General features: G+C 57.5%; 57 protein-coding genes (2 of these 57 running past the window's edge). 41 read left to right on the forward strand and 16 right to left on the reverse strand.

From position 1 onward, the window contains the following. Positions 1–127, forward strand: the end of a protein-coding gene (gene sfsA / locus L1F30_RS03790; RefSeq protein WP_253359618.1) for a DNA/RNA nuclease SfsA. Its footprint begins 584 nt before the window's first position; the window shows 127 of its 711 coding nt (coding positions 585–711); its start codon lies beyond the left edge, outside the window; its stop codon occupies positions 125–127. A 72-nt stretch (positions 128–199) separates the two neighbouring features. Here sfsA and L1F30_RS03795 read toward each other — a convergent pair whose 3' ends face one another. From L1F30_RS03795 to L1F30_RS03810, 4 genes are all read right to left on the reverse strand, one after another. Continuing rightward, positions 200–556 (reverse strand): Rieske (2Fe-2S) protein, encoded by a 357-nt coding sequence (locus tag L1F30_RS03795; RefSeq protein ID WP_253359620.1) that lies wholly within the window; start codon positions 554–556, stop codon positions 200–202. Beyond that, positions 557–1,450 carry a protease HtpX gene (gene htpX, locus L1F30_RS03800; RefSeq protein WP_305879918.1) on the reverse strand — a complete coding sequence of 298 codons (894 nt, stop codon included), beginning with the start codon at positions 1,448–1,450 and terminating at the stop codon, positions 557–559. 238 nt (positions 1,451–1,688) lie between these two features. Continuing rightward, positions 1,689–2,465 (reverse strand): cyclic nucleotide-binding domain-containing protein, encoded by a 777-nt coding sequence (locus L1F30_RS03805; protein WP_253359622.1) that lies wholly within the window; start codon positions 2,463–2,465, stop codon positions 1,689–1,691. Between the two features lie 34 nt (positions 2,466–2,499). Next, on the reverse strand, positions 2,500–2,781 hold the full coding sequence (locus tag L1F30_RS03810; protein WP_253359624.1) for a TfoX/Sxy family protein: 282 nt from the start codon (positions 2,779–2,781) through the stop codon (positions 2,500–2,502). 113 nt (positions 2,782–2,894) lie between these two features. Between L1F30_RS03810 and L1F30_RS03815 the strand changes: the two genes are divergently transcribed. From L1F30_RS03815 to cysE, 3 genes are read left to right on the forward strand one after another with little or no spacing between them, the layout of a single operon-like run. Further along, positions 2,895–3,563: a M15 family metallopeptidase gene (locus L1F30_RS03815; protein ID WP_253359626.1), complete on the forward strand. Its 669-nt coding sequence runs from the start codon at positions 2,895–2,897 to the stop codon at positions 3,561–3,563. Then, complete coding sequence (locus tag L1F30_RS03820) at positions 3,553–4,212, forward strand: HAD family phosphatase (protein WP_253359628.1); 660 nt, start codon at positions 3,553–3,555, stop codon at positions 4,210–4,212. The genes L1F30_RS03815 and L1F30_RS03820 overlap by 11 nt, the downstream gene beginning before the upstream one ends. Further along, positions 4,209–4,994 (forward strand): serine O-acetyltransferase, encoded by a 786-nt coding sequence (gene cysE, locus L1F30_RS03825; protein WP_371922648.1) that lies wholly within the window; start codon positions 4,209–4,211, stop codon positions 4,992–4,994. The genes L1F30_RS03820 and cysE overlap by 4 nt, the downstream gene beginning before the upstream one ends. A gap of 18 nt (positions 4,995–5,012) precedes the next feature. On the opposite strand, the gene L1F30_RS03830 is transcribed toward cysE, so the two are convergent. From L1F30_RS03830 to L1F30_RS03845, 4 genes are all read right to left on the reverse strand, one after another. Further along, a complete protein-coding gene (locus L1F30_RS03830) occupies positions 5,013–5,963 on the reverse strand; it encodes an alpha-L-glutamate ligase-like protein (protein ID WP_253359630.1) in 951 nt (316 codons plus the stop codon). Between the two features lies 1 nt (position 5,964). Next, entirely contained in the window at positions 5,965–7,527 is a 1,563-nt protein-coding gene (locus L1F30_RS03835; RefSeq protein WP_253359632.1) for an inactive transglutaminase family protein, read from the reverse strand. 28 nt (positions 7,528–7,555) lie between these two features. Beyond that, complete coding sequence (locus L1F30_RS03840) at positions 7,556–8,221, reverse strand: RimK/LysX family protein (protein ID WP_253359640.1); 666 nt, start codon at positions 8,219–8,221, stop codon at positions 7,556–7,558. A 93-nt stretch (positions 8,222–8,314) separates the two neighbouring features. Then, positions 8,315–8,530: a hypothetical protein gene (locus L1F30_RS03845; RefSeq protein WP_253359642.1), complete on the reverse strand. Its 216-nt coding sequence runs from the start codon at positions 8,528–8,530 to the stop codon at positions 8,315–8,317. Positions 8,531–8,717: 187 nt separating this feature from the next. Between L1F30_RS03845 and L1F30_RS03850 the strand changes: the two genes are divergently transcribed. After that, on the forward strand, positions 8,718–9,446 hold the full coding sequence (locus L1F30_RS03850; RefSeq protein ID WP_253359643.1) for a hypothetical protein: 729 nt from the start codon (positions 8,718–8,720) through the stop codon (positions 9,444–9,446). Positions 9,447–9,507: 61 nt separating this feature from the next. Here L1F30_RS03850 and ppa read toward each other — a convergent pair whose 3' ends face one another. Then, positions 9,508–10,056, reverse strand: coding sequence for an inorganic diphosphatase (ppa, locus tag L1F30_RS03855; RefSeq protein ID WP_253359645.1), 549 nt, complete (start codon positions 10,054–10,056; stop codon positions 9,508–9,510). Between the two features lie 270 nt (positions 10,057–10,326). Between ppa and L1F30_RS03860 the strand changes: the two genes are divergently transcribed. Further along, positions 10,327–12,348 carry a sodium-translocating pyrophosphatase gene (locus L1F30_RS03860; protein ID WP_253359647.1) on the forward strand — a complete coding sequence of 674 codons (2,022 nt, stop codon included), beginning with the start codon at positions 10,327–10,329 and terminating at the stop codon, positions 12,346–12,348. A gap of 197 nt (positions 12,349–12,545) precedes the next feature. Here L1F30_RS03860 and L1F30_RS03865 read toward each other — a convergent pair whose 3' ends face one another. Continuing rightward, entirely contained in the window at positions 12,546–16,880 is a 4,335-nt protein-coding gene (locus L1F30_RS03865) for a response regulator (protein WP_253359649.1), read from the reverse strand. 380 nt (positions 16,881–17,260) lie between these two features. On the opposite strand from L1F30_RS03865, the gene msrA reads away from it, so the two are divergent. After that, complete coding sequence (msrA, locus tag L1F30_RS03870; protein ID WP_253359651.1) at positions 17,261–17,905, forward strand: peptide-methionine (S)-S-oxide reductase MsrA; 645 nt, start codon at positions 17,261–17,263, stop codon at positions 17,903–17,905. Positions 17,906–17,979: 74 nt separating this feature from the next. Here the strand turns inward: msrA and L1F30_RS03875 are convergent, their stop codons facing one another. Then, positions 17,980–19,242, reverse strand: a complete 1,263-nt coding sequence (locus L1F30_RS03875) for a 6-phosphofructokinase (protein WP_253359653.1) — start codon at positions 19,240–19,242, stop codon at positions 17,980–17,982. A gap of 226 nt (positions 19,243–19,468) precedes the next feature. Here L1F30_RS03875 and mpl point away from each other — a divergent pair, with 226 nt between their 5' ends. Both mpl and L1F30_RS03885 read left to right on the forward strand, forming a co-directional pair. Then, entirely contained in the window at positions 19,469–20,842 is a 1,374-nt protein-coding gene (mpl, locus tag L1F30_RS03880; RefSeq protein ID WP_253359655.1) for a UDP-N-acetylmuramate:L-alanyl-gamma-D-glutamyl-meso-diaminopimelate ligase, read from the forward strand. Continuing rightward, complete coding sequence (locus L1F30_RS03885) at positions 20,842–21,588, forward strand: PP2C family serine/threonine-protein phosphatase (protein ID WP_253359657.1); 747 nt, start codon at positions 20,842–20,844, stop codon at positions 21,586–21,588. Before mpl ends, L1F30_RS03885 begins: the two co-directional genes overlap by 1 nt. 289 nt (positions 21,589–21,877) lie before the next feature. On the opposite strand, the gene L1F30_RS03890 is transcribed toward L1F30_RS03885, so the two are convergent. Further along, a complete protein-coding gene (locus L1F30_RS03890; protein WP_253359659.1) occupies positions 21,878–22,861 on the reverse strand; it encodes a 2-hydroxyacid dehydrogenase in 984 nt (327 codons plus the stop codon). Between the two features lie 36 nt (positions 22,862–22,897). Further along, positions 22,898–23,737 (reverse strand): FHA domain-containing protein, encoded by an 840-nt coding sequence (locus tag L1F30_RS03895; protein ID WP_253359661.1) that lies wholly within the window; start codon positions 23,735–23,737, stop codon positions 22,898–22,900. Between the two features lie 312 nt (positions 23,738–24,049). Here L1F30_RS03895 and L1F30_RS03900 point away from each other — a divergent pair, with 312 nt between their 5' ends. The 17 genes from L1F30_RS03900 (at position 24,050) to L1F30_RS03980 (ending at position 41,574) form a co-directional block, all read left to right on the forward strand. Further along, positions 24,050–26,626 carry an RND family transporter gene (locus tag L1F30_RS03900; protein WP_253359662.1) on the forward strand — a complete coding sequence of 859 codons (2,577 nt, stop codon included), beginning with the start codon at positions 24,050–24,052 and terminating at the stop codon, positions 26,624–26,626. Next, positions 26,627–27,202 (forward strand): LON peptidase substrate-binding domain-containing protein, encoded by a 576-nt coding sequence (locus L1F30_RS03905; protein ID WP_253359670.1) that lies wholly within the window; start codon positions 26,627–26,629, stop codon positions 27,200–27,202. It abuts the gene before it with no gap. A gap of 93 nt (positions 27,203–27,295) precedes the next feature. Continuing rightward, positions 27,296–28,549, forward strand: a complete 1,254-nt coding sequence (locus L1F30_RS03910; protein ID WP_253359672.1) for a glutamate-5-semialdehyde dehydrogenase — start codon at positions 27,296–27,298, stop codon at positions 28,547–28,549. Beyond that, a complete protein-coding gene (gene nadD / locus L1F30_RS03915; RefSeq protein WP_253359674.1) occupies positions 28,550–29,197 on the forward strand; it encodes a nicotinate-nucleotide adenylyltransferase in 648 nt (215 codons plus the stop codon). Positions 29,198–29,254: 57 nt separating this feature from the next. Continuing rightward, positions 29,255–29,593, forward strand: coding sequence for a ribosome silencing factor (gene rsfS, locus L1F30_RS03920; protein WP_253359676.1), 339 nt, complete (start codon positions 29,255–29,257; stop codon positions 29,591–29,593). Continuing rightward, positions 29,593–30,060 carry a 23S rRNA (pseudouridine(1915)-N(3))-methyltransferase RlmH gene (gene rlmH, locus L1F30_RS03925; RefSeq protein ID WP_253359677.1) on the forward strand — a complete coding sequence of 156 codons (468 nt, stop codon included), beginning with the start codon at positions 29,593–29,595 and terminating at the stop codon, positions 30,058–30,060. The genes rsfS and rlmH overlap by 1 nt, the downstream gene beginning before the upstream one ends. Before the next feature lie 92 nt (positions 30,061–30,152). Beyond that, the gene (gene mrdA, locus L1F30_RS03930; RefSeq protein WP_253359679.1) at positions 30,153–32,039 is read left to right on the forward strand and encodes a penicillin-binding protein 2; all 1,887 of its coding nucleotides are present in this window, start codon (positions 30,153–30,155) and stop codon (positions 32,037–32,039) included. Next, positions 32,036–33,181, forward strand: coding sequence for a rod shape-determining protein RodA (rodA, locus tag L1F30_RS03935; protein ID WP_253359681.1), 1,146 nt, complete (start codon positions 32,036–32,038; stop codon positions 33,179–33,181). The genes mrdA and rodA overlap by 4 nt, the downstream gene beginning before the upstream one ends. Positions 33,182–33,246: 65 nt before the next feature. Beyond that, a complete protein-coding gene (mltB, locus tag L1F30_RS03940) occupies positions 33,247–34,221 on the forward strand; it encodes a lytic murein transglycosylase B (RefSeq protein WP_253359683.1) in 975 nt (324 codons plus the stop codon). Between the two features lie 44 nt (positions 34,222–34,265). Continuing rightward, positions 34,266–35,159 (forward strand): septal ring lytic transglycosylase RlpA family protein, encoded by an 894-nt coding sequence (locus tag L1F30_RS03945; RefSeq protein WP_305879919.1) that lies wholly within the window; start codon positions 34,266–34,268, stop codon positions 35,157–35,159. 43 nt (positions 35,160–35,202) lie between these two features. Then, positions 35,203–36,363 (forward strand): D-alanyl-D-alanine carboxypeptidase family protein, encoded by a 1,161-nt coding sequence (locus L1F30_RS03950; RefSeq protein ID WP_371922657.1) that lies wholly within the window; start codon positions 35,203–35,205, stop codon positions 36,361–36,363. Positions 36,364–36,485: 122 nt separating this feature from the next. Continuing rightward, entirely contained in the window at positions 36,486–36,758 is a 273-nt protein-coding gene (locus L1F30_RS03955; RefSeq protein WP_253359687.1) for a YbeD family protein, read from the forward strand. Beyond that, the gene (lipB, locus tag L1F30_RS03960; RefSeq protein WP_253359688.1) at positions 36,759–37,493 is read left to right on the forward strand and encodes a lipoyl(octanoyl) transferase LipB; all 735 of its coding nucleotides are present in this window, start codon (positions 36,759–36,761) and stop codon (positions 37,491–37,493) included. Next, positions 37,490–38,500 (forward strand): lipoyl synthase, encoded by a 1,011-nt coding sequence (gene lipA, locus L1F30_RS03965; protein ID WP_253359690.1) that lies wholly within the window; start codon positions 37,490–37,492, stop codon positions 38,498–38,500. Before lipB ends, lipA begins: the two co-directional genes overlap by 4 nt. Before the next feature lie 29 nt (positions 38,501–38,529). Then, the gene (locus L1F30_RS03970; protein ID WP_253359692.1) at positions 38,530–39,042 is read left to right on the forward strand and encodes a GNAT family N-acetyltransferase; all 513 of its coding nucleotides are present in this window, start codon (positions 38,530–38,532) and stop codon (positions 39,040–39,042) included. 143 nt (positions 39,043–39,185) lie between these two features. Then, a complete protein-coding gene (locus L1F30_RS03975; RefSeq protein ID WP_253359694.1) occupies positions 39,186–41,249 on the forward strand; it encodes a thioredoxin domain-containing protein in 2,064 nt (687 codons plus the stop codon). A gap of 1 nt (position 41,250) precedes the next feature. Next, the gene (locus tag L1F30_RS03980) at positions 41,251–41,574 is read left to right on the forward strand and encodes a hypothetical protein (RefSeq protein ID WP_253359696.1); all 324 of its coding nucleotides are present in this window, start codon (positions 41,251–41,253) and stop codon (positions 41,572–41,574) included. Here the strand turns inward: L1F30_RS03980 and L1F30_RS03985 are convergent. Then, positions 41,561–42,268: a glycerophosphodiester phosphodiesterase gene (locus L1F30_RS03985; protein WP_253359698.1), complete on the reverse strand. Its 708-nt coding sequence runs from the start codon at positions 42,266–42,268 to the stop codon at positions 41,561–41,563. The two genes, L1F30_RS03980 and L1F30_RS03985, sit on opposite strands and share 14 nt — an antisense overlap. Before the next feature lie 153 nt (positions 42,269–42,421). Here L1F30_RS03985 and rimO point away from each other — a divergent pair, with 153 nt between their 5' ends. After that, the gene (gene rimO, locus L1F30_RS03990; RefSeq protein ID WP_253359700.1) at positions 42,422–43,747 is read left to right on the forward strand and encodes a 30S ribosomal protein S12 methylthiotransferase RimO; all 1,326 of its coding nucleotides are present in this window, start codon (positions 42,422–42,424) and stop codon (positions 43,745–43,747) included. Positions 43,748–44,103: 356 nt separating this feature from the next. Here rimO and L1F30_RS03995 read toward each other — a convergent pair whose 3' ends face one another. Next, complete coding sequence (locus L1F30_RS03995; protein WP_253359702.1) at positions 44,104–45,273, reverse strand: type III PLP-dependent enzyme; 1,170 nt, start codon at positions 45,271–45,273, stop codon at positions 44,104–44,106. A 338-nt stretch (positions 45,274–45,611) separates the two neighbouring features. Here L1F30_RS03995 and L1F30_RS04000 point away from each other — a divergent pair, with 338 nt between their 5' ends. Continuing rightward, positions 45,612–46,109 (forward strand): MgtC/SapB family protein, encoded by a 498-nt coding sequence (locus L1F30_RS04000; protein WP_253359704.1) that lies wholly within the window; start codon positions 45,612–45,614, stop codon positions 46,107–46,109. Positions 46,110–46,157: 48 nt separating this feature from the next. Here L1F30_RS04000 and L1F30_RS04005 read toward each other — a convergent pair whose 3' ends face one another. Next, on the reverse strand, positions 46,158–46,883 hold the full coding sequence (locus tag L1F30_RS04005) for a 4'-phosphopantetheinyl transferase superfamily protein (RefSeq protein WP_253359706.1): 726 nt from the start codon (positions 46,881–46,883) through the stop codon (positions 46,158–46,160). A 169-nt stretch (positions 46,884–47,052) separates the two neighbouring features. Between L1F30_RS04005 and L1F30_RS04010 the strand changes: the two genes are divergently transcribed. The 13 genes from L1F30_RS04010 to L1F30_RS04070 all read left to right on the forward strand — a co-directional run. Then, complete coding sequence (locus L1F30_RS04010) at positions 47,053–47,628, forward strand: YceI family protein (protein WP_253359708.1); 576 nt, start codon at positions 47,053–47,055, stop codon at positions 47,626–47,628. Between the two features lie 258 nt (positions 47,629–47,886). Beyond that, entirely contained in the window at positions 47,887–48,627 is a 741-nt protein-coding gene (locus L1F30_RS04015) for a beta-ketoacyl synthase chain length factor (protein ID WP_253359710.1), read from the forward strand. Beyond that, positions 48,609–49,418, forward strand: coding sequence for a 1-acyl-sn-glycerol-3-phosphate acyltransferase (locus L1F30_RS04020; protein WP_253359711.1), 810 nt, complete (start codon positions 48,609–48,611; stop codon positions 49,416–49,418). Before L1F30_RS04015 ends, L1F30_RS04020 begins: the two co-directional genes overlap by 19 nt. Then, positions 49,393–49,653, forward strand: a complete 261-nt coding sequence (locus tag L1F30_RS04025) for a phosphopantetheine-binding protein (protein WP_253359713.1) — start codon at positions 49,393–49,395, stop codon at positions 49,651–49,653. The genes L1F30_RS04020 and L1F30_RS04025 overlap by 26 nt, the downstream gene beginning before the upstream one ends. Beyond that, the gene (locus L1F30_RS04030; RefSeq protein WP_253359715.1) at positions 49,653–49,898 is read left to right on the forward strand and encodes an acyl carrier protein; all 246 of its coding nucleotides are present in this window, start codon (positions 49,653–49,655) and stop codon (positions 49,896–49,898) included. Before L1F30_RS04025 ends, L1F30_RS04030 begins: the two co-directional genes overlap by 1 nt. Positions 49,899–49,902: 4 nt before the next feature. Continuing rightward, positions 49,903–50,520, forward strand: a complete 618-nt coding sequence (locus tag L1F30_RS04035) for a hypothetical protein (protein ID WP_253359721.1) — start codon at positions 49,903–49,905, stop codon at positions 50,518–50,520. Next, the gene (locus L1F30_RS04040; protein ID WP_253359723.1) at positions 50,517–51,890 is read left to right on the forward strand and encodes a class I adenylate-forming enzyme family protein; all 1,374 of its coding nucleotides are present in this window, start codon (positions 50,517–50,519) and stop codon (positions 51,888–51,890) included. The genes L1F30_RS04035 and L1F30_RS04040 overlap by 4 nt, the downstream gene beginning before the upstream one ends. 45 nt (positions 51,891–51,935) lie before the next feature. Next, positions 51,936–52,307 (forward strand): 3-hydroxyacyl-ACP dehydratase FabZ family protein, encoded by a 372-nt coding sequence (locus tag L1F30_RS04045; protein WP_253359725.1) that lies wholly within the window; start codon positions 51,936–51,938, stop codon positions 52,305–52,307. Continuing rightward, a complete protein-coding gene (locus L1F30_RS04050; protein ID WP_253359727.1) occupies positions 52,304–53,050 on the forward strand; it encodes a glycosyltransferase family 2 protein in 747 nt (248 codons plus the stop codon). Before L1F30_RS04045 ends, L1F30_RS04050 begins: the two co-directional genes overlap by 4 nt. Beyond that, entirely contained in the window at positions 53,047–53,988 is a 942-nt protein-coding gene (locus L1F30_RS04055; protein WP_253359729.1) for a hypothetical protein, read from the forward strand. The genes L1F30_RS04050 and L1F30_RS04055 overlap by 4 nt, the downstream gene beginning before the upstream one ends. 54 nt (positions 53,989–54,042) lie before the next feature. Next, positions 54,043–55,575, forward strand: coding sequence for a histidine ammonia-lyase (hutH, locus tag L1F30_RS04060; RefSeq protein ID WP_253359731.1), 1,533 nt, complete (start codon positions 54,043–54,045; stop codon positions 55,573–55,575). After that, the gene (locus L1F30_RS04065) at positions 55,562–56,020 is read left to right on the forward strand and encodes a thioesterase family protein (RefSeq protein WP_253359733.1); all 459 of its coding nucleotides are present in this window, start codon (positions 55,562–55,564) and stop codon (positions 56,018–56,020) included. The genes hutH and L1F30_RS04065 overlap by 14 nt, the downstream gene beginning before the upstream one ends. Then, positions 56,017–56,107, forward strand: partial view of an outer membrane lipoprotein carrier protein LolA gene (locus tag L1F30_RS04070; protein WP_253359735.1) — the 5' end (the start) only. It continues 497 nt past the right edge of the window; 91 of the gene's 588 nt are visible here — the first part of the coding sequence; its start codon is at positions 56,017–56,019; its stop codon lies off the right edge, out of view. The genes L1F30_RS04065 and L1F30_RS04070 overlap by 4 nt, the downstream gene beginning before the upstream one ends.

Raw genomic sequence — 56,107 nt, forward strand, 5'->3', positions numbered from 1 at the left:
TGACCCGGAATACGGGCGTTTGTTGCGTGAAGTGGTGGCCGCTGGGGTGGAGGTACTGGCCTGGCGGGCGCGTATGTCGGCCGCGGAAGTGGTGCTGGATACACCGTTGCCGGTAGTGCTGGATTAGGGGTTGCCGAACGAAGCGTTCATGCCTTGGTGGCCGGTTCCGGCCGCGCAGATGCTGCAAACTGAAGTGCTGTTACGGCACTTTGATAAGCAGTTGGCCTGCGTCAGTTTTTATGGGCAGTGGGCGCAGTGATTGCCCGCGGCAGGGGCCGGCGATGCACTCGCCGTCTTCAATCAGAAACAGCGCGCCATGGGTACTGCACTGAATGAACTCGCCTTCGGCATCCAGAAACCGGTCTGGCTGCCACTGCAATTCAATGCCCAGGTGCGGGCAGCGGTTTTCAAAGGCGAAATAGCAACCGCCCTGATTGACTACAAACAGGGCGGTGCCGTTGATTGAAAACTGTTTGCTCTGCCCGGTGCCGATGGCATCGGCGGGGCAGAGCGGGTACCACTGCGGCGTGGTGGCCTGGCCTTCGGGCAGGGTCACTTAAGCACCCTGTTGCAAGGCCCGAATGCGGTCTTCCAGGCGCGGGTGGCTGGCAAACAGGTCGCCCAGCTTCGAGCGCAGGTTGCCGTTAATGCCAAAGGCATAAAGGCTGTCTGGCATGCTGGATTCGAGCGCGCGTTTTTGTTCCAACTGCAAACCTTGCAGCGCGCGGATCATGCCCTGGCGGCTGGCCAGTGTGGCGCCTGCGTGGTCGGCGCGAAATTCCCGCCAGCGTGAAAACTTCATCACAATAATTGAGGCCAAAATACCCAGCACCAGTTCGGCAATAATGGTGGTGATAAAAAAGCCCAGGCCGTGCCCGTTTTCGTTTTTGAATACCACCCGGTCTACGGTGCTGCCGATAATGCGGGCGAAAAACATCACAAAGGTATTTACCACGCCTTGAATGAGCGACAGGGTCACCATGTCGCCGTTGGCCACGTGGCCAATTTCGTGGGCCAGCACGGCTTCAACCTGCTCTTGATCCATGCGGTCGAGCAACCCTTGGGAGACGGCTACCAGGGCATCGTTTTTGTTCCAGCCAGTGGCAAAGGCGTTGGACTCCTGGGCGGGGAAAATACCCACCTCAGGCATGGCAATGCCGGCTTTTTTGCTCAGGCGCTCAACGGTTACCAACAGCCATTGCTCCTGGTTATTGCGTGGCTGGGTGATAATACGCGTGCCGGTGCCGCGCTTGGCCATCCATTTAGAGATAAAAAGAGACACCATGCTGCCTGCCATGCCGAATACGGCACAGAACACCAGCAGCGCACCCAGATCCAGGCCCGAACCCGAGGCTGCGAAGTAGGAGTTAACGCCCAGCAGGCTGAGCACAATACTCGCCACCAGCACCACGGCCAGGTTGGTTAACAGAAATAAGCCAATTCGCATCACAATAAACACCCTCACATCATTAATAGGCGCATACGGCCTTCACGGAGAGTTAGATGGTGGCGAGTGTGAAAAATTCAATATGGGCGCACTCACACGCCGGGACTTTCACGCCAGAGGTGGGGCAGTAGGTCGCAGGCCGCCTGTTGTTGAGCGGCCCGTTGCGGACGGCCAGTTGTGAACGACCAGTTGCGGACGGCCAGTTGTGAACGGCCAGTTGTGAACGACCGAGTTGCGGCGCTTAGCTACCTGCAGCCACTTGCTGGTTGAGCTGATTGATTTTGGCTGCCATCTCCTCAATGAGGCTGATGCAAATGTGCGGCTGGTGCTCTACCAGGTCTATGAAGTCTTCCTTGCGCACGGCCATTACCGAGCAGTCGGTTTTGGCAATCACACTGGCATTGCGGGGCTGGCGGGTAAACACTGCCAAGGCGCCAAAAATCTCATCAGTGTGGATGTCGCCCACTTTCACGCCATCGCGCACGGCCTCGGCACTGCCCTCCAGCAAGGTGTACACGCAGTTGGCGGTGTCGCCCTGGTTGATAATGGCCTCGCCTGCAGAGAACGACATAAAGCCCGTGTTGGGCTGAAAGGTGCCGCGGTTTTCCATGGCGAAACACTCGCGAAAAAACGTGGCCATGCAAATCAGGTAGTGGGCCCAGTGCTTTTGTAATTCGGCACTGCTGTTAACATGTCCAATCAAGGCATCGCGGTTGATCACCAAGCAGCGCGCCTGGTTGCCGATGAGCTTGCCCTCTGGCAGTTGCAGCATGCGCGACAAGCCCAGCAGGTCGCCGGCTTCGTATTCCAGCAGTAGCTTGCCCTTGCGTTCCAGATTAACGCTGCCCTCGGTGATGAGCAGCAGTTGGTTGGCGGGCAGCTCGGCGAAGATGTCGGGGCTCTGCGCAAAATACATAGACTCGCCGGCCGGCACGCCTTGGGTGAGCAGCTCGGTCAGGCCGCGCAGCTTCTGCGTTAACTCACTTAAGTGTTCAGATTGTGTTTCGGGTAGGTGCATAAGTGCGCTCGCTGTGCTGGCAAAGGGCGATGCGCTAGCTCGGTTCGGCTGCGCTCTCGCGTTCGGCTTCTTCCACTAATTTGGCTTTCAGATCGGGCGCCAAATCGTTCCAATGGGTGTCGGTTAAAGCGCCCTGCAAAGCATATAACATTACCTTGGAGACATTAATACCGCGCGCCTTGATGCGGCGGTAAGCGGCAACTGGCCCCACAGCTTTCAAATCATCGTAGCTGTTGATGCCAATAGCACGCAATATATTGACCGAAGCTGCGCCGAGGTTCTTTAAATCCTGTAAATCGCCCTGACTAGACGTCATAGTGTCTTGCTCCTGCAGTTGCTTTTATTATGGTTTGACCCGCATGCGGGGCAGGCATGTCGCTTTTATGTCGAAACGCTATAATACCCCTTGATTTGATAAGCGCAATCTCAATGATTTCAAAATTCGCTCCGGCCAACCCGTTGATTTATGGCATAGCCCCGCCACCGCTGGTGTCGTGCCTGGGTGGGCAGGTGCAACCGGCGCTGGTACCGGCGCTCGAAAGCCTGGCCCAGGCCGCCCAAGACGCGGGATTTGCCCCCGCCATTGCCAGTGGTTATCGGGATTTTTCGCGCCAGCTGGCTATTTTCAACGCCAAGGCGCGCGGTGAACGGGCTTTGCTCGATAGTCTCGGCGCGCCCTTGGTGGCCAAAGTGCTCGCACCCGATGCCTTGCTGGCGGCTATATTGCGCTGGTCGGCACTGCCGGGCGCCTCGCGCCACCACTGGGGTACGGATTTCGACATCTACGATACCAGCGTGTGCACGGCCGGCTACCGGTTGGCGCTTACCGTGGCCGAATGCGAGGGGGTTATGGCGCCCTTTCATGCATGGTTGAATGAATACCTTAGCTCCCAATCCGCCTTTGCCCGCCCCTATGAGCAAGACCAGGGTGGCGTGGCGCCAGAGCCCTGGCATTTAAGCTACACACCTCTGGCCGAGCCCTATAGCCAGCAATTTAATTGCGCCGAGCTACACGCGGTGCTGGCGCAGGCAGATATCGCCTTAAAAGATGAGGTGCTGGCGGCGCTGCCCGGGTTGGTGGCGCGCTATGTCGTTTAAGCCGCTGGTGATTTTCGATTGTGACGGCGTGCTGGTGGATAGCGAGCCTGTGGCCAACCGGGTGTTGGCCCAGCACCTGCGCGCTGCCGGCATTAATATGACCGATGCCGAGGTGCAGGCCCGCTTTAAGGGCAACAGCGCCCGCCAGTGCCAGGCTATTATCGGCCAATGGCTGGGCGCGCCTGGCACCGATGAATTGTGGCGGGTGATGCAGGCACAAACGCTGGTGCAGCTTGCCGGTGTGCAGCCGGTGCCAGGCGTCACACAGGTATTGGCCGAGCTACAGCAGGCGGGCCTGCCCTTTTGCGTGGCCTCGGCGGGCGATTACGAAAAAATGGCCATCACCCTCGGCAATACGGGCTTAAAGGCACGCTTTGGGCTGAGTTGTTTCAGCGCGGTGGATGTGCCCAAGAGCAAGCCCGCGCCCGATCTGTTTTTATGGGCGGCCGCCGAAATGGGGGTTGCGCCCGAACACTGCCTGGTGGTGGAAGACAGCGTGCAGGGCGTGCAGGCGGCGCAGGCGGCGGGCATGGCCGTGTGTTGGTATCAGCCCGATGCGCCGCAACCGGCAACGCCCGATGTGTGGGTATTTAGCGATATGGCGCAGTTACCTGCCCATATTCTCACCTGGCAGGAGCAGTTTTTATGATGGCGGTGGCCAACTTGTGGCAAATCATGCGCGATGAAGCCCGCACCTTCAGTAAAGATGAGCCGGCACTGGCAAGTTTTTACCACGGTGCGGTGCTCAATCACCCCACCTTGTGCTCGGCATTGAGCTACACCCTGGCGCTCAAGCTCGACAGCGCCAACTTGCCCGCCATCTTGTTGCGGCAGGTAATTGATGAGGCGCTGGCCGCCGAGCCCGCCATTGTGCAGGCGGTAACCCGCGATGTGCAGGCCTGCCTGGAGCGCGACCCGGCCTGCCACTATGCGGTGATGCCGCTGCTCTTTTTTAAAGGCTTTCAGGCCCTGCAGGGCTACCGCATTGCCCATTGGTTGTGGCGCCACGAACGGCGCGCACTGGCCATGTATTTTCAAAACCAGATTGCCGAGACCTTCAGCGTAGACATTCACCCGGCAGCCAAATTGGGCGCGGGTATCATGATGGATCACGCCACCGGTATTGTGATCGGTGAAACCGCCGTGGTGGCAGACAATGTGTCTATGTTGCACGGTGTTACCCTGGGCGGCAGCGGCTACGTGAAAGGCGATCGTCACCCGAAGGTGGGTAAGGGCGTGCTGATTAGCGCCGGGGCAAAATTGCTGGGTAATATCGCCATTGGTGCGGGTGCCAAAATTGCCGCCGGCAGTGTGGTATTAAGCTCGGTGCCGGCGGGCAATACGGTGGCCGGAGTGCCTGCAAAAATTGTGGGCGCTCCGAAATCGCCAAATCCGGCAAGCCAGATGAATCACAACTTGCCAGAGGAATAGGGCAGCGCGTGGGCTGCGCTATAACCCGAAAGCCTGCTGGGAAAACGCCACGCGTTGCTCTACGTTTTGTGGCCCTTGCTCGCACTGGGTATCAATCACTTTCAAACGATTTAACAAACCCGTTTGGTTGGCCACCTGAATGGATAGGCCGGGGCGTGCGTTCAATTCAAGAATGAGTGGGCCGTAGAGTTTATCGAGCACGATATCTGCACCCAGGTAGCCCAGGCCCGTCATCTCATGGGCGCCGCAGGCGAGCATTAATATGGCGTGCCAGCTGGGTACTTCCAAATCGTCGAAGGCGTGATTTGTATCGGGGTGTTTGTTTACCAGGCTCCCGTTTTGCACCGCGCAAATAGCGCGTCCGTTGGCGAGGTTCAGGCCCACGCCCACTGCGCCCTGGTGCAAATTGGCCTTGCCGTCTGAGCTGTGTGTGGCGCAGCGAATCATGGCCATTACCGGGTAGCCGCGATACACCACCACGCGCACATCGGGCACGCCTTCATAGCTGTATTGCGCAAGCGCCTCATCAAAATTTATCAGCGCCTCAATCATGGCCTGATCGGTGCGCCCGCCAAGGCTGAACAGGCCAGATAAAATATTGGAGGCGTGGCGGGCAATGTAATCCACACTGACGCGTTGGCCAGAGGGTTTGATGAAGTCGTTACCATCGCGGCCCACAATCACCAAAATGCCTTTGCCGCCGCTGCCCTGTACGGGTTTGATAACGAACTGGGTGCGCTCGCCAATTAGGTTGAGCAGGGTTTTTATTTGAAACTGGTGTTCAATCACGCCTACCAATTCCGGCACCGCCACGCCCGCCGCTTGCGCTGCGAGTTTGGTTTTTAATTTGTTGTCTACCAGTGGGTAGAGGCTGCGCTTGTTGTAGCGCAAAATGCACTGCACGTTGCGGCGGTTCATGCCCAGCACGCCCGCCTCACGCAACTTGCCGGGGCTTGCAAACCAGCCCATGTTATTGGCCCGCCTGTTGGCTTTTAGCCGCCTGCTTTTGCGCGGCAATCATATGGCGGAAGCGATACAGCTCGCTTAAGCGGTAGCCGCTGTACTGGCCAATCATCAAGATCAGCGCCAACAGCACCAGCGATAACTCGGGGAAGTTAAAGGTGAGGTGCTTGGCAATGCTATTGGTCATCAAGCCGTAGGCGATGATGGCCACAATCAAACTGCCGCCCCCTTGTTTTACCACATCGCGCGGGCCCTCTTCTTCCCACAGGGTAGACATGCGTTCGATGGTCCAGGCCAGAATAATGGTGGGGAAGAAGGTCACGCTCATGGCTGAATCGATGCCGAGCTTGTAGCTGGCAATGCTGAAAAATGCCATTAGCCCGAGCACCACAATAATCACCGCCGAAACCCGTGCCACCAGCAGCAGGTTTAAATGGCTCAGGTAGTAGCGAATCCAGAGGCCCACACCTACCACCAGCAAAAACATGGGCAGGCCCGCCAGCAAGCCGGTTTCAATGAATGCCAGGGCAATCAGAATGGGCATAAAGGTGCCTGAAGTGGGCAGCCCTACAATGATGCGCAAAAACACCACCACCAGCGCGCCGATGGGAATTAACAGCAGTGTTTTGAATACACCTTGCTGTTCTACGGGCAGCGAGTAAATGCTGAAGTCGATCAATGCCGCCTGGCTGGATAAATCTTGCATCATGGCCACGGTGCGAGCCGGCACTGTGTTCACTACCATGGAAAATTCCACGTTGGAATTCACACCACCGATGACATCCAGCAGTGAAATGCCGCCGCGCTGCCACACCAAAAAGTTATCGGGCAAACCGCGTTCGCCGGTTTCCGGGTTGAACTGTATCCACTCGCCCTGGGAGTAGATTTCCAGCAATTGTGCGTAGTTGGCCCGGCGCCGGCCATCTTGCAGGTACACGCCCTTTACTGTTTGAAAGTGGATGCCACGGTAGGCCAGAAGCTTGGCGGCAACGGCCATGGCATCATCGTTGTTGGCCGACAGCAAAAAAGATACGTCCTGGGATTTTTCCCGGGCGTTGAGCTTGCTCAGCATCAGCTGGGTAAAGCTTGCATCAGTGCCGGATACTTCATTCAGGTGTTCGAAAAAGATGCGCAGCGATTCTCGCTCGCTCGGGTAGGTGCGTGGTTTGGCCACTTCGCCTTCGGGGGCGGCGGGTTCACTTAAAATTTTGTTGTCGTGCACCACTTGCATTTTGTAGTGCAGGGTAATGGCCGATTTATTGTTGGCATCGCGCCGGCTCCAGCGCGCGTAGCGGCGCTCGCGCTCTTCATTGATTAAAAAGCCAAAGCCCGAAGACGAAAAGTTTTCATCAATAATAATGCCGTTGCCGTGCTTTTCAGGCAGCGCCAGGGTGACCTCAATGGGGTCGCCCGTGGGTTCAAAGGATATTTTTGATTGCAGCGTCCAGACGTTGCGCGATTCGCCGGGCCACAGCGGGAAATCGAGCGCGAGGTTTTTGTACAATGCGCCGGAGGTGCCGATAACGGCAAGTAGGGCGGCCACAATAAATAGCTGAATGCGTGCTTTCATAGTTGACCTTGAGCAGGGGGCTGAAAAATCAATCGCGAATGGTGTAGGTTTTCGATACGTCGACCACTGCGTTGTCGGTTAGGAAATTGCGCCCTACCAAAAGTGGGAATTCAGCGCCTGTACCGTTGTGTAGCACAACGTCAATCTCTTCTTCGATATCGGCCAACTGCAGGTGTAGGGCGATCACAAGGCCTGTATCTGTGCCGTGTTGTTTGGCTTTGTTTTTTTGTACCACCGGGCGCTCTAACACTACCTCTTCGGTTTTGTCATTGGCTTTGAAATTGAATCTAACCCAACGTTTGCCTTCGCGCTCGAAAGGGATGATGTTGGTGGCGCTCAGGCTTGAAACTTCAGCGCCTGTATCTATGCGCGCACGCACCCGTAGATTGGGCGGGTCGAGTTTAATCCACTCGGCGGCACCAATAATCAGCAGTTGCTTTTCGCCGGCGCGGCCGTTGGCAATGGGTGTTTCCGCGGCCGGGGGGGCGGATACTTCGGGAGCGGCCAAGGATTCCGGCGCAGGGCAATCCTGGGTGACTTCGATGATTGTGGGCTCAGGGCAGGCAACGGGCTCGGGCGGCGCCGGGCAGGCGGGGGCCTCAACCTCGGCAGGCGTGACTACTTCGGGAGTTTGAAATAACTGACAGCCCCCCAAAAGCATGGGGAGTAGTACAACTAACAGCCTAAGTGACACAGCTACCTCGCGCGGCCAAAAGAGCTAAAGCTCTATTAAAGACGCCGAATTATAAGGGTTGCTGAGGTGACTGCAAGCGACCTGTGACGGGCTTCACAAACTATTTTGGCGGTGTCCGCGGCTCCAGTGCAACACCATTAAACGTTCGCGCAGCTGGTTGGCAAGCGACGCGATGGCTGCGGTGTCGGGCGGGCTGGCCTGCTGTAATTGGTGGATGCGTTGCTCAAGGCGACGCACCTCGGTGCCGATGCGGGATTCAGAGAGCTGGTTGTCGAGCGATTGATCCGCCACAAAGCGTGTGTACGCCATATGCATAGTCCTGATGCGGGCAGTGGCGTGTACCGCTGCCGGGTAATCCTTAAAACACCAGTGTAGCGAGGCTGCAGATTGCTGCTAGTGGCGAATGAAGGCAATGGTTGTCAGCTTTGGCTGACAGCCATTGCAACGGGGCTGACATTGGGCAAAACTGTTAACGTGTGATGAGGAGCCGGTGTAGATGAGTGAAGCGTTGTTTGACATTGTTTTTCGCGGTGATATTGCCCCGGGGCACAAGCTGCCCGAGGTGAAGCAGCGAATGGCAACCCTGTTCAAGCGTGAGGCCGCCCAAATTGAGGGGTTGTTTACCGGCAGCCCCGTGCCCCTTAAAAAGTCCATCGATCACGCCAGTGCCGAGAAGTACCAGAAGGTGTTGGCGCAAGCCGGTGCCCTGGTGGAAATTCGCCCGGCCGGCACCTTAAAAACCGAGGCCGCCCGGGCGCCCGCTGCACGCGCGCGCCCGGCGCGCGCACCAGAGGCTGCCGGGCCCGCCAATGAGCCTGCTGCAAAGCCTGCGGTTGCCAAGCCCGCTGTAGCGGCGTCAGCTGCCGCAGGCTTAAGCCTTGCGCCGGTTGGAGGCGACATTCTCACGCCCGATGAGCGCAATGCCACGGCTGTGCCCAAGGCTAATGTGCAGCCGCTAAGCGCAGATCTGCGCCCACTCGATGGCCCGCTGGTAGATGCCCAGGAAATTGACCGGGCCGCGCCCGTTGCTGTGCCGGAATTGGATTTTGATATCGCAGAGGCCGGTGCCGATTTGATCGAGCCGCAGTATCGGCAAGCGCCTGAAGCCGTGGCGGTGGCAGATTTGGCAGTGGAGTTGGCACCGCCGGGTGCTGATTTGGGCCAGGTGCCGAAAGAGGTGCCACCGCCGCCGCCCGATACCAGCGGCATCACCCTGGCAGATTAAGGGCAGCTGCAGTCAGACACAAAAAAGGCCTCCAGTGGAGGCCTTTTTCATTGCGCAAGTTTTAGAAACGGGGCTTTTCGGGCTCGTCTTCGTAGCGCTTAACGGAATCGATGATTTCCTGGCGGGCGGCTTCAGGGCCTTCCCAGCCTTCAATTTTCACCCACTTGCCAGGCTCCAGATCTTTGTAGTGCTCAAAGAAGTGGGCGATTTGGTTGAGGGTAATTTCCGGCAAATCGCGCACAGATTCCACGTTTTTATACAGCGGGGTGATTTTGTCGTGGGGTACGGCAACCAGCTTGGCGTCTTCACCGGATTCGTCGGTCATTTTCAAAACGCCGATAGGGCGGCAGCGCACCACAGAGCCTGGAATCAGCGCCAGGGGCATAATTACCAGCACGTCTACCGGGTCGCCATCGCCACACAGGGTGTGCGGCACGTAGCCGTAGTTGCAGGGGTAGTGCATGGCGGTACCCAGCATGCGATCTACAAAAATGGCACCGGAGTCTTTATCGACTTCATATTTGATGGGGTCGCCGTTGAGCGGGATTTCAATAATGACGTTGATATCGTCAGGCAGGTTTTTGCCCGAGGGCACCAGATGCAGGCTCATAACACTATCCACTAGAGAGCTAAAAATTGGGGCGCAGAGTCTATCACAAGGTGTGCTTTGTACAAACGTTGTACAGGCGGTTTCTGCAGTATTTGCCGGGGCGGGCGGGAGGTCCTACTATTGGCTGCAGTGGCCGAGTTACCTGTGAGCAATCCGGTGTACCCCGTCAATCGGCCACTTACATCTGGATGTACAGCAGTCGCTGATTGACGGGTTTTCGATGTAGCAGTACCAGGTTGGCCCAAACGATAACAATTACGAGGGTTTTCTATGGACGTCCTGCTGTTGCCACCCCTGTTCGGGCTGGCTGGATTATTTGTCGCTTTTATCATCTACCGCATCATTGTTTCCTACCCTGCAGGTGAAGGCACTGTGGCAGAAATTGCCGCGCTGATTCACAAGGGGGCGATGGTGTTCATGCGCCGTGAATACACCATTCTGGGGGTGTTTCTGGTGATTGTTACAGTGCTTTTGGCCTACGGCTTTGGCAGCTGGCGCACGCCCACGGCCTTTGTGGTGGGCGCACTTTGCTCGGCCATTGCCGGCTACATCGGCATGTTCACCGCCACGCGGGCCAATGTACGCACCACCGTTGCCGCCAAAAATGAAGGCGCGGCCACAGCCTTAAGCGTGGCCTTTTACGGCGGCTCGGTCATGGGGTTGGCGGTGGCTTCAATGGGCCTGCTGGGTTTGGGCGCACTGTATTTGCTGTTTGGTGGCAATCCTGCGCATGCCGAGGCCATTCACGGGTTTGGCATGGGGGCCTCAACCGTTGCACTGTTTTCCCGCGTGGGGGGCGGCATTTTTACCAAAAGTGCCGATGTGGGCGCAGACCTGGTAGGCAAGGTGGAGGCCGGTATTCCCGAAGATGATCCGCGCAACCCCGGCGTGATTGCCGACAACGTGGGTGACAACGTCGGTGATGTGGCCGGCATGGGCTCTGATATTTTTGAATCCTACTGTGGCTCGATGATTGCCACCATTGCCATTGCCGCTGCCATGACGCTGGTGCAGGTTGAGCAGCTGGCGGTCAGCCGGGAGGCCTTGATGTTTGCGCCGCTTGCGCTCGCCTCGCTCGGCCTGTTGTGCTCAATAGCCGGCATTGTGGTGGTGCGCCTGTGTGCAGCCAGCGCACCGGCCATGGCGCTGCGCTCTGGCACCATTGGCGCCACGGTGATCTTGATTGCCTCGGCCTATGGGCTCTTGAGCTGGCAGGGCATTAGCAGTGCCGTCTGGTGGTGTGTGGTATTTGGTGCGGTGGGCGGCATTTTTATCGGCCTGGTTACCGAGTACTACACCGGCGGCAAGCCGGTGCGCGTGATCGCCAAGGGTGGTGAAACCGGGCCTGCCACGGTGATGATCGCGGGCCTGGCAACCGGCATGGAATCGGTAGTGGTGCCGGTGCTGGTGATTGCCGGCATCATCTACGCCACCGCCGCCATATTGCCCGAGGGCGTGGGCGTTTACGGCGTGGGCATGGCGGCGGTGGGCATGTTATCCACCGTGGGTATTACCATGGCCATCGATGCCTATGGGCCAGTGGCCGACAACGCCGGCGGCATTGCCGAGATGGCAGACCTGGGCGAGGAAACCCGCAAAATAACCGATGGCCTGGATGAAGTGGGTAACACCACGGCAGCCATTGGTAAGGGGTTCGCCATTGGCGCGGCAGGCCTTGCGGCGCTGGCCATTATTGCTGCGTTTATTGCCACCGTTGAAAAACACGTGCCCGGATTTGCCTTGCGCATTGATGATCCGAAGGTACTCATGGGCATGTTTTTAGGCGGTATTTTCCCGTTTATTGTGTCGGCCATTACCATGCGCGCCGTGGGTGAGGCCGCTTTCGATATGATCAAGGAAATCCGCCGGCAGTTTAAGGAGATTCCGGGGCTCATGGAGGGCACGGCAAAACCGGATTCTGATCGCTGTATTGATATCGCAACCCAGGCAGCCCTCAAGCGCATGATATTGCCGGGCGTGCTGGCTGTGGCGTCACCCGTGCTTGTGGGTTTTATTCTGGGGCCGCAGGTGCTCGGTGGTTTGCTTGGTGGGGCGCTGGTGTCTTGCGTGCTGCTGGCGCTGACCATGGCCAACGCCGGCGGCGCCTGGGACAACGCCAAAAAGTATGTGGAAAAGGGCAACTTTGGCGGCAAGGGCTCAGATGTGCACAAGGCCGTTGTGGTGGGCGATACCGTGGGCGATCCGTTTAAAGATACCTCGGGCCCGGCCATGAACATCCTGATTAACGTCATGGCGATTGTGAGCCTGGTTATCGCGCCCTTGTTGGGTTAATGCCTTGTTGTATGAAGTTGTTTGATATTGTTTAAGGCTGATTGATAGCCATTAAGTGCAGCCTCAAGGTTTGCGTGCAGCCCTGGGGCCTTTCCCTTCTTTTGCACGCCTTTTCAGGTTCACTTCACAAATTTGTGCATAGATGCTTTGCCCAAATTCTTGCTCTACAGGCTGGGGTACATGCAGATCGCCGGTGGTTACTTTACATCTGCGGTGGTATTCACGCCCAGGGTTTTCAGGTTGTTGAGCAGTTGCTCCCAAGCCTTGGTTAGCGAGAAAAATTGGGCGGGAATTTTGGCCAGCTCCGGCTTGGCTTTGCGCAAGTTGTTGTCGAGCTGGGTGCAGGCCTCATAGACCCGCTGGGCACCCAGGTTGCCGGAAACACCTTTCAGCGAATGGGTTAACTGGTGCGCCTTATGGTAAAGCTGTGCTTGCAGCAGTTGGTCAAGTGAGGGCAGCAAATCCTGGTAGCTGGCCACAAAATCTTCCAACAGGCGCAGGTACAGTTCTTCATTGCCGGTGCAATTGGTGAGCCCGCGCCGGGTATCCAGCCCGGGTAGTGTGTTGTCTGTGTGGTTAAACACTGCAGCCGCAGCTGTTTGATCAATGTGGGGTTCGGTGGTGCCGGTGTGGCTGGTGGCAGGTGCCTCACAACCGTGTTTGGCCAGCCAGTGGCAGACGGTGGCCAGCGCATTTTCAATATTAATGGGCTTGGTCAGGTAGGCGTTCATGCCGTTGCTCAGGCAGCGCTGCTCGTCGTCACGGAAGGCGTTGGCAGTCATGGCAATAATGGGCAGGGTGTAGCCTTTGGCGCGCAGTAGTTGGGTGGCCGATTCGCCATCCATCACCGGCATTTGAATATCCATGAGCACCAGATCAAAGGTGTGTTGTGTGACTTTGTTAACCGCAGCCTGGCCGTCACCGGCAAGGCTTACATCAAAGCCTGCGGTTTCAAAAATTTCGCGGGCGATTTCCTGATTGATATCGTTGTCTTCCACAATCAGAATGCGGGCGCCGCGAAATTTCTCTGGCACGCTTAAGCTGGTAATGGCTGAGGGGCGGGCGAGTTTGCGATTGTTGGCAGGCAGTGTGAGCTGGGTCAGTGCGTCCCACAGTTCAGAGCCGCTCACGGGCTTAAACAGCAACGCGTCGGCGCCGGCATCGCGCGCCATATCCGAAGATTGTGCCTGCTGCTCGGCGTTTAGCATTACAATAATTGGTGGGCGCTGGCCGTTGCTTGCGGCATCAATTTGGGTAATTAAATCGGTGCCAGCCACACCTGATTGTTGCCAGTCTAATAACACTATGTCGAATTTTTGGCCGTCGTTGAGCTTTACCAATGCTTGCTCACCGCTTTGGCAAGTCACCAGTTGATGATCTGATTCGCCAAGTAATAACTGCAAAATATCTGTGGTTTGCGCTTCGGTTTCCACCAGCAATATAGAAAGCCCGCGCAGTTGGTCTGGCCCGCGTGCCTGGGTGCCGTGTTCTTCATCACAGGTAAAGGTCAGCTGAAAGCTGAAGCGGCTGCCGCGGTTGGGCTGGCTTTCAACCAAAATGCTGCCGCCCATCAGGTTTACCAGCTCCTTGCAAATGCTAAGGCCCAGACCCGTGCCGCCGTACTTGCGGGTTACGCTCGCATCGGCCTGGGAAAAGGCCTTGAACAATTGTGCTTGCTGATCCTGCGTAAGGCCGATGCCGGTATCGGCTACAAAAAATTCCAGCGTCACCTGGGCGCTTTCTGCCCGGACAAATTTGGTGCCCAGGGTAATGTGGCCTCGCTCGGTAAATTTAGTGGCGTTTGAGCAAAGGTTGGTGAGAATCTGGCTGATGCGCAGTGGGTCGCCGTAGAGGTTGGCGGGTACTCTTGGGTCTATGTCGAGCAAGAAATCTACGCCCTTTTCCTGTGCGCGCAACGCCGTCATCTGGCTGATGGCTTCAAGCGAACTTTCAAGGTTGAAGGGAATGTTTTCTATTTCCAGTTTGCCCGCCTCAATTTTAGAGAAATCCAGTACGTCGTTGATAATGCCGAGCAGGGTATGCGATGAATACTCGATGGTTTTCAGGTAGCGCGACTGTTTACCGTCGAGCTTGGTGCGCAGCGCCAGTTGGTTCATGCCAATAATGGCGTTTAAGGGGGTGCGAATTTCGTGGCTGATGTTGGCCAAGAAGTTCGACTTTGCCTGGTTGGCTTCCTCTGCCACGCGCTTGGCTGTTTCCAGTGCTTGCTGTTGTTCCAGGCGCACGGTTACATCGCGCAAAATAAAGGTGTAGTTCACAAGCCCGTGGGTGGTGTTGCGGCTGATAGAAATCTCTGCCCGCACCGTTTGGCCGGATTGATGTATCAAATCAATTTCACGGGCCGCTTGCGGTGGCTCCATGTTATCCAGCAATTCGAGATCTGCGCGCAGCAGTTTTGCATTGGCGGGGCTGAAGCATTCGAAAATACTGCGGCCTATGGCGTCTTCCTGACTGTAGCCCAAAAGCAATTGGGCCGCGGGGCTATACAGGGTAATGGTATAGAGGTTGTTGCAGGAAATAATGCCGTCGGCGGCCCCACGGATAATATCATTTAGCCGTTCGCGCTCGCGATCCAGCTCCCGCGTGCGCTCGGTAACCAGTGAAGACAGTTGACGCCTGTGGGCAGCCAGCTCTTCCTCTACGTTTTTGCGCTCGGTAATGTCCGATAAAAAGCCTTCGGTAATGACTTCGCCGTTGACTTCAAATATGCGGCCCCTGGCCCAAAGCCATTTGGTGGGCGAGGTGTTTGCCAAGCGAAATTCCAGCTGGTAGGGCAAGCCGCTGGTGAGCGATGACCGAATGCGTTCGTTGGTGCGGGCGCGATCTTCGCTGAATACGATGTCTTTGAAAAAGGTGGTTTGCTGCTCGATGAGTGTGCTCGAACTCTTGCCCAGTAATTCTATGCTGCCATGGCTGATGTAGGTGATCTCCCAGCCGGTGGGGCCTAGCTTGCAGCGGTATACCGCGCCTGGAAGGTTGCCCATAAGGTTGGCTTGAAAGCGGTCGCGTTCGTTGAGCTGTTGCTCGGTTTCAAGGCGCTGGGTGATGTCTATGCCGCTGGTACCAATGGCGTAAATTACTCCCCGGTCGTTGCGAATGGGGAATTTGGTGATGATAAACGTACGTTTTTTTGTGTCGTCTTGCAGCATGGCCTCGTAGGTGAAGGCGTCTTTATCGCGCAAGAGCACATCGTCTTCCTGATCAATAAACAACTGGTGGCGTTGGCTCAAGAGTTCACGGTGAAAGGGCAGGTGTTTGCTGGCAGATTGTTCGGCCGCCCACAGCGGGAGAAGCCTGCGATCAAAACCAAACACGTCGGCGGCTTCGCTGTTGGCAAACAGCACCCGGCCATGTAAATCGCGAATATAAATAAACGCCGGCGTGTTATCTAAAATGGACGACTTTTCACGGTAGTACTGCTTGATTTTTTGCTTGCTGAGTTTATCGGTAATGGTGAGGTACAAAATGATGACCACACTGATGCCGGTAATCAGCAGCAGTACCCACATAAAGAGGTGGTAACTGTGCAGGGCTTCCTCTGCATCCATCTTTACGCCGAAGCCCAGGTTGAGCTCGTCATCCCAAAGCCAGGCGCCTACTACGGTGATGCCGCGGTAATCGCGGTAGCCCGATAAATTGGCACCGCGGCCATTGGCAATAGCCGATTGCACCGTTTGGGTGAGCGGTAAATCGGCCGGCTCTATCAACCCTTTGGGCCTTTCGCGCAGGTCGCGCAGAGGGTCTAGCAGTGACAGCTCAAGCACCGAGGTCGATCGCTGCGTTAATCCCAGCGCCGGCAGATCATTTAAAAAGCGGCTTTCGCTCAGCAGTTTGCCCGCGCGGTTAAACATAATAACTTCGCCGCTTTGCCCGAAGTTCAACTGTGAAAGCAGTGGTGTAAAGTCGGCCAGCACATCGATGCGCAAGCCCAGCAGGGCGATAATTTCACCCTCTGCATTGGCGATGGGGGCCAGGCCAAATTGGGTGGGCCAGCCGCTGACGCTGCGCCCGGCGCGATTTTTCAGCGGCAGGTCTGCACGCATGGGGTGGGTAATAACGGCCTCGCCCGCCAGGGCTTGTTGAAAGGCGTGTGGCTGGCTAACAAGGGGCGAGGGCAGGCCAATCAGCTCTGGGCGATCGGCGCTTAGCAGGGTTTTGTCGGGGCGAATAACAATAAAGCCGCGATTGGGGCTCACGCGCAAAAAGGGTGTGAACAGTGTTTTGAGAGCGTCGTGTTTTGCAGCTGAATTACCCGGTGGGCTTTGGGTGTCGGCGTCAAGCAGTGCCTGAACGAGGGCGGCCACCCTTGGGTGTTGTGCCCACGTACTGACCTGGCGCAATTCTGTGTCGCGCCAGCGGTGCATGGCGTTATTGGCAATAAGCAGGCGGTGCTCCAGCTCGGCCTGCAGCTGCTGGTGAATGGCTGCGCGCAAAAAATAGCTGCCCATCACCGCGGCTGCGGTAAGCACGCAGAGGGTAATAATTGTTGTTGTTCGCTGCCGGGCCTGCATTCGCTGCCTTAATAAATTTTGGTGGGCCAAAAACCTTTGTGGGCATTGCGCGTAAAAATGTGCCTAAGGGCTGCGCTGCGGTCAATCATTATTGTGCTTTGGGGTGCCTGACCCGCCCTTTTGCGGGTAGCCTTAGTGCGCTTGGGTCACGGGCCTGCTGTTGACTGGTTATTTCCCCGCGTGTACCCCACGCCTGTTGTACCTACGCCTGTACCTGTACCTACGCCTGTAGCCCACGCCTGTACCTTAGGTGATTTGAGTGGCCGTGTGAATGTTTAACGCTGCCCGTAACATCAAGCCACACGCCCACTCTAAGGCAGGCGGCATTAAGATAAGCCGCCATTGGGAATTTTTAACAGGTAATTTAATTGGAGCAGCGAATGATACAGGCACACCCTGGGCGACCTTTCCCGATAATTCAGCTGTTGATGGCCATGGTGTTGTGGGCGGGATGCGCAGGCGGTGCGCGGGCTGATGATGCACCTCTGGCGCGCGAGTTGCCCGCCCGCGCTGAGGCGGTGTTTGCCGGAGGTTGCTTTTGGTGTATGGAAAAGCCCTTCGACGATTTACCGGGCGTGATCTCTACCACTTCGGGCTACATGGGCGGCCACGTAAAATCGCCCACCTATAAACAGGTAGCCGCCGGGGGCACCGGCCATGCGGAAGTGGTGCAGGTGATTTTTGACCCGACCCAGGTGAGCTATGAAGATCTTTTGGCGGTGTTTTGGCGCAATGTGGATCCCTTTGATGCCAATGGCCAGTTTTGCGATAAGGGCAGCCAATACCGCGTGGCAGTCTTTTTTAAAGATGCCGCCCAGCGCGACGCAGCCCGTGCGAGCATAGAGGCGCTGCAACCCAAGTTTGAGGCACCCATAGTGACCACCCTAGAGCCCTACGCCACCTTTTACCCCGCCGAGGCCTACCACCAGGATTACTATCTGAAAAACCCTTTGCGCTATCGCTACTACCGCCATGGCTGCGGGCGCGATCGCAGGCTAGAGGCCATTTGGGGGCAGGCAAAATAAACTGCTTGAAACAACACGGCCCCGCCGGGGCGGGGCCGTGTGGATAGACTTTGGATTAGCGTGCAAGGCGAGCCCTACACCTTGAATTCGGTGGCAAGTTTCTTGGCCACTTTTACCTTTTTCAAGCGCGCGTAAACGGGCATGCCGTTTTTGTAGGGCGGGTAGTCTTCGCCCTGAATTAACGGGGCTAAATACTCGCGCGCTTTTTCGGTGATGCCAAAGCCGTCTTTGGTGATGAAATCGCGCGGCATCATGCGCTCGACATTGGCCACCTTATCTAGCGGGGCATCGCTGATGCTCCAGCTGTAGCGTTTGCCCTTGCCGCGCACAATGGCCGCCATCACGCCGCTTTTGCCGGCCACGGCCATTTCCACGGCGGCTTTGCCCACGGCATAGGCCTGCTCTACATCGGTACCCGAGGCAATGTGGCGGGCCGCGCGCTGCAGGTAGTCGGCCAGTGCCCAGTGGTATTTAAGCCCCAGCTCACTGCGCACCATGCTGGCCAGTGTGGGGGCCACGCCGCCCAGCTGCTTGTGGCCGAAGGCATCCACGGTGCCGGAGTCTGCCAGGAAGCTGCCGTCGGCGTATTGCGCACCCTCCGAGGCCACAATGGCGCAATAGCCGAATTTCTTCACGCACTCATCAACGCGCTTTAGGAACTTGGCTTTATCGAAGGCGATTTCCGGAAACAGAATAATGTGCGGGGCATCGCCCTCTTCTTGTGCCGCCAAGCCGCCGGCGGCGGCAATCCAGCCGGCGTGGCGGCCCATCACTTCAAGAATAAAAACTTTGGTGGATGAATCGCACATAGAGGCCACATCAAGCCCCGCCTCTTTAATGGACACCGCCACGTATTTGGCAACAGAGCCAAAGCCCGGGCAGTTGTCTGTGAGCGGCAGGTCGTTATCCACGGTTTTCGGAATGTGGATGGCCTGAATGGGGTAGCCCATGGTTTCAGACAGCTGGCTTACTTTCAGGCAGGTATCGGCTGAATCGCCGCCGCCGTTGTAAAAGAAGTAACCGATGTTGTGGGCCTTGAAGACTTCAATCAGGCGCTCGTATTCGGCGCGGTTTTGCTCAAGGCTTTTAAGTTTGTAGCGGCAGGAGCCAAAGGCGCCCGAGGGAGTGTGCCGCAAGGCGGCGATGGTGCTGGGCGTTTCTTTGCTGGTGTCGATCAATTCTTCGCGCAGTGCACCAATAATGCCGTTGTGGCCGGCGTAAACTTTGCCGATGGTATCTTTGTGCAGGCGCGCGGTTTCAATTACGCCGCAGGCACTGGCATTGATGACTGCTGTCACTCCGCCAGATTGTGCGTAAAAGGCATTTTTCTTAGCCATGAAGTGGGTTCTCGTCGTCTCGTGTTGAAGGTGGATCGTCTGTGCGATCTCTATGCGATCTGTGCCGCTTGGTGGGGCCGCATGATACTGGAGTTGCCCCGTGAATGCAGTGAAAAATCGCGCCCAACGCCGTGGATTCTGCGTTGTGCACACGCCCTCGGCATAGGTTAGTTCATGGGTGCGTGTTAAGCTTCGGCAATTTATTAACAGCACACACAAGGCAGTTATGCACGTTCACATTCTGGGTATTTGCGGCACGTTTATGGGCTCGTTGGCGCAACTGGCAAAAGCCCAGGGCCACCGGGTGAGTGGCTGCGATGCCAATGTCTACCCGCCCATGAGCGATCAGCTTATGCAGGCCGGCATCGATGTGATTGAAGGCTTTGCCCCCAGCCAGTTAACGCCTGCGCCCGATTTGGTGGTGGTGGGTAACGCCATGAGCCGGGGCAACCCGGTGGTGGAAGCGCTTTTGGAAACCACCATTCCCTATACCTCTGGCCCGCAGTTTTTACGCGATCACCTGCTCGACGAGCGCTGGGTGCTGGCGGTGGCCGGCACCCACGGCAAAACCACCACCAGCGCCATGCTGGCCTGGGTGCTGGAATACGCCGGCATGGCGCCGGGCTTTCTCATTGGCGGGGTGCCGGCCAACTTTGGCGTGTCTGCACGGCTCGGCGATAGCCCGTTTTTTGTGGTGGAGGCCGATGAGTACGACAGCGCTTTCTTTGATAAGCGCTCCAAGTTCGTGCACTACCGTGCCCGTACCTGCATCTTGAATAATCTGGAATTCGATCACGCAGATATCTTCCCGGACCTTGCGGCCATTGAGCGGCAATTCCACCATTTGGTGCGCACGGTGCCGGCCCATGGGCGCATTATTGCGCCGGCAGCCGACGCCAATCTGGCACGGGTGTTGACCCAGGGGTGTTGGAGTGAACAGCAAAGCACCGGCGCCAGCGGCTCGGCCGCGCACTGGCAGTACACGCTGCTGGATGAGGCCGGTTCGCACTTTCGCGTAAGCCATCAGGGGGAGGCGGTAGGCGAAGTGCACTGGCCGCACACGGGCTTGCACAATGTGCAAAATGGCCTGGCCGCCGTTGCCGCCGCCCACCACGTGGGCGTCACGCCCGATGTAGCACTGGCAGCACTGAACGGGTTTGCCGGTGTAAAGCGGCGTATGGAGTTATTAGGCGAGGTAGACGGCTGCCGGGTGTACGACGATTTCGCCCATCACCCCACGGCCATAAAAACCACGCTTGCAGGCCTTCGGGCCAAGGTGGGCGAGGCGCCCATTGTGGCCGTGGTTGAACCGCGCTCGAACACCATGCGCGCGGGCGTGCACAGGGCGAGCCTGGCTGCCGCTGCCAGCGATGCAAGCCGGGTGATCTGGTTCCAGCCGCCAGGGGTAGATTGGGATTTGCACACGGTGGCGGGCGAATCTGGCGTGCCGGCTGAGGTGGTGGCCGATCATCAGGCTTTGGTTGAGCGCTTGGTGGCGCTGGCGGCGCCTAACAGCCATATTGTGATTATGAGCAATGGCGGGTTTGGCGGTGTGCACCAGCGTTTGATGCATGCCTTGCAAAACCGGGAGAGCGGCTAATGCAGGTGCAGGTGGGCGGGCATACAGACAGAGGCGGGCGCGATCACAATGAAGACGCCGTAGATTGGCTGCAAGATCCTGCCAAGCAGTGGGCCCTGGGCTTGGTGGCCGATGGCATGGGTGGTTACACCGGCGGTGAAGTGGCCAGCACGCTTGCCCTGGAGGTATTTCTCTACCGCTTGCAGGGCTGGCTGCCCACCGCACTGAACGCTGATAACGACGCCGTGCTAGAGCACTTGTTGCAAGCTGCCCGCGCCGCCAATGCGCGCATTTATTCAGAGCAGGCCGCCCAGCCCCAGCTGGCACGCATGGGCACTACGTTATTGTGTGGTTTCGCCTGGGCTGACCATCTTGCCCTGTTACACGCTGGCGATTCACGCTGCTACCGCTGGCGTGAGCAAGTATTGGCACGCCTGACACGCGATCACACCTACGTAGAGGCCCTGCGTGCCAGTGGCGAAATAAGCGAGCAACAAGCGGCCACGCACCCCAAAAAGCATGTGCTCACCCGCGCGCTGGGCGCGCCCGATGAGTTTGATTTCAGCGCAGCCCTGCACCGCACGCAACCGGGCGACAGGTATGTGCTGTGCAGCGACGGAGTGTCGAATGCGCTGAGCTCGGCCGATTGGCGCCGCTGCCTGGCGCAGCCTGCGGCGCCTGCGGTGATTGCCCGCGCGTTAATCGCTGCCGCCAAGCAGCGCGGTGCCGACGACAATGTGTCGGCGGTGGTGTTGGCGCTGGGCTGACACAGATCGCGGGCGGGTATTAGGTCTTGCCGGGTTTCTGTGGGCCGGCCGCGATTACAGGTTCGGCGTGGCTTCCAGTGCCAAAACCTAGCAGTTGCAAAACCCAGCGTTGCGCCAACACCTGGCTAATATTGAACTTCAAACCTGTGGCCCAGCAGTGGCCCTTGTGCCAGTGCGCCCCAACCTTTCCGTCAACCGCTTTCATCCATTGGCCGCAGCCCGCAACCTGGGCTCGCTTTATGTGTTTATTGGCTCAGTGTGGCCCTATAGCGGCGGCCCAAGGCGGGCCTTAGGCCACGCGATTTACTGGCGCTCCGCTTAAATAGCACTGAATGTTGTTGGTCAGAATATCCACCAGATTCTGGCGCGCCTCGCGGCTTGCCCAGGCGGTGTGAGGGGTGATGATCAGGTTTGGAATATCACCTGCCAGCAGCGGGTGGTCGGCGGGCGGTGGCTCTTGGCTCAGAACGTCTAACCCCGCACCACCTAGGGTGCCGGCGCGCAGTGCCGCAGCCAGGGCGGGTTCGTCTACCAGCCCCCCGCGCGCGCAGTTGATGAGCAGCGCACCGGGTTTCATTTGGGCAAGTGTTGCGGCGTTGATCAGCTTGGCGGTGGCCTCGGTGAGCGGGCAGTGCAGCGAGATGACATCGGCACTGGCCAGCAGTGTGTGAAATGCCACCCGGCCCTCGGGTACCTCCTTGCTGCCCGGGCGTGCGCTGATGATTACCTCCATGCCGAGTGCCCTGCCCAGTTGGGCGAGCTGTTGGCCCAATACGCCATAGCCCACAATGCCGAGGGTCTTGCCGGCAAGTTCCATAATGGGGTAGTCGAGCAGGCAGAAAAACGGGCTGCGGCTCCACTGGCCGTTTACCGCCGCCTGGCTGTAGGCGGGCATCTTGGTGGCGAGCGTGAGCATCAGCATCAGGGCGTGCTGCGCCACCGAGCGCGGCCCGTAGTTCACCACATTGCACACGGTTATACCCTGGCGCTTGGCGGCGTCTAAATCTATGTTGTTGGTGCCGGTTGCGGCCACGCAAACCAGCTGCAACTTGGGCAGCCTGGCCAAAAGTTCGGCGTTAAGCTCTACCTTGTTGGTGATTACAATCTCTGCGTTCAGCAGGCGTTCGTGCACCTGGTGCGGTGCGCTTGCACCATGGCACTGCCAGTGGGGCAGGGTGGCGAGCAGGGGCGCCAGGTTGAGGTCTTCGGGGCCGAGGCTGTCGGCATCGAGCAATACGCCACGGGTAGGGGCGGAGCGGGTGGGTGTTGCCATTGATTCGCCTTATTTATTCAGGGTAAGGCTCGCGAGCTAGCCCCACCATTTCAAAATGGTGCCCAGGTAAAACCCCGCCGCGCCGAGCAGCGCAATAATAATCAACCAGGCGAGTACGTGGCCGTGTTTCTTGGGTGCCGGTTCTTCGCGGTTGCCGGGGGAGGTGGGCTTGGTTTTCCAGTGTTTCGGGTCTGTGGAGACGGTTTTGCGCTCGCGGATGGCGCTTTCCGACAGGCTCTGGCGCAAGCGGGTACTGCCGGTGGTCATGCCTGGGCCCACTACGCGAAAGCTGTACACATCAAAGCGCAGGCGGTCGCCCGGTACCAGGCGTATGGGTTGGTTGGCTTCTATGCGGTGGTCGTTTACAAAGCTGCCGTTGGCAGAGCCCAGGTCGCGGATGCGCAGCTGGTTTTCATGCAGTTCAAACTCGGCGTGTTGGCGCGAAAGGTGGGTGCCGGGAATGACGATTTCACATTGCGCGCCGCGGCCAATGGCCGACACACCCGGGGCAATGACGAACTCCTGGCCAGACAACCAGCTCGAGTCGCTCACCAGGCACCAGCGTTTGGCCATGTGGGTGTTATCGGTGGCCAGGGCGTCATCTGGCCCCAGCACCACAAGCTCGGCAGTGCCCAGGCGAATGGTATCGCCGGGGAAGAGTTCACGCTCGGTGACGCGCTGGCCATTCACAAAACTGCCCGACTGGCTGCGGTTGTCGCGCAATACCAGGTGGTTGTTCTGGGTGATCAGCCGTGCGTGATGGGGCTCGGCCCCGGTGGCCACCAGCGTGCAATCGGCGGCGCTGCCGAGCACCACGTTTTTTTCTGCGACCCAATGGGAGTCGCCGGATTGACCTTTGAGCTGAATTTTATACATGCCAACCAAGTGCCAGTGCGCGTGAGTCGTCTATCAAGACGGCGATGAGCGGCGATTATAACCGAAAATTATGAGATAGCTGCCGCTTTGCCCAGGCAATTGCAGGGTGGGCTCATCTACAGCAGTGGTAATGCCGTACCAGCTAGTACAAGGCGGCAAGCCGGGCCTTGAAACGCGTGAGGGGCACCACCATATGGGCAGGCACACACCGGCCCGCGCCATCTGGGGATAAAATTTAAACGCCAGTTTAAATTTGGCCTGCTAGGCACCATAATGTCGGCCTCAAGGACGGCTAACAGCTGCAGACTATTCATGACTGATTTCTTATACCGCCTGTATCACAGGCTCGTTATCTTACGCCCGCGCACAGCGCTTGCCCTTGTTGTGCTGATACTGGCGGGCCTGGCTTCTGGTTTGCCCAATTTTAAGCTGGATGCCTCGGCCGATTCGCTCACCCTGGAGCAAGACGCTGCCGTGGATTACTTTCGCGAAATCAGCAAGCGCTACCAGTCGGGCGATTTTCTGGTGGTCACCTACAAACCGTCTGCGCCCTTGATGTCTGATGCGGTGTTGGCAGAACTTGAGCAGCTGCAAAATGCGCTCGCCGAAGTGCAGGGCGTGGTGAGTGTCAACAGTATTTTGAATGTGCCGCTGCTCTATAGCCCGCTTATAGGTATGGGAGAGCTGGCCAACCCGCCCACCCTGGCCGAAGGGGATGTGGATCGCGAGCTTGCCCGGGCGGAGTTTTTGCAGAGCCCTGTTTACAAAGAGATGCTGCTTGGGCCAGACGGCCAAACCACGGCGCTGCTGTTAAATCTGGCCGTCGATGAAACCTACATAGCCCTGGTGCGCGAGCGCGACCGGCTGCGCCAGCTGGCGCGCGAGGGCAGCATTACGCCGGCACAAGCGCAACAGCTTCGGCAGGCAAGTGCAGAGTTTCTGGCCTACCGAACCGCCGAGGCTGAAAAGGCCGCCGCCCGCGTGGCCCAGGTGCGCTCTATAGTGGCAGGCTACAAAGGCGGCGCGCAGATTTATCTCGGCGGTGTCACCATGATTACCGCCGATATGATCGCCTTCATCAAGAGCGACCTGTTGGTGTTTGGCTCCGCTATTTTGGTTTTCATTGTGGTGCTGATGACCATCATCTTCCGCAACTGGGTGTTTGTGGTGTTGCCGCTGATGACCGCCGTAGGCGCGGTACTCGCCATGCTGGGTTGGTTGAGCTGGGTAGACTGGCGCCTGACGGTGATCTCTTCAAACTTTGTGGCATTGCTGCTGATTATTGGCCTTGCCATTACCATTCATTTGGTTGTGCGCTACCGCGAGCTGGCCGCCCACCAGCCTGATGCAACCCAGCAACAGCTGGTGGAAGCCACCGTACAGTTGATGTTCAAGCCCATTGTGTACACCGTGCTCACCACCATGGTGGCCTTTGCCTCCCTCGTGGTAAGCAACATTCGCCCGGTGATGGATTTCGGCTGGATGATGGTGATTGGCCTCTCTGTGGCTACCTTGCTTGCGTTTGTGATCATTCCCGCAGGCCTCATGTGGGCTGGCCGGGCGCGCTTGGCGGCGGCAGCCAAAGCCGACGACAACCCCGCCTTTACCCTGATTTTTGCCCGCTTTACCGAGCGTTACGGCGCCTGGGTGCTCACGCTGGCCCTGCTGTTGGCAGTGGTAGCCGGTGTGGGCATCAGCCAGTTGAAAGTGGAAAACCGCTTTATTGATTACTTCCGCTCATCCACGGAAATCTATCAGGGCATGACTGTGATCGATCAGAACCTGGGCGGCACCGCCACCTTGGACATTCTGCTTGAAGGCCCGGCGTCGGAACCGCTGGACGACAATGCCGCGGCAGACCCTTTCAATGAGGTAGACGCCTTCGACACGCCCGATCCCTTCGATGCGCCAGAGCCCGTGATTGAGGCAGATCCCTTTGCCGAGGTGGACCCATTCTCCGAGCAAAACCCCAATACCCAGGCCCGTGAAAGCTACTGGTTTACCGGGGCCGGCCTCACCCAAATTGAACAGCTGCACGACTACCTGGAGACCCTGCCCGAGGTGGGTAAGGTGCAGTCTTTGGCCACGGCCTATAAAGTGGCGCGCGATATCAACGGGGCACCGCTCAACGATTTTGAACTGGCCGTGTTGCGCCAATCCTTGCCAGAGAATGTTTACAAATTGTTGGTGGCGCCTTATCTGTCGGCCGAACACAATCAGGCGCGCATCACCTTAAGGGTAAAAGAAACAGACCCGAACCTGCGCCGGGCTGAGTTGATCGAAAAAATTCGCACTCGCGCCACCGACGGCACCATGGGCTTCGCGCCCGAGCAGGTGAGTTTCTCGGGCGTACTGGTGCTTTACAACAACATGCTGCAAAGCCTGTTTCACTCGCAAATTGTGACCTTGGGCGCGGTGTTTCTGGGTATTGCGTTGATGATGAGCCTGCTGTTTAGAAGCCTTTTGTTGGCCTTGGTGGGCATTTTGCCGAACCTCTTGGCCGCAGCTGTAGTGCTGGGCGCCATGGGCCTTGCAGGCATCGCGCTGGACATGATGACCATCACCATTGCTGCCATTGTGGTGGGCATAGGTGTAGATAACACCATTCACTACATGCACAGGTTCCGCCACGAGTTTGCCGCCTGCGGTGAGTACCTGCCCGCGATGCATCGCGCCCACGGCTCTATCGGCCGGGCGCTGTTTTACACCTCGGTGATTATTATTCAGGGCTTCTCGATTTTGGCGCTGTCTAACTTTATTCCTTCGGTGTACTTCGGCCTGTTGACGGCGCTCGCCATGCTGGCGGCTATCCTTGCGGCCCTCACACTCTTGCCCAAGCTGATTTTGGTGTTGAAGCCCTTCGGTGCCGAAGCGCCCAGGGCGGCTTAAATGACCGAGCTGTTGCCGATATTTCCGCTCTCGCAAATGCCGCTGCCCGGTGTGCGTTTGCCCTTGCGGATTTTCGAGCAGCGCTATCTCTCGATGATCAGCCGCCAGCTGCGCGCAGGCGCGGGCTTTGTGGTGGCACAAATCTACGAGGGTGCCGAAGTGGGCCAGGCCAGTTTCTTCCCGCTGGCGGTAGAGGTGGCCATAGTGGATTGGGATCCATTGCCCGATGGCCTTTTGGGCCTGACCATTGAAGGCCGCCAGGTGGTGCGCATTCACGCCCATCAATCCGAGCCGGATGGCTTGGTGCAAGGCCAGTGTGAGCGTTTGGGCGAGCAGCGCTCAGAGGAGCCGCTGGACGATTGGGATGGCCTGCTGGATGTGCTGTCGCAGCTTAAATCCCACCCCAGTGTGGCAAGCCTCGCGCTGCCCGAGGTGACCGATGCCAACGCCCTTGGTTGGCAGCTGCTGCAACTGCTGCCCCTTGAGGCCAGCGCCCGCCAGAAGGCACTGCCACTGTCGCCAGCCGATCGCCTTGTGTGGCTCTCTACCGTGATAGATAGCCTCAGTTCAGAGTAGTTTTGCCGAAGTTGGCACCACAATCCCCTCGGTTTTCGTCCAAACCCTAAAATCGGTATAATGCGCGTCCCGCAATAAAAGGTTTTTAAGTTAATGGATATACAAAGCTACATGCACACCCTGGGTAAACAAGCCCGGGCCGCCAGCCGCATCTTGGCCGGTGCCGACACCGCCCTGAAGAATTCGGCCCTGCTGGCCATCGCCGATGAACTGGCGAACGCCCGCGAGCAGTTAGCTATTGAAAATACCAAAGACATGGATGCCGGGCGCGCCAACGGCCTGGAGGCCGCCATGCTCGATCGCCTGGCGCTAACCCCGCAGGTGATTGACGGCATGATGGAGGGTCTGCGCCAAGTGGCCGCGCTGCCGGACCCCTGCGGTGAAATCAGCGATATGAGTTATCGCCCCTCGGGCATTCAGCTCGGCAAGATGCGCGTGCCGTTGGGCGTGATTGGCATCATTTACGAGAGCCGCCCGAACGTGACCATCGATGCCGCAAGCCTGTGCCTGAAATCCGGCAACGCCACTATCTTGCGTGGCGGCAGTGAGGCCATTCATTCCAACCGCGCCATCGCCGCCTGTATTGCGCGCGGGCTTGAAAAGGTGGGCCTGCCGGCGCACTGCGTGCAGGTGGTAGAAACCACCGACCGCGCAGCCGTTGGCGAGCTGATTACCCAAAAAGACTATGTGGATGTGATTGTGCCCCGTGGCGGCAAGGGCTTGATTGAGCGCATCAGCGCCGATGCCCGCGTGCCCGTTATCAAACACCTGGACGGCATTTGCCACGTGTACATTGATGATCGCGCCGATCTCGACATGGCGTTCAACATTGCAGTGAATGCGAAAACCCACCGCTACGGCGTGTGTAACGCCATGGAAACCCTGCTGGTACACGAGGGTGTGGCCTTTGAAATTCTGCCGCGCCTGGCTGAGGCCTATGGCGCCAAAGGTGTTGAGTTACGCGGTTGCGAGAAAACCCGCGCGGTAATTGATGCCCAGGCGGCCACCGATGAAGATTGGGCCACCGAGTATTTGGCACCTGTGTTGTCTATTAAAGTGGTGGCCGACATGGCCGATGCCATGGCCCACATTGATCAATACTCCTCAGGCCACACCGAGGTGATTGTGACCGAAGACTATGGCCGCGCTCACACCTTTGTGCGCCAGGTAGATTCCAGCTCGGTGATGGTGAACGCCTCCAGCCGCTTTGCCGATGGTTTTGAATATGGCTTGGGCGCCGAGATCGGTATTTCTACCGATAAGTTGCACGCCCGGGGCCCGGTGGGCCTTGAAGGTTTGACCTCACAGAAATGGATTGTGTTCGGCACAGGCCAGGTGCGCCAGTAAGTGCAGCGCCTGGGGGTGCTTGGCGGCACCTTTGATCCGATTCATCTCGGTCACCTGGCCCATGCCGAGGCGGTGCGCCAGCAGCTGGCACTCGATGAGATGCGGCTGATGCCCGCGCACATTCCGCCGCACCGGGCGAGCCCCCAAGTGGACGCCCGGGTGCGTGCAGAACTGGTGCGTTTGGCGCTGGCTGACTACCCTGAGTTAACACTCGATACTCGAGAACTCGATCGCGCTACTCCCTCTTACACTGTGGATAGCCTGGCGGCGCTGCGTGAAGAGCTCGGGCCGGATGCCGGCCTCTACTTTGTGATGGGTATGGATTCGCTCTGTGCGCTGAATCGCTGGCACCAATGGCGGCGTTTAACGACGCTTGCCAACCTGGTGGTGGTGGCGCGCCCCGGTGCCTGCGCGCCGGGGCCCGGCACGGCGGTGGGCGATTGGCTGCTACAGGTGCAGTGCGATCAGCAGGCAATACTGGCACGGCATGCCGGCGGTGTATGGCTGATGGCCGAGGCCCTGGTGCCGATTTCGGCCACCCAGGTGCGCGCAGCCCTACAGGCGGGTAAGCCTGTGGATCAATGGCTAAGTGCACCGGTAGTAGATTACATTCGCGCCCATAACCTGTACGCTGCGCGCCCCGAATAACCCAGGCACTGCCCGCCTGCGATGACAATAGCTTTTACAACACTGGAACCGTAGCCCATGGCTGACAACCTGAACGACATTATTATTAGCGCCCTGGAAGACACCAAGGCCCGCGATATCGTAACCCTGGACGTGCGCGAGCTGTCAGACGTGATGGACACCCTGATTATTGCCAGCGGTACTTCGTCGCGGCATGTGAAATCACTTGCCGATCACGCCATTGAAGAAACCAAAAAGCACGACATCCGCCCCATTGGTGTGGAGGGCATGGATGCACCCGAGTGGGTGCTGGTGGATTTCGGCGATACGGTATTGCACCTGATGATGCCCGCCACCCGCGAGCTGTATGATCTGGAAAAACTCTGGTCGATGAAGCCGAGCGATCGCCAGCAATAATGCGCATCCGATTGATCGCCGTGGGCACCCGCATGCCCGATTGGGTGCAAAGTGCCTACGGTGAATACGCCAAGCGCTTGCCGCGCGAGCTGTCTTTGGAGTTGGTTGAAATTCCCTTGGGCCCGCGCAATAAATCCAGCTCAACTGCAAATGCCATTGCCAAAGAGTCGGCGGCCATTTTGGCGGCCATTGGCGAGGGCGATAGGGTGATTGCCCTGGAGGTCAAAGGCAAAGACTGGTCTACCGAGCAGCTGGCCCAGCAACTGGCCAAGTGGCAAATGGATGGCGGCAATGTGTCGTTATTGGTGGGCGGGCCAGATGGCTTATCCGATGAGTGCCGCGCGCGCGCCGATGTGCACTGGTCGCTTTCGCGCTTAACACTGCCGCACCCGTTGGTGCGGGTGTTGTTGTCTGAACAGATTTACCGCGCCTGGACAATTCTCGCCAATCATCCCTACCACAAGTAGCGGAATTTTTTCTTTACGCTGCGGTCTCAAACCCAGAAGTGGCGTGAATTGTGGTAACGTTGCGCGGGTTTCACCATAAAAACAGCGACTGAATGTCAGACCATCTGCAAATAAAAGATCACCACCGCGAGGCAAGAATTTTTGCCCGTCGGGTTGGGGTCGCTGCCGTTCTGGTGTTGGGTTTGCTCACGGTGGTGTTTCTGCGCTATTACCGCCTGCAAATTATCGAACACGACGATTACGTTACCCGCTCAGACCGCAACCGCGTGCAGGTGCAGGCCATCCCGCCCACGCGCGGCCTTATCTACGATCGCCACGGCCGCCTGCTGGCCGATAACCGCCCCAGTTACACCCTTTCCGTTGTGCGCGAGCAAACCGATGATCTTGAGCAAACCCTCGCGCGCATTCAGCAAATGGTGGCCATTGACGACGAAGACCTGGCCACTTTCCGCGAACGGGTAAAACAGCGCCGCCGCCCCTACGAGGCCATTCCGCTGCGCTACCGTTTGACCGAGGATGAAATTGCGCGCCTGGCGGTGAATGAATACCAGCTTGACGGTGTAGAGGTAAGTGCCGAACTGGTGCGCCATTACCCGCTGGGCGAGTTGTTTGCCCACAGTATCGGTTATGTAGGGCGCATTAACGAGCGCGAGCTCGCTGGGTTTGACGAAGAACAATACGCCCGCTATTCCGGCACCCACACCATCGGCAAGCTGGGGCTTGAGAAGTTTTACGAATCGCAGTTGCTCGGCCAGGTAGGCAGCCAGCACGTAGAAATTAACGCCCGTGGGCGCATCTTGCGCGTGCTTGATTACAACCCGCCCGAAGCCGGCGAAAACCTGACCCTGCACATTGATGCCGATTTACAGCTGGTGGCGCACCAGGCGCTGGGCGATATGCGCGGCTCGGTGGTGGCCATTGAAGTGGCCACAGGCGGGGTGGTGGCGATGGTGTCTACGCCTGCCTTTGACCCCAATTTATTTGTGACCGGCATCAGCTTTGCCGATTACAAGGCGCTCAATGAAAGCCGCGATTTGCCGCTGTTTAACCGCACCTTGCAAGGCCAGTATCCGCCGGGCTCTACCTTGAAACCCATGTTGGCCCTGGCCGGGCTGCACTACAAGGTGGTTGATGCCAACTACAGCGTGCGCGACCCGGGTTTCTACCAGCTTGAAAACGACGAGCGTTTCTACCGTGATTGGAAGAAGGGCGGTCACGGCGCGCGAGTAGCCTTGCACACGGCCATCGAACAATCGTGCGATGTGTATTTTTATGATTTGTCGTTTCGCATGGGCATAGATCGCATGCACGAATTCGGCAGCCACTATGGTCTGGGCCAATCATCCGGCATAGATGTGCCCCACGAACGCACCGGCATTTGGCCCTCCAGAGCCTGGAAGCGCAAGGCCCGGGGCCTGCCGTGGTTTCCTGGCGACAGCTTGAACGTGGGCTTGGGGCAGGGCGCCGTATTGGCCACGCCCATGCAGCTGGCCGTAATGACTGCCACGCTGGCCGATAAAGGCATCAGGCGCAGGCCCCAGTTGGTGCAGCGCGTGGGCAACGAGGTACACGAGCCAGAAGTATTGAGCCATCAGCAAGTGGATACCAAAGACTGGTTGATTATCGACAAGGCCATGGAGGCCGTGGTGCACGGTGTGCGCGGCACGGCCCAGGGCATTCGCAAGGGCGGCCTGGATTACCGCATTGCCGGTAAAACCGGTACCGCCCAGGTGATTGGCATTGCCCAGGATGAAGAGTACGACGCATCAAAAATTGACGAGCGGCTGCGCGATCACGCGCTGTTTGTGGCCTTTGCCCCGGCCGAGGCGCCAAAGCTTGCGGTTGCAGTGGTGGTGGAAAACGGTGAGCACGGTTCATCTACCGCAGCACCCATTGCGCGCAAGGTATTTGATGCCTACCTCAAAGGCGCGCCCCAGGCGTCTGGTTCCGTATGGCTTGGCAATGGAGGGCAGCCGTGAACAGTGGTGATTTCAGGCGGCGCATGCCCGAGGCGCACGCCGATTTGCGCCGTAAAACCGGTGTGCTGCAATCGCTGCACATAGATTTGCCCTTGCTGGTGTTGCTGCTCACGCTCAGCTGTATCGGCCTGGTGGTGCTCTACAGCGCCGCCGGTTCCGAGCTGCACTATGTGAAACGCCAGGCGGTGTTTTTTGTGCTGGGCTACATCGGCATGTTCATTGTGGCGCAAATTCCTCTGGCCATGATGCAGCGCTGGTCGCCCTGGGTGTACGCCGGCGGTTTGATTTTATTGGTGCTGGTTTTGGCCGTGGGCACCGGTGCCAAGGGGGCCCAGCGCTGGCTGGGCATTGGCGGTTTTCGCTTTCAACCGTCGGAGATTCTGAAGCTTGCTGTGCCTGTGTTGCTGGCAGCCTATCTTGCCCGCCGCGTGCTGCCACCCACCTTCAAACACATCGCCTGGGCGCTGGTGTTAATTGCCTTGCCCACGGTGCTGATTTTAAAACAGCCCGATCTCGGCACGTCGCTGTTAATTGCGCAGTCGGGCTTGATTGTGTTGTTTTTTGCGGGCCTCGGTTGGCGCTACATCCTGGGTGCCATGGTGTTGGTGGCCTCGGCGCTCTACCCCATGTGGCAGTATGTGATGCACCCCTACCAAAAGCAGCGGGTACTGACGTTGCTGAACCCGGAAGACGACAAGCTCGGCGCCGGTTGGAACATTATTCAATCCAAAACCGCCATTGGCTCTGGCGGTTTGGAGGGCAAGGGCTGGTTGTCCGGCACCCAATCGCACTTGAACTTTCTGCCTGAAAGTCACACGGATTTCATTATTGCGGTACTGGCCGAAGAATTCGGCTTGTTGGGCGTCATATTATTGATGTTGCTCTATGTCTTTATTATTGCGCGTGGCTTTATGATAGCCGTCAAAGCGCAGGATTCGTTTGGCCGGCTGCTGGCCGGCGCGCTCACTTTTACGTTATTTGTGTATGTGTTTGTAAACATGGGTATGGTGGCGGGCCTGTTGCCCATTGTGGGCGTGCCGCTGCCGCTGGTCAGCCACGGTGGCACCTCGCTGCTTACGCTCATGGCGGGTTTTGGTGTGCTCATGGCCATCAGTACCGAGCGGCGGCGCGTGACCCTTTAGCCCGCAAAAATTCAACCTGGCACTTTTGGGTGCGGGTCCATTCAGAGGTAGTAAACGAGGGACAAATGGTTAAACAGTTGTTAAGTGCAGCCCTGCTGGCTGCAGCGTTTCAGCCAAGCTTTGCAGATTACCGCGGCAACAGTGAGGCGCAGGCATTTATTAAAGAAATGCAGGCTGAAAAAATTGCCACGCAGGCAGACCTCGATACCTGGTTTGCGAGCGCTAAGAAACAGCAATCTATTCTGGATGCCATAGCGCGGCCGGCAGAAAAGGCACTCACCTGGGCCGAATACGCCAAGATATTTCTCACCGCAGATCGCATTAATCGCGGCGTGGATTTCTGGGCCGAGCACAGTGAAACGCTGGCCCGTGCCGAGCAGCAGTTTGGCGTGCCGGCGTCGATGATTGTGGCCATCATCGGCGTGGAAACCCGCTATGGGCGCAACATGGGCAGCTACCGCGTGCTGGATGCACTCTCGACACTGGCCTTCGATTACCCGCCGCGGGCGGAATTTTTTCGCAAAGAGCTGGTGCACTTTCTGCAGCTGACCAAAGAGCAAAAGCAAGACCCGCTGGCGCTGAAGGGCTCTTACGCCGGCGCCATGGGTTACGGGCAGTTCATGCCCTCAAGTTTTCGCAACTACGCCGTGGATTTTGATGACGACAACATTGCAGATATTTGGGCCAACCCGGTAGATGCCATCGGCAGTGTGGCCAATTACCTGGCCAAGCACGGTTGGCAAGCGGGTAAGCCTGTCACCCTGCGCGTGCGCGTGAGCGATAACTTCAATGAAAGCCTGCTTAACACCACGCTCAAACCCGATACCACAACCAAAGCTGCCAAACAGGCCGGTTTTACCCCCATTGAGCCGCTGCCAGCCGATGAGCCGCTTACGCTGTACAAGCTTGACGGTGAACATGGCGCCGAATTTTGGGCTGGCACGCAAAACTACTATGTTATTACCCGGTATAATCGCAGCCGTATGTATGCCCTGGCGGCCTACCAACTGTCGCAAGCGATTGAGCGCAAGTACAAGTAATGAATCGATTCCTCAATATTTCCCGCCCATGCCTTAGGGCTTTCATGGCTAGTGTGCTGTGCTTGGGTCTGGCTGCCTGTAACAACCAGCCCACGCAGAGCGAATCTGACCGGTATCAGGCTTCGCGCTACCAGGTGCAGCAAGATTACGGCCCGGGCGCGCCGCTCGATGTTTCGCATGTGCCCGATGCCGTGCCAAAAATAGAGCCGCGCACCAGCGCCGGAAATAAATCGCCCTACACGGTGCTGGGTAACACCTACACCCTCTTGCCTGAAGATGCGCCCTATGTGGAAGAGGGCATGGCCTCCTGGTACGGCAACAAGTTCCATGGCCATCAAACCTCCAATGGCGAGATTTACAACATGTACGGGATGACCGCAGCCCATAAAACCCTGCGCATTCCCACCTACGTGAAAGTCACCAATCTCGACAACAACCTCAGTGTGATTGTGCGGGTTAACGATCGCGGCCCCTTCCACGGTGATCGCATTATTGATTTGTCTTATGCCGCGGCGCGCAAGCTCGATTACGCCGAGCGCGGCACGGCGCGGGTGCGGGTGGAAGCTATAGACCCGGTGGCCTGGGCCAATAGTCGCGATGGCTCAACCGAGGTGATGGCCCAGGCGGCCAGTGAGCCGCCGAAATTGCGCGGCCAAACCCTTGAAAACAAAGCGCCGCTTCCGGAAAGCGTGGAGGGCTACCAGCTACCGGCCAACACCTTTTTGCAGGCCGGTGCCTTTTCCTCTAAAGATTCGGCCAACAGTTTGCGGGAAAAGCTGGGCGGTTTAACCCACTACCCGGTATTTGTGGCGCAGGCCACCAAGAACAGCCTGTACCGGGTACGCATCGGCCCGATTACCGATAACTACGATTTAATGCAAATTCGCGAGCTGGTATTTCGCAAGGGTGGCGTGCGCCCCCACGTGGTTTACCAGTAACTCATTGACTAAAAAGGGAACGAAAAATTTCATGAAGGTTTGGATGTCTAACACCCTCAACCGTACATTCGCGGTGGCAGCCTTGGCGGCCACGGTTTGCCTGCCGGCGTTAGCTGCCCCGGTCATTATTCCCTCGCCGCCGCAAATTTCATCTACCGGCTACATTCTGATGGATGCCGACACCGGCAAGGTGCTGGTAGAGCACAATGCCGATGAACAGCTGCCACCGGCCAGCCTCACCAAAATGATGACCAGCTACATCGTCTCCGGTGATATCGAGAGCGGCAAGATCGGCGAGCAAGACCTGGTAGACATCAGCGTAAAAGCCTGGCGCATGGGCGGCTCTAAAATGTTTATCCGCGAGGGCACCCAAGTGCCGGTGATCGACCTGCTGCGCGGGGTGATCATCCAATCGGGTAACGATGCAAGTGTGGCACTGGCCGAGCATGTGGCCGGCAGCGAAGGCGCCTTTGTAGATATCATGAACCAGCAGGCAGCGCTGTTGGGCATGACCAGCACCCACTATGAAAACAGCACCGGCTGGCCGGCCGAGGGCCACCTCACCACCGCGCGGGATTTGTCGCTGCTGGCACAGGCGCTGATCAACCATCACCCGGAGCACTACGCGCTCTATTCGGAAAAGTACTTCGCCTACAACGGCATTAACCAGCCCAACCGCAATAAATTGCTGTTTACCGACGACAGCATAGATGGCATCAAAACCGGCCACACAGATGAAGCGGGCTATTGCCTGGTGGCCTCGGGCCAGCGCGATGGCATGCGCCTGATTTCCGTGGTGATGGGCACCAAGAGCGAGAAAGCGCGCGCCAGCGAGTCCCAGAAGCTACTGGCCTATGGCTTTCGCTACTACCAAACCCATCAGGTGTATGCCGCAGGCGACGTACTCTCTACCGCGCGCGTTTGGGGCGGCAAGCTGGATGAAGTGGCCCTGGGCGTAGCGCAACGGGTGGCGTTAACCATCCCCCGCGGCGCTGAAGACAAGCTCAAGGCCGAGCTGCAAATACCCGAGGTGATCAAGGCGCCGCTTGCCGCCGGCGAGCAGATGGGCAAACTCACCATTACCCTTGATGGCGAAACCCTCTATGAAGAGCCGCTGGTGGTAAAAGACGACATCGCCAAGGCCGGCTTCTTCGCCCGCCTGTGGGATGGCATCAAGCTGTTTTTCTTCCAGCTGTTTAACTGACCCCCACCCATTGCCTGCCCCTGCTGACGCGGGGGCGGGGCAGTTTGGCCACAGTGGTAGAGGGCGCACGGCCAAAGCGCTATAATCTTTGCCCATTTTTATGCGCTTAGGTACCGGTGCTGATGTCCCAGCAAGAACCCCCAAAAATCGAATTTCCCTGCGAAAACTACCCCGTTAAAGTAATGGGCGATGCCGGCGAGGCGTTGCACCTGCTGGTTAACGAAGTGATGGCGCGCCATGTGGAAGGCTTTCATCCGGGGCTTGTGACCGCTCGGGATTCCAGCAAAGGCCGCTTTCAGTCGCTCACGGTAATGATTACCGCCACCGGCGAAGATCAACTGCAGGCCATTTTCCAGGATCTTAAAAAGAACCCCATTGTGCGCATGGTACTGTAATTGAGCCAGGCGCCTGAGTTGATTGTGCGCTGGCTGGGCTCTGTGCCCTACGAGCCTGTGTGGCGCACTATGTCTGAGTTAACCACCGAGCGCGACGACAGCACGGTAGACGAGCTGTGGTTGCTTGAGCACCCGCCGGTATTTACCCAGGGCCAGGCCGGCAAGGCCGAGCACCTACTGATGCCCGGCGATATTCCGGTGGTAAAGGTAGACCGCGGTGGCCAGGTAACCTACCACGGCCCCGGGCAGCTGGTGGGTTACCCCTTGATAGACATCAAACGCCGCGGCCTAGGCGTGCGCGACCTGGTAACGGCCATAGAGCAGCTGGTGGTAGATACAGTGGCCAGCTACGGTGTGAGCGCCTACCCCAAGGCCGATGCACCCGGTGTGTACGTAGATTTGCCCGGTTACACCGGCGCCAAAATTGCCTCGCTGGGGTTAAGAGTGCGTAAGCACCGCAGTTATCATGGCCTGGCGTTGAATGTGGATATGGATTTAGCCCCCTTCGGGCGCATTAACCCCTGCGGCTACCAGGGCCTGCAGATGACCCAGCTGGCCGATCTAAGCAGCCAGCGCCCCAGTGTAGAGGCCGTGGCCCAACAAATGGCCACATTATTTACCCGGCAGTTAGGCTATACCCGCGTTACCCACACCCGCGAGATGCACCCCAATTTACAGGCGGCGCTCAATGCCGGCCACACTCACGCCGACGCACGGCCAGAGGATCAATCATGACCGATTCAAACACCCCATCAGAGCTAGCTGTAGAACTACCCGTTAAGCGCAGTCAGCGGCTCAAACAGGGCGAAAAGCTGCGCGATGCCGACAAGTTAGAGAAAATTCCCGTTAAGGTGATTGCCACAGATGGCCCCCAGCGCAAGCCCGACTGGATTCGTGTGCGCCTGGAGGTTAACCCCGAGGTGGATCGCATTAAAAAGATCCTGCGCAAAAACAAGCTGGCCTCTGTGTGCGAAGAAGCCAACTGCCCCAACCTGGGCGAGTGCTTCAGCGGCGGTACGGCAACCTTCATGATCATGGGTGAAATATGCACCCGTCGCTGCCCCTTCTGCGATGTGGGCCACGGCAAGCCCAACCCGCTGGATGCCGATGAGCCCTTAAAGCTTGCCGAGGCCATTGCCGAAATGCGCCTTAAATATGTGGTGATCACCTCGGTAGACCGCGACGACCTGCGCGATGGCGGCGCCCAGCACTTTGCCGATTGCATCCGCGAGGCGCGGGCGCTGTCGCAAAACCTACAGGTGGAAGTACTGGTGCCGGATTTCCGCGGGCGTATGGATATCGCCCTGGATATTCTGGAAGCCGAAGCGCCCGATGTGTTTAACCACAACCTCGAAACCGTGCCGCGCCTGTACCGCCAGGCACGCCCGGGCGCCAACTACGCCTGGTCGCTGAAGCTCTTGAAGCAATACAAGGCGCGCAGGCCCGATGTGCTCACCAAATCCGGCCTGATGGTGGGGCTGGGTGAGTCCAAAGAAGAGATATTTAAGGTGATGCAGAACCTGCGTGAGCACGATGTGGATATGCTCACTATCGGCCAGTACCTGCAGCCCTCCAAAGACCACCTGCCGGTAGACCGCTACGTACACCCGGACGAGTTTGCCGAATACACCCGCGTGGCCCACGAAATGGGCTTTAAACACGCAGCCTGCGGCCCGCTGGTGCGCTCGTCTTACCATGCCGACAAGCAGGCCCACGGTGAAGCGCTGCCAAGTGTAGGCTGAGGATGCTATGGCCTGCCGGCGTTGAGTGTATGCCGTTGCGCGCAGCACCCCAATGGCTGCCTGAACTGGCCCGGCTGCGCGCCCACGAGCGCGCCCGCGAAGGCTTAAGCGCCAATCTGGCGGCCGGGCAGGCTGCGCTTGAAGCAGAGCTTGAGGTCGAGCTTAAAGTCGAGCTTGAAGTCGAGCTTGAAGGCACTGCATCCACACCATTCACCCTGGTGGCCCACAGGGCCCAAAGCCTTGTGGGGGCTGCCACCTTAAGGCGTCAGCAGGGCTTGCTGGCCTGCGCCAAAAGCCTTTGGCTGTCCGAGCTTTGGGTGCACCCCCGCACGCGCGGCCAGGGATTGGGTGCCGCGCTCATTGCCAGCCTGCTCAAGCAAGCTGCGCAGTCAGGCGCGCCCGAAGTCTTGCTCTACACCCGCAGCCACCGTGACTACTACCGCCGCTTGGGCTGGCAACTGGTGCGCGAGGCAATGCTTGCGGGGCAGCCGGTTGCGTTGCTGTCATACCCCTTGGCCCGCCTGCGTACAGCGCCCTCATAACCATTCATCGGCTATTTTGCATTTTGAGCTAAGGTATTGATTGGGAACCGCTTTCTATTGGCCCCCAAGTGCTATGCTCTAGACTTCCGGCGCACAATAAATCGCCTTACCTATAAGCTGGACGAGAGGGAAGACAGCGCTCAATGAGCTTGCGCAACGAATTAAAAGACCAGGAAAACCGCTACCTGCAGCAGCACGCCCAAGACCCGGTGGCTTGGCAAGTCTGGTCGCCAGAAACCCTCGAGGCCGCCCGTCGTCTCGATAAACCCATATTGCTTTCAATAGGCTATTCGGCCTGCCATTGGTGCCAGGTCATGCAGCGGGAATCCTTTTCCGATGCCCAGATTGCCGCCCAAATGAACGAGCACTTTGTCAGCATAAAAGTTGATAAAGAAGAGCGCCCAGATTTAGACGATATCTTTCAAACCGCGCACCAGCTGCTCAACGGCCAGCCTGGCGGCTGGCCGCTCACGGTATTTTTGTGCCCCAAAACATTTTTACCTTTTGTGGTGGGCACCTATTTCCCGCGCGAGCCTGCGCACGGGCGCATTCCCATTCAGGATTTGTTGTACCGGGTGAATCACTTTTACCGCGAGCAACATAAAGATTTCCAGAACTTGCGCGACCAAATGGGTAAAAGCTTCAAGGCCTTAAACGATTTGCCCAAATCCGATGCGCCGGAAATTGCCGATTTGTACCTGCTGCACGAGGCCACGCGCAGGCTGCTGGAACAGGCAGACACCAAACACGGCGGCTTTAACGGCGCGCCAAAATTTATTTTGCCCTTCAGTTTGTTCCGGTTACTTGAAACCGTGTCCGAGGCCTCGGAGTTGGCTCTGCCCGCCGAGGCGCACTTGCGCCTGAGTTTAAACCACATTGGCGCCTCGGCTATTCACGATGCCATAGATGGCGGCTTTTTCCGCTACACCACCGATGCCGAGTGGGAGCAACCGCATTTCGAAAAAATGCTGTTTGATAACGCCATTGTATTGGGCCTGTTCGCTGCTGCGGGCGCGCGCCTTAAGGCACCGCTGTACGGTTATGTGGCACGCCAAACGTTGATGTGGATGCGCCGCGTGCTGGCTTTGCCAGAGGGATACAGCGCAAGCCTTGATAGCAGCACCGGCGATGGTGACGGCACCGCCTACAGCTACACCCGCGCGGAAATCAAAACGGCGGTAACCGACGCCGAATACACCTTCTTAAATGAGCTCTACGGTTTAGAGCGCAAGCTCAACGAGGACTTTTTGCTGCATTGCATTCGCCCGCCTGAAGACGCCGCCGAGCGCGCCGGCATCGACATGGCCCAAGCAACGCAATTGTTTGAAAGTGCCCGCGACAAACTGCGTGTGCTGCGCTACCAAAAGCCCTTGGCGGCGCGCGATGAAAAGGTCATTTGCAGTTGGAATGCCTTGTTGTGTAAATCCATGGCGCAGGTGGCTCGCCATCTGGGTGATGGGCAAGCCATCGCGCAGGCGCAGGAATTGATGGATGCGCTGGTAAAACGCCACTGGTACAACAAGCGCCTGTTCAGCATTGTGAAGCGCAGTGGCGAGCGGCTGCCGGCATTTTTGGATGATTACGCGTTCATGTTGCTGGCCCTGTTAGACATGCTGCAAGTGCAGTGGCGCGATAGCGACTACCACATGGCGCGCAACATGGCAGAGGGGCTGCTAAACCATTTTTACGATGATGTGTTGGGCGGCTTCTTTTTTGTGGCGCACGATCACGAACCCTTACCCTTTAAACCCAAACCCTTTGCCGACACCATGACACCGGCAGGCAATGGCGCAGCCGCGCTTGCACTCATCCGCTTTGGCCATCTCACCGCCGAGCCGCGCTATGTGGATGCCGCCAATGCCACTGTGAGCCACGCCATGCCCTTGCTGCGCCGCCAGCCGGAAACCCACTACACCTTATTGCAGGCCATGCGTGAAGGCTTGCTGCCAAAGCCTGTGATTCTTTTGCTGGGCGATGAGGCAATGAGTGACTGGCAGGCAAAACTGCACGCCAAATATCAGGATCAGGTGTACGTTTACCGCGTACCCACAAGCTCGGAATTTCATCCGCCAGAGGTGATGGTGATGGATGAAAACACCGGGGTGATTTGCCAGGCAGACCTGTGCCAGGATGGCCACGAAAGCCTTGAAAGTTTAATGCACGCCCTTGATGACGCATTGATGCCAACACCCATAGAGGAGGTGTGATATGGCCATACCCACTAACCGCCTGTTAATGGAATTTGAGCGCTTGCTGCGCGAGGCAAACCGCGCGGCTATTAATCCGATTCTGGATGAGCTTACCCTTGAGCAGTTAAAGCCCATGGCAGAATTGGTGGCCCGTGCGCGCGCCACTTACCTCAAGCATTTGCACGATTTGGCATCGCAGTATGCCGGCACCGATAACCTGCCCACCGATGATGAAATGCAGGCGCTCGCCCAATTGCGGAGTCGCTTTCTGGATTTGGTGGAGGGCTCAAAGTCCTTTGAAACCGCCATTCAACGCGGGTATCTGGATGTTAAGGACCGCTAGGCACCCAGGTTTTTAATTGCTCGGGTACATCGGTAAACACCCCGTCTACGCCTAAGTCGTAGAGCCATTGCCAATCTTCCGGGTGATTAACCGTATACACCAGGGTTTTCATGCCTGCCCTGTGTGCTTCGCGCACCAGTTCCCGGTTAATGAAGTTAATTGATGGGTTAAAACTGTAGGCCTGCAATTGCGTGCACAGCTCGGCCGCGCGCAGTGGAATACCCTCTACCAAAAGTGCTCGGCGAATGTCGGGCAGCCGCTGCATGCAATAAAGCAGCTGCACCTGATCAAAACTTGAGATCAGAAAATCTTCTGCCCGCGCCTCACAGCCCAGCTGCCGGGCAATCCACTCGCACAGCAAAGGCGCGGTATCCGGGCCTTTGATTTCAATGTTCAGCAAGCAGCGGCCACGGGTGAGGTTGTACACCTCGTGCAGTTGGGGCAGGGGCTCGCCATTGGGCAACCTGAGTGCTGCCAGCTGCTCGGCTTGGAGTGTTTGCAGCAGCCCCTGGCCCGGCAGGGCCCGCCCAAGGCGCCTGTCGTGGGTTACCCAGAGCTTGCCCGCCAGTGCCCAGAGATCTATCTCTACGGCGTCTACCCCCAGTGCAACCGCTGCCTCAATGGCTTGCAGGCTGTTCTCCGGCCCCAGCGAGTTGCCGCCGCGGTGTGCAATATTCAGTAACCGATGAGTCATGCGCCCTCCCATGCAGTGCTTGCCAGTATGGCATTAGCCCCGGGGCTTGCACAGATGCGAAATTGTTTAAAATATGGCCAGTTTGGGGCTGCAATCGGCAGGTCAAGCCAGTAGAATGTGCGCCCTTTCTGCTCCTACCCCCTGAGGTTTTTCATGACGTCCAAGCAACCCACTGTCGGCTTTGTATCACTCGGCTGCCCCAAGGCGCTGGTGGATTCCGAGCGCATCATTACCAAGCTCAAGCTCGACGGCTATGCAGTGGCGCCAGAGTACGATAACGCCGATGTGGTGGTGGTGAATACCTGTGGCTTCATTGATTCCGCCAAGCAGGAATCCATGGATGCCATTCGCGAGGCCATGGCAGAAAACGGCAAGGTTATTGTGACCGGCTGCATGGGCAAGGGCGTAGATGCCGAGGCCATCAAGGCGGCCAACCCCGGAGTATTGAGCGTGAGCGGCCCGGCAGATTACGACACAGTGATGAACGCTGTGCATGAATATGTGCCCAACGAGGCCATGAATCCACACCGGCACGATATTGTGCCGCCTGCGGGCATAAAATTAACACCCGGCCATTACGCCTATTTAAAAATTTCAGAAGGCTGTAATCACCGTTGCAGTTTTTGCATCATTCCCGCCATGCGCGGCGATTTGGCCAGCCGCCCGATTGCCGATGTAGTGCAAGAGGCGCACGACCTGGTAAGCCAGGGCACCAAAGAGTTGCTGGTAATTTCACAAGACACCAGCGCCTACGGGGTAGATGTAAAATTCAAACTGGATTTGGCCAGCGGCTCTGAAACCCGCATGCAGGATTTGGCGGTGGCACTGGGTGAGATGGGCGTGTGGGTGCGCCTGCACTATGTGTACCCATACCCTCACGTTGATAAATTGATTCCGCTTATGGCCGAAGGCAAAATTCTGCCGTACCTGGATATTCCGTTCCAGCATGCAAGCCCGCGCATTTTGAAATTAATGAAGCGCCCGGCGCATTCGGAAAAGGTGCTGAACCGCATCAAGCAGTGGCGTGAAATCTGCCCGGATCTCACTATCCGCTCTACATTTATTGTGGGCTTCCCCGGGGAAACCGAGGCAGACTTCCAGGAGTTGCTGGAGTTCCTGGAAGAGGCGCAACTCGATCGCGTTGGATGTTTTAAATACTCCCCCGTTGATGGCGCAACGGCCAATGATCTGCCAGACCATGTGCCCGAAGACGTACAGCAAGAGCGCTGGGAGCGCTTTATGGAAACCCAGCAAAAAATCAGCACTGCCCGCTTGGCGAAAAAAGTAGGCCGCACTTTGCCCGTGCTTATTGATGAGGTAGATGAAGAAGGCGCCATTGGCCGCACACAAGGCGACGCCCCGGAAATTGACGGCGTGGTTTACCTTAATGATGAGTTCGATGTGGCGCCTGGCGATATTGTGAATGTTGCCATTGAACACTCGGATGAATACGACCTGTGGGGCAGTGTTGTTCGCTAGGGCCATTGCCGGTTAAACACGCTTTTTGCCCTTTGGTACAGCGAACAGTGTTATTAACGAAAAGTTATATATCGGTTATAGATCGAACGTTACATAGCAAAAGTTAAATTCACAGCCAAGCACTCAAGCACTATTGCTTGGCTCCGTTACAAATCAAATACTTTTGTTTCAGAGGCAATGTAAAAAGCCTTTGGTGTACTGCAAGCCAGATATAAAAAGCCGGCTAATCGCCAATGTTGTCCCATAGTTTAAGTCTCCATGGAAGGCGTCCATGCGGGTGACGGTCACAAACTCCGCCCCATATTCCATGCCTGTAGATTTGTTGGACAGCAGTGGGGTAATCGCCGGCTTTACCGCTAAACGTAAAAATCTTTAAGCGGTGGGAAGCCATTAAACTCAACGGCTGAATAGCTTGTGGTATAGGCACCGGTTGAAAGCCAGTACATGCGATCCCCAATGGCCAGGTTGAGGGGCAGGCCGTAGAGGTAGTTTTCGTACATGATGTCGGCGCTGTCGCAGGTTGGGCCTGCAATAACCGCTTCTTCCAGCTCGCCCGTCTTTTCTACATAAATCGGGTACTTGATGGATTCATCCATCGTTTCGATCAGGCCAGAGAATTTACCCACATCGGTAAAAATCCAACGGTTTAACGCAGTGTGCGATTTTTTGGAAATCAGCACCACTTCACTGACCAAAATGCCCGCATTGGCTACCAGCGAGCGGCCGGGCTCTAGAATAATTTCAGGCATGTCATCGCCAAAATCTTCTTCCAAAAAGCGCGTAATTTCTTCAGCGTAGGTTGTCAGGCTGTTGGCCTTGGTTACATAGTTTGCCGGAAAGCCGCCGCCCATGTTGATCATCTTCAATTCAATGCCATCTTCTTCTTTCAGGCGTTCGAAAATAACCTTGGCCTTGCCAATGGCTGCATCCCACACGCCGATGTCGCGCTGCTGAGAGCCCACATGGAATGAAATGCCGTAGGGCGTGAGGCCCAGATCGCGAGCCATTACCAGCAAATCCATTGCCATGTCGGTTTGGCAGCCGAATTTGCGTGAAAGCGGCCAGTCTGCGGTTTGTGAGCCTTCCGTTAAAATGCGAACGTACACTTTGGAGCCGGGTGCTGCTTTGGCGATGTTGCGCAGGTCTGCCTCTGAATCTGTGGCAAACAGGCGAATGCCTTTATCGTAAAAGTAGCGGATGTCTTTGCTCTTTTTAATGGTGTTGCCAAAGCTGATGCGCTCGGGGCCTACGCCGTGCTTCATGACTTTGTCTAATTCATAAATAGAGGCAATGTCGAAGTTTGAGCCTTTGTTGTTTAGCAGGGCAATTAATTCATCGGCGGGGTTGGCTTTTACGGCGTAGTAAATTTTGGCAACGGGAAAGCCTGCAACCAAATCGTCGTAGTGCGTTTCAACGGTGGCTTTATCGATCACAACAAACGGGGTTTCCTGTGTGTCGGCCAGGGTTTTTATGCGTTGGAAGGCTTCGGGTGAAAAGTAATCGTTGACGTCGATTCGCTGTTGCATGCTGGTAGTCGCTCCAATTTTGGTGAACTTTGAGACACTGTGTAATGGTTGCGGCAAGCCGAAACCAGTAAACGCCCGAGAATGGTGCAGGGGGCCTGCTAACTCTCTATCCGTATCCTCACTTGGGCTGCTGAAAAATCAGCGTATCAGCTGTGGGTGGAGCGTGCCAGCATGGACGTTTGAGGTGGCGAAAGTTAAGACCAATTTTTTACCCGGTCAAGAAAAAACATGCAAGTGGAACCAAATAAAATAATCCTTCGGTTTTGCGCGCTGCCCCGCAGCGCTACAATAGGTATTGCGGCCTGTGTACCGGGCTTTAAACAATAATAGGAGGTGGCATGGATTGGCAGCTAATACTGGGTATAGCGCCATTTGATTGGGCAGCCGTAGGTACGGCATTGGCCAGTGGTGGGGTGATTGGCTTGGAGCGCCAGCTGAGGGGCAAGCCTGTGGGTATTCGCACCTCTATTTTAATAGTGTTGGGCACCTATATTTTTATCACCGCGTCTATGAGTGTGTCGTCGCATATGACGGATCCGTCGCGGATTATTGGCCAGGTGATTACCGGTGTGGGCTTTTTGGGGGCGGGTGTGATGCTTGCGCGCAAGGGTGTGGTGTTGGGGGTTACATCGGCCGCAGCCATTTGGGTGCTTTCTGCCATTGGCGTGTGCATTGCCATTGGTAAATTATTTGTGGCGTTCAAGTTCAGTGTGCTGGTGGTGTTTATTCTTTCCGGTGTGGACTTCCTGGAAAGCTATTCGCAGGCGTTTTCACGGGGCGTATACCAGCATGTGCGCAATTTAATTGGCAAAGAACGCAAGTACGACGACGATTAGCGCGTGATTCAAGGTGGCGCTTGCAGGTGCGGCTAGAGGTACTTCGGCTTAAGCCGGTGCGTGGGTGCCAATGGGCGCGCGGGTGGCGGCAAGCGTTGGCCCGATGGCGCTGAACTTGTGGCCCACCCATTGGAAACCTTCGGGTTTGACCGGGTAGGGTGTGGCAAGGCTCAAGTGCAGCGGTGGTTGCTCTTGCAGCCGGGTGTGGTACAGCCACAAACCTTCATTGCATTCGCTGGTGGCTGCAAAGCGCTGCTGGCGCAGCAGTTTGGTGCCCAATGGCAGGTGGCTGGCTTTCACCACTGCCTCGCATTGGGTCCAGCGTTCAAAAAAAGCCGGCTGTAATTGATCTTGATGGCGGTTGAGCCAGTCTGCCCCGAAGCTGTGCTCGGCCAAGCGCGCAAGGTTTGGCCTGTCTCTTTCGGTTTCGATATCAATGCCTACTTTTAAGGTGGGCGTGTGTTCGTTTTGCAGCACCAAAAGCGCCAGCCAGCCTTTGCAGTGCGACAGGCTGGTAATCAAGCCCGGCACGTCTGCAAAAATGGGCGGAGATTTTTCCGGTTGACGAATTTCAAAGCTGACCGGCGCCCGGCCGGTTAAATAACCTACCGCTAAGCGTATCAGCCAGTGGCCGCGCAAAAATTCAGTGCGCCTGGCCTCTGAACCCATGGCAACATAGCGGGCTATTTCATCTTCACCGAGCCAGGTGTTGGGTGCCGGCCAATTGTCGAGCGTTGCCTGTTGGGCAATGAAGAATTGAATGTCCGCTGGCAATGGGGGCTCCCTGTGGTATAACGCTGTGGGCGGCGGTGTGTGGTTGGCGCGTAAATTTGTAACGCGGCGCTGCCTGTCATTTGGCAAATTATAGCGTCTTTTTCCCCGGGGTTTGCTAGGTCAATGCGTACGGGCGAGCGCTGGTTAACATGCATACAAGGAGATTTTTATGAAGCGATTGATGTGGGTGGTTTTGGGCTGTATGGCGTCGCAGTGGGCGTGGGCCGATTGGGCGCTGGATGCCAAGGCGTCATCTGTGCAATTTGTGTCTGTCAAAAATGCAGCCGTGACTGAAGTTCACCACTTCACCCAGCTCACAGGCGCGATGAATGACGCCGGTGAGGCAACGCTGAATATTGATCTCGCCTCAGTGGAAACAGGCATTGCCATTCGCAATGAGCGCATGCAGAAAATGCTGTTTAACACTGCCAAGTTTGCCTCGGCCCAAGTGGCGGCAAAGGTGGATTTAAAAGCTTTGGCGCTAAAGCCCGGTGAATTTCTGGATATCGACCAGCCGCTCACCCTCACGCTGCACGGCACCAGTAAAACCCTGAGTGCGCGCTGCCGGGTAACGGCTTTGGCAGGTGGCGGCTACAGCGTAGTGAGCCTGGCGCCGGTGCTGGTACAGGCTGCGGATTTTGGCCTGGCGGCCGGTGTGCAGGCGCTGCAGGCTGTGGCCAAGCTGAGCTCCATTGCCACCCAGGTGCCTGTACAAGTGGCGTTGGTGTACCGCCCGAACGCCTGATTTATAGCCTTTGCCAAGCTGTGTGCCAAAGTCTGCTAAATTGCAGGCTTTGGCACTTTTCCTGCCCACTTATACCCCCTCGATCCAGCTGTTTTTCTCCCCGAAATGCCCTGTGTCGCCGCTTTTAATTCTCCCGCCCTAAAATAATCTGCCTGACTTGACGTTCACGGGTTCACATCGCTTTCCGCACGGCCGTTCAACTTGTAAAATGGCGGGTTTTGTATCGCCCTAAATGTGAGGGTGTTTTCGGGGAATTGCGTGGCGGAATCAGCGGCAGAGCAGGCACAGGGTATTGCGGTGGCGGTAAGCCAGTGGAATGCGTGGCTGCCTGGCATTCAAGGCGTAGAGGCCTGTCGCCAGTGGGCTGCCGGGCAACTGGCCCCGAATAATGCCGAACAACCCGATGTGACTGCGGTGCCCGCCATGATGCGCCGGCGCTTGAATGGGGTGGGTCGCCAAGTGGCCGCCGTCAGCTGGGATATGATTGCCGAGGGGTCTACAGAGCCCATGGTGTTTGCCTCCCGCCACGGTGATCAGGGCCGCACCCTGCAGCTTATGGGAGAGCTTAATGCTGGTGAACCCTTGTCGCCTGCGGCTTTCAGCATGTCGGTACACAATGCCGTAGCCGGCGTGCTCTCCATCGCCAAGAAAGCCCGCGGGCCCATGACCGCCCTTGCCGCCCATGATCAGCTGGTTTCATCGGCGGTGCTTGAGGCCTGGGGCCAGTTGATGGCTGGCGCGGCCTCGGTTTTGGTGGTGATTTACGATCAGCCCCTGCCGGAGGCCTATGGCGCAAGCGAGCCCCTGCCTGCCTATGCACTGACGATGCGGCTTAGGCGGGCTGCCCATAATGAAGCTATGTGCTTGCAAGGGAATTGGGAGCAGGCGAGTTGCGCGCCCGGGTTAGACGATGGATTGGCGTGGCTGCGTTGGTTGGCGAGCGATCAGCCTGCGCTTACGCTCGAAGGTGAGTTGCAGAGATGGCACTGGAAAAAGTAGGCCAAAAAATCAACTGGTGCTGGCGGTTAGTGGCTACCGGGTTTAGTTTCACCCTGTTCGGCGTGGGCGGGCTCATTGTGCCCTTGTACGCCGTACCTTGGCTGCTGATGACCCGCGCAGGCGAGGTCCGCGAGCGCCGGGCGCGCTGGCTTGTGCACATTCACTTCCGCTTTTTTATCAACATGATGCGCGCATTGGGCATCATGACCTATTCACTGCAAGGCTTAGAGCGGCTGAAGGCGCCCGGGCAGTTGATTCTGGCTAATCACCCGTCGCTTGTGGACGTGGTGTTGTTGATTGGCCTGTTGCCACGGGCCGATTGTGTGGTGAAGGGGGGCTTGTTGCGCAACCCGTTTATGCGCACGGTCATTAAGCTTGCCGGCTACATTGCCAATGACAATCCCGAGCAAGTGCTGCAAGATGCTCGGGCGTCGCTCGCGCGGGGTAATAGCCTGATTATTTTCCCCGAGGGTACGCGCACAGTGCCAGGCCAGCGGCTGAAACTGCAGCGCGGCGCCGCCAACGTGGCCTTGCGGTTGAATTTACCCATTCGCCCGGTGGTGATAGTGGTAACGCCGCCCACGCTAACCAAGTATGTGCCCTGGTATAAGATCCCGCCCACTGGGCCGTTTCACATGGCGCTGGCGGTAAAGCCTCAGCTTGCGCCGGGCGAATTAGAAATGCAGGCAGACATACCCGCCAGTTTGGCTGCCAGGCAATTAACCAAGCGATTAGAACAATATTTTACCGAGGAATTGACCCACTATGCGGGCGCTAGAGCAAGAACTTAAGCAGCTGATTATCGACACCCTGGATCTGGAAGATATTACAGCCGATGACATAGTGTCAGACGAGCCGTTATTTCTGGAGGGCCTGGGGCTGGATTCCATCGACGCCCTGGAGCTGGGTTTGGCGTTGCAAAAAACCTACGGTGTAAAGCTCGATTCAGATTCAGAAGAAACCCGCCAGCATTTTGCCTCGGTCACGGCGTTGGCCAAATTCGTAGAATCTGCGAGGGCCAATTAATGGAAACCCGTGAAGAAATTTTTGCAACCATCCAAAATATTATGGTTGATATGTTTGAACTTGATGCCGCCGAGGTTACCCTGGAGGCACACCTCTACGATGATCTGGATATTGATTCCATCGATGCCGTAGACATGGTGGTTGAGCTTAAAAACCTCACCGGTAAAAAAATCAAACCCGACGATTTTAAAGCCGTGCGCACTGTGTCAGATGTTGTGGATGTTGTTGAAACTCTTGTGAAGTAAATCCATGAGCAGCCTCGGAAAAGGGATCTTTGCGGGCTTGAGCTTGCTATACCCTTTTGCCATCTATTTTGGTGCGCAAACCTTCTCTCCCCGTTACCTGGTATTGGTGCTGTTATGCCTGGCGTTACTGCGCTGGTTTGGCAGTACGCCCTTTCCCGGCTGGTTGCAGGCCGTGTGGCTGGGCCTGGTGGCGTTGCTGGCGGCATTCTCACTCTGGGCCGATAGCCTTCTTGGGTTGCTGGTATACCCGGTGGCCATCAACCTGAGTTTGTTGCTGTTATTTGGCGCAAGCCTGTTGCAGGAGCAAACATTGGTGGAGCGCCTAGCGCGCCTGCAAGACCCAAATTTGCCCGTGGCCGCCATTGCCTATACCCGCAAGGTAACCTGGGTGTGGTGCGGATTTTTTCTGTTCAATGGTTCCATGGCGGCACTTACCGTGTGGTGGGGCGATCAAGAGCTGTGGCTTTTGTACAACGGCTTTGTTGCCTATGTACTCATGGGGCTGTTGGCTCTGGTGGAATACCTGGTGCGTTTGCGCCACCAGCGTCGTCACGCGCGCGGTGTGACCGATGTGGCCACACAGCCTGCACCCACCGGTGACACCGGGAGGCCCAAACCGTGAAGCTCTATCAAACCCTGGCTGCGCTGCAGGCGGCACCTAATGCCACGGTGGCGCACGGTGGCAGTGGTGTGCTTCGCGCAGAGGATTGGCTTGCGCAAGTGGCACGCTGGCGCGCTGCGATAAGCGCGCGCCCGGCAAGTATAAAGGTGGCTGTATTTCTGGCCGATAGCGCCGAGTTCGCCGCGGCAGTGTTTGCGCTTTGGTCGTGCGGGCGCGAAGTGTGGCTGGCCCCCAATAACCTGCCCGCCACCACTGGCCAGTTGCAGGATCGCGTGGATGATTTTGTTGGTGAATTTCCAGCACTCACGCCAGATGTGGCGCCCTTCGCACCGGCGGCTGATGCATTGCCATTGCCTGCAGGCTGGTGCCTGCCCGCTGCGGCGCGTTTGGTGCTGTTTACCTCAGGCAGTAGCGGTGAGCCCAAGCAGGTAGCCAAGCAGCTGTGCCAGCTGGCTTTTGAAGTCGAGCAATTAGAGCGCCAGTTCGGTGGGGCGCTTGGGTGTGCGCCGGTGCTGGCCACGGTAAGCCATCAACACATATACGGTTTGTTGTTTCGGGTGCTGTGGCCGCTGGCGGCTGGGCGCCCCTTCGCCCGCCAAACTCTGGAGTTTCTGGAAGACCTGCTGCACGTGGATTTGCAGGCCTTTGTACTGGTATCCAGCCCCACACATCTCGCCCGTTTGCCGCAGCCACTGGCTATTCCCGCTGGCCGCACCAAAATTGTATTCAGCTCGGGCGCGCCCTTAAGCGCCCGCGCCAGTTACGCGGCCAACAGTTGTTTTGGCAGCGATATCCTGGAGGTGCTGGGGAGCACCGAAACCGGCGGCATTGGTTGGCGTATCCAGCATGCGCAAGGAGCCTGTTGGCAGCCCTTCGAGGTTGTACAGGTTAAACCTGATGCGGAGTCTGTAATGTTGATTCGCTCGCCGTTTCTGGCCGCAGATGACTGGTATCGCAGCGCCGATGTAATCCGCCTGCAGGGCACAGGGTTTGAATTGCTGGGGCGTGCCGATCGCATTGTAAAAATTGAAGGCAAGCGCGTGGCACTAGAACAGCTTGAGCGCACCCTGCTGGCCTCGCCTTGGGTGCAGGATGTGCGCGTGCAGCCGGTTTCTCGCAGCTCACAGGTGGCCGAGCGCGATGAACTGGTGGTGTTACTGGTGCTGTCGCCAACTGGCGCCAGAGAGCTTGCCACCGAAGGCCGCAAGCAGCTAGTAGCGGCGCTTTCGCAATTGCTCGCCCAGGTGTTAGAGCGGCCATTGCGCCCCCGGCGCTGGCGCTTTTTAGGGCAGCTGCCGCGCAATAGTCAGGGTAAAATGCGCCTCGCCGATCTGGATGCCCTGATCGCCGGGCAACCCCAGGCGGAATAACAAAAACCACGCATTAGAAAAAGCGCCCAGGCGCCGGAAATCACCATGCAGTCACGCAAGCCCAACATTATCAGCGCCCAGGCCCTTGCGCCCAACGAGTGGCAGCTGGTGCTCGATATTCAGCCCACCTTGTTCTGGTTTCAGGGCCACTTTCCCGAGGCGCCCATTTTGCCGGGCGTGGTGCAGCTTACCTGGGCACGCGAGCAGGCGCTCAGCCTGTGGCCAGAATCCCGTAACTGGTTGAGCCGGCTTGCGGGCATGGAGGCGGTTAAATTCCAGCAGGTGATTCGCCCGGGTGATACCGTGCGGCTAACCCTTACCCTTGATGAGGCGCGCAAGCGGCTGGGCTTCAGCTACGTTTGCGCCCAAAATAACGCCAAAAAATTTGCCTCCGGGCGCATGGTGCCAGCGCAGTGAAGCCCTGTATTGTTATTCCGGTTTTCAATCACGAAACCTTGCTGCCCGCCACGCTCGCCAAGGTGCTCACCTATGAGCTGCCGGTTATTCTGGTGAACGATGGCAGCGGGCCTGCGTGCTCACAAGTGATGCAGGCGCTGGCAGATGAACATGCACAGGTGCATTTGGTTTGCCTGGCACAAAACCGCGGCAAGGGTGGGGCGGTGAAAGCTGGCCTGCAAGCTGCCTTGGCGATGGGTTACAGCCACGGCTTGCAGGTGGATGCCGATGGCCAGCACAACCTGGAAGATATTCCGCGCTTTTTAGCGGCAGCTGCACGTACACCTGCTGCACTGATTTGTGGTGTGCCCGAATACGATACCAGTGTGCCCACCTTGCGCCACTATGCGCGCTACCTTACCCACGTGTGGGTGTGGATCAACACCCTCTCGCTTGGCATTAAAGATTCCATGTGCGGCTTTCGCGTCTACCCGCTGGCACCAGTGTGTGCACTGCTCGCCAATGCCTACACCGGCAATCGCATGGATTTTGATCCCGAGGTGCTGGTGCGCTGGTTTTGGGCCGGCGGCGATCTCGTTAATCTGCCTACAGCGGTACACTACCCTGAGCAGGGGGTGTCGCATTTTTTGCCGGGGCTGGATAACTGGCTGATCAGCTGCATGCACACGCGGCTGTTTTTTGGCATGCTGTGGCGCGCGCCACTGTGGTTACTGGGCTTAGCCCGCCGGGGGCGCTGCCTGTGAGTGCGAAGGCGCATTGGTCTGAAATGGCAGAGGCAGGGGCTGTTTGGGGCATTCGCCTGCTGCTTGCGTGCTTCCGGTTGTTTGGACGGCGGGTGTTCCGGGTATTTTTATGGCCGGTGATTGTGTACTTTTTTGTGCGCAGGCGGGCTGCGCGCCGGGCCTCGCTGGATTTCTTACAGCGCGCAGACACCTTTGCCGGGCGCACACCCAAAAGGGGCTTGCATGCCCTTTGGCAAAGTTTGCGGCACTTTCTCACCTTTGGTGATATGGCGCTCGATAAACTGGCCGTGTGGCAAAACGCTTTTGAAGGCGAGGTGGTGATGCACGGGCGCCAGCTGCTACTCGATAACATTGCCGCGCGCACCGGTGCCGTGTTGTTGGTGTCGCACCTGGGCAATACCGAAGTGTGCCAATCTCTGGCAGAGCAACTGGGTGTGGCGCGGGTAAATGTACTGGTGCACACCGAGCATGCGCAAAAATTTAACAGCCTGTTGAGCGCCAAAGAGCAGGCCGAGCGTGTAAATTTGGTGCCGGTTACCGCCGTCACTCCGGCCACGGCCATGGCCCTTGAAGAAAAACTTGCCGCGGGTGAATTTGTGGCCATTGCCGCAGATCGCACGCCAGTCAGGGGCTCTGATACCGCGCGCAAACGCGAAATGCCCGCGCAATTTTTGGGCGCCGAGGCGGAGTTCCCCCAGGGCGCGTTTGTATTGGCGGCACTGCTTCGGCGGCCGGTGTTTTTTTTGTGTGCGGTAAAAACCGGCCAGCGCTACGACATTTATGTAGAGCCGTTGGCCGAGCGCTTTAAAATGAAGCGCAGCGATCGCTTGGGCTCACTGGCCGGTTACGTGCAAACCTATGCCGATAAGCTTGCCCATTACGCCGTGCGCTACCCTCTGCAGTGGGGCAATTTTTACGATTTTTGGCGCCGCGATTAACGGCCCGCTTTACTTGGCGTGGTAAACGCCAAGTGCAATTAACTGGAAACTTTCATGATCACGTTCGACCACAACGCCAAAACCATTGAAGACATCGTAGCCGTTGCCCAAGGTGAGGCAGTGGCGCTTTCAGAGGCGCCGGAATTTTTACAAAAAATAAAAGCCGGCAGCGATTTTCTGGATCGCCTGCTCGCAGAAGAAGGCAATATTTACGGCGTGACTACAGGCTACGGCGACTCTTGCACGGTGACCATTCCCACGGAGCTTGTGAAAGATTTACCGCAACACCTCTACACCTTTCATGGCTGTGGTTTAGGTGAATTATTGCCGGTGCCCGCAGCGCGCGCGGTACTGGCGGTGCGCCTGCAGTCTTTGTGTCAGGGGGTGTCGGGCGTGAGTGTGCAATTGCTTGAGCAGCTCACCCGGCTCATCACCCACGACATAGTGCCGCTCATACCGCAAGAGGGCTCTGTGGGTGCCAGTGGTGATTTAACGCCGCTTTCTTATGTGGCTGCCGTATTGTGTGGCGAGCGTGAAGTTTTCCACCGTGGCCAGCGGCGCCCAACGGCTGAGGTGTTTGATGAGCTTAACATCACGCCCCTAACACTGCGCCCGAAAGAGGGCCTGGCCATCATGAATGGCACCGCGGTGATGACCGCCATCGCCTCGCTTGCCTACAAGCGCGCCGAGTATCTGGCACAATTGGCCACCCGCATTACCGCGCTGGCCACACTGGCCAGCAAAGGCAACGCGCACCACTTCGACGAAATTTTATTCAGCGTAAAACCGCACCCGGGTCAGCAGCAAATTGCCAGCTGGCTGCGTGAGGATTTACATGCAGGCGAGCCGCCGCGCAACCCGCAACGTCTGCAAGATCGCTACTCCCTGCGCTGTGCCCCCCACGTAATCGGCGTGCTACAAGATGCGCTGCCGTTTATGCGCCAGCTCATTGAAAACGAAATTAACTCCGCCAACGATAACCCCATTATCGACGGCCCCGGCGAGCACGTACTGCACGGCGGCCACTTCTATGGCGGTCACATCGCCTTCGCCATGGACAGCCTTAAAAACGCCGTAGCCAATGTGGCAGATTTGCTCGACCGGCAGATGGCCATGGTGGTAGATCCAAAATTTAACCACGGTTTGCCCGCAAATCTATCGGGCGCCAAAGGCGAGCGCCGGGCCATTAACCACGGTTTGAAAGCCGTGCAAATTGGTGCCAGCGCCTGGACTGCCGAAGCGCTCAAGCTCACCATGCCCGCCAGTGTGTTTTCACGCTCAACCGAATGCCACAATCAAGACAAAGTCAGTATGGGCACCATTGCCGCGCGCGATTGCCTGCGGGTGATTACCCTAACAGAACAAGTGGCAGCCGGTGCACTGCTGGCCATGTGCCAAGGCTTGGAGTTGCGTTTTGCCCAGGGCGATATTGCACCCGAAGGCGTGTCTGGCTCGCTGCATCAATTGGTGGCCGATGTGCGCGAGTACAGCGCTTTTATTGAAGAAGACCGCGCACTGGAGTATGAATTGCGCGCGCTTTGCCATGCCATCGAAACGCGGAAGTTTACCTGCTATGGCCAAGCGTAAAGCGCCCGCACTCGTGACTGCCAGCGCCGAAGTGAAGGTGCCTTTTCACGATGTGGATATCATGGATGTGGCCTGGCATGGCCACTATGTAAAGTATTTTGAAATTGCGCGCTGTGCGCTGTTGGATAAGCTTGCCTACAACTACCGCGAAATGCGCGACAGCGGCTATGCCTGGCCTGTGATCGATCTGGCTGTGCGCTACCCGGCGCCGGCGAAATTTGCCGAGTGCCTTACGGTGAGCGCCGCGTTGGTGGAGTGGGAAAACCGTTTGCGCATTGAATATGCGGTGCATAACGCGCAAGGCTTGCGCACAACCTATGGCCACACAGTGCAGGTGGCCGTGGCCATTGCCACCGGTGAAATGCAATTTGTCTCACCGCCTGTGCTGGCCGAAAAACTGGCGCCCTGGTTGCCGCCTGCAACATCGCAAGGGCAGCCGCAATGACTCCACGCGCGCAATTGACGGGCCTGTTAACGCGGGTTTGCGTTGTGCTGTGCTGCCTGCTTTGCAGCCCGCTCGCGCAAGCCGATG

The organism is Simiduia sp. 21SJ11W-1, from assembly GCF_024138675.1.
GTDB lineage: Bacteria > Pseudomonadota > Gammaproteobacteria > Pseudomonadales > Cellvibrionaceae > Simiduia.

What these genes read in the sequence shown, in the direction of transcription:
- L1F30_RS03995 (WP_253359702.1), bottom strand. Translation starts at nt 45,273, where the DNA reads ATGCAACAGCGAATCGACGTCAACGATTACTTTTCACCCGAAGCCTTC.
- L1F30_RS04000 (WP_253359704.1), top strand. Translation starts at nt 45,612, where the DNA reads ATGGATTGGCAGCTAATACTGGGTATAGCGCCATTTGATTGGGCAGCC.
- L1F30_RS03945 (WP_305879919.1), top strand. Translation starts at nt 34,266, where the DNA reads ATGGCTAGTGTGCTGTGCTTGGGTCTGGCTGCCTGTAACAACCAGCCC.
- L1F30_RS04035 (WP_253359721.1), top strand. Translation starts at nt 49,903, where the DNA reads ATGAGCAGCCTCGGAAAAGGGATCTTTGCGGGCTTGAGCTTGCTATAC.
- L1F30_RS03910 (WP_253359672.1), top strand. Translation starts at nt 27,296, where the DNA reads ATGGATATACAAAGCTACATGCACACCCTGGGTAAACAAGCCCGGGCC.
- mrdA (WP_253359679.1), top strand. Translation starts at nt 30,153, where the DNA reads ATGTCAGACCATCTGCAAATAAAAGATCACCACCGCGAGGCAAGAATT.
- L1F30_RS03865 (WP_253359649.1), bottom strand. Translation starts at nt 16,880, where the DNA reads ATGCAGGCCCGGCAGCGAACAACAACAATTATTACCCTCTGCGTGCTT.
- L1F30_RS04010 (WP_253359708.1), top strand. Translation starts at nt 47,053, where the DNA reads ATGAAGCGATTGATGTGGGTGGTTTTGGGCTGTATGGCGTCGCAGTGG.
- cysE (WP_371922648.1), top strand. Translation starts at nt 4,209, where the DNA reads ATGATGGCGGTGGCCAACTTGTGGCAAATCATGCGCGATGAAGCCCGC.
- L1F30_RS03835 (WP_253359632.1), bottom strand. Translation starts at nt 7,527, where the DNA reads ATGAAAGCACGCATTCAGCTATTTATTGTGGCCGCCCTACTTGCCGTT.
- rimO (WP_253359700.1), top strand. Translation starts at nt 42,422, where the DNA reads ATGACGTCCAAGCAACCCACTGTCGGCTTTGTATCACTCGGCTGCCCC.
- L1F30_RS03820 (WP_253359628.1), top strand. Translation starts at nt 3,553, where the DNA reads ATGTCGTTTAAGCCGCTGGTGATTTTCGATTGTGACGGCGTGCTGGTG.
- L1F30_RS03860 (WP_253359647.1), top strand. Translation starts at nt 10,327, where the DNA reads ATGGACGTCCTGCTGTTGCCACCCCTGTTCGGGCTGGCTGGATTATTT.
- L1F30_RS03900 (WP_253359662.1), top strand. Translation starts at nt 24,050, where the DNA reads ATGACTGATTTCTTATACCGCCTGTATCACAGGCTCGTTATCTTACGC.
- L1F30_RS04025 (WP_253359713.1), top strand. Translation starts at nt 49,393, where the DNA reads ATGCGGGCGCTAGAGCAAGAACTTAAGCAGCTGATTATCGACACCCTG.
- L1F30_RS03810 (WP_253359624.1), bottom strand. Translation starts at nt 2,781, where the DNA reads ATGACGTCTAGTCAGGGCGATTTACAGGATTTAAAGAACCTCGGCGCA.
- L1F30_RS03845 (WP_253359642.1), bottom strand. Translation starts at nt 8,530, where the DNA reads ATGGCGTACACACGCTTTGTGGCGGATCAATCGCTCGACAACCAGCTC.
- rlmH (WP_253359677.1), top strand. Translation starts at nt 29,593, where the DNA reads ATGCGCATCCGATTGATCGCCGTGGGCACCCGCATGCCCGATTGGGTG.
- L1F30_RS03955 (WP_253359687.1), top strand. Translation starts at nt 36,486, where the DNA reads ATGTCCCAGCAAGAACCCCCAAAAATCGAATTTCCCTGCGAAAACTAC.
- rsfS (WP_253359676.1), top strand. Translation starts at nt 29,255, where the DNA reads ATGGCTGACAACCTGAACGACATTATTATTAGCGCCCTGGAAGACACC.
- mltB (WP_253359683.1), top strand. Translation starts at nt 33,247, where the DNA reads ATGGTTAAACAGTTGTTAAGTGCAGCCCTGCTGGCTGCAGCGTTTCAG.
- L1F30_RS03905 (WP_253359670.1), top strand. Translation starts at nt 26,627, where the DNA reads ATGACCGAGCTGTTGCCGATATTTCCGCTCTCGCAAATGCCGCTGCCC.
- L1F30_RS03830 (WP_253359630.1), bottom strand. Translation starts at nt 5,963, where the DNA reads ATGGGCTGGTTTGCAAGCCCCGGCAAGTTGCGTGAGGCGGGCGTGCTG.
- L1F30_RS03805 (WP_253359622.1), bottom strand. Translation starts at nt 2,465, where the DNA reads ATGCACCTACCCGAAACACAATCTGAACACTTAAGTGAGTTAACGCAG.
- L1F30_RS03850 (WP_253359643.1), top strand. Translation starts at nt 8,718, where the DNA reads ATGAGTGAAGCGTTGTTTGACATTGTTTTTCGCGGTGATATTGCCCCG.
- L1F30_RS03885 (WP_253359657.1), top strand. Translation starts at nt 20,842, where the DNA reads ATGCAGGTGCAGGTGGGCGGGCATACAGACAGAGGCGGGCGCGATCAC.
- mpl (WP_253359655.1), top strand. Translation starts at nt 19,469, where the DNA reads ATGCACGTTCACATTCTGGGTATTTGCGGCACGTTTATGGGCTCGTTG.
- L1F30_RS03985 (WP_253359698.1), bottom strand. Translation starts at nt 42,268, where the DNA reads ATGACTCATCGGTTACTGAATATTGCACACCGCGGCGGCAACTCGCTG.
- L1F30_RS03875 (WP_253359653.1), bottom strand. Translation starts at nt 19,242, where the DNA reads ATGGCTAAGAAAAATGCCTTTTACGCACAATCTGGCGGAGTGACAGCA.
- L1F30_RS04030 (WP_253359715.1), top strand. Translation starts at nt 49,653, where the DNA reads ATGGAAACCCGTGAAGAAATTTTTGCAACCATCCAAAATATTATGGTT.
- L1F30_RS03980 (WP_253359696.1), top strand. Translation starts at nt 41,251, where the DNA reads ATGGCCATACCCACTAACCGCCTGTTAATGGAATTTGAGCGCTTGCTG.
- ppa (WP_253359645.1), bottom strand. Translation starts at nt 10,056, where the DNA reads ATGAGCCTGCATCTGGTGCCCTCGGGCAAAAACCTGCCTGACGATATC.
- L1F30_RS03815 (WP_253359626.1), top strand. Translation starts at nt 2,895, where the DNA reads ATGATTTCAAAATTCGCTCCGGCCAACCCGTTGATTTATGGCATAGCC.
- L1F30_RS04065 (WP_253359733.1), top strand. Translation starts at nt 55,562, where the DNA reads ATGGCCAAGCGTAAAGCGCCCGCACTCGTGACTGCCAGCGCCGAAGTG.
- L1F30_RS03895 (WP_253359661.1), bottom strand. Translation starts at nt 23,737, where the DNA reads ATGTATAAAATTCAGCTCAAAGGTCAATCCGGCGACTCCCATTGGGTC.
- L1F30_RS03890 (WP_253359659.1), bottom strand. Translation starts at nt 22,861, where the DNA reads ATGGCAACACCCACCCGCTCCGCCCCTACCCGTGGCGTATTGCTCGAT.
- L1F30_RS03970 (WP_253359692.1), top strand. Translation starts at nt 38,530, where the DNA reads ATGCCGTTGCGCGCAGCACCCCAATGGCTGCCTGAACTGGCCCGGCTG.
- lipA (WP_253359690.1), top strand. Translation starts at nt 37,490, where the DNA reads ATGACCGATTCAAACACCCCATCAGAGCTAGCTGTAGAACTACCCGTT.
- msrA (WP_253359651.1), top strand. Translation starts at nt 17,261, where the DNA reads ATGATACAGGCACACCCTGGGCGACCTTTCCCGATAATTCAGCTGTTG.
- L1F30_RS03975 (WP_253359694.1), top strand. Translation starts at nt 39,186, where the DNA reads ATGAGCTTGCGCAACGAATTAAAAGACCAGGAAAACCGCTACCTGCAG.
- L1F30_RS04020 (WP_253359711.1), top strand. Translation starts at nt 48,609, where the DNA reads ATGGCACTGGAAAAAGTAGGCCAAAAAATCAACTGGTGCTGGCGGTTA.
- L1F30_RS04045 (WP_253359725.1), top strand. Translation starts at nt 51,936, where the DNA reads ATGCAGTCACGCAAGCCCAACATTATCAGCGCCCAGGCCCTTGCGCCC.
- hutH (WP_253359731.1), top strand. Translation starts at nt 54,043, where the DNA reads ATGATCACGTTCGACCACAACGCCAAAACCATTGAAGACATCGTAGCC.
- L1F30_RS03950 (WP_371922657.1), top strand. Translation starts at nt 35,203, where the DNA reads ATGTCTAACACCCTCAACCGTACATTCGCGGTGGCAGCCTTGGCGGCC.